Raw genomic sequence first — 57,671 nt, forward strand, 5'->3', positions numbered from 1 at the left:
AAAATCTGACCATACTTCTATTTTCATCCTGTATCACTCCTAATAGTTGCTTACTAATGATAAGCATAAAGGTAAAAGTATTCAGTTGTCAATAAAAGTTAATCTTTTTTGAAAAAAAGCTTTGTAAAAAAGCTTGCAAATAAGAACAAGAATGTGTATATTTATTATCAAGTTCTAATTTTATTAGAGAGAGATTAAAAACGGATAAGAAAACAGGGGGATTTAACTATGGAAAAGAAAAAGTGGTGGCAATCAGGTGCATTAGTGTTAACAGCTGGTTTATTAGTAGCTTGTGGAAATGACGCAGAAAGCGAAAAAGGCAGTTCAAGCTCAAGTGAAGGTAATTTAGCAGAAGAGCAAGTATTAAATTTAGTTGAAATTGCTGAATTACCGACTGGGGATACAGCACTAGCTACAGATACAGTAAGTTTTACTGTTTTTAATAACATCAATGAAGGCTTGTATCGTCTTGATAAAGACAGCCAACCCATTCCTGCTTTAGCTGAAGATGAAGCAACAGTTAGCGAAGACGGCTTAGAATATACTTTTAAATTGCGTGAAGACACAACTTGGTCAAATGGTGACCCTGTAACAGCTAAAGATTTTGTTTACGCTTGGAAACGTGTTGTTAATCCTGAAACAGCTGCTTCTTATTCTTACTTATTTGAAGGAATTAAAAATGCATCAAGTATCATTTCAGGTGAGGCTGATCCTGAAACATTAGGCGTAGAAGCAGTAGGCGATTATGAATTGAAAGTGACAATGGAAACGCCAGTACCTTATTTCATTTCATTAATGGCATTCCCTACATTCTTCCCTCAAAATCAAGCATTTGTAGAAGAACAAGGTGATAATTATGGAACTTCAGCAGAAACAATGGTCTTTAATGGACCGTTCACATTCACTAAATGGGATGGAACGAATCTAAACTGGACATACGAAAAGAATGAAGATTATTGGGATGCTGAAAATGTTGCTTTAGAAGAGATTAATGTTGAGGTTATTAAAGAAACGTCAACAGCGTTAAATTTATATGATTCTGGTCAAATTGATCGTGTTAATTTAACAGGTGAATTTGCTAAACAATACCAAGATAATGCAGACTACACAGTTGAAACAGAAGCAAGAACGTCTTATCTTCAATTGAATCAAGAACGAGATGGCAAAGAAACACTCTTAGCAAATGAAAACTTACGTAAAGCTATTGCAACTTCTTATGACCATGATTTATTGGTTAATGAAATCTTAGCTAATGGTTCTCAAAAAGTAGGAGGACTTGTGCCTGCTGAATTAGCAGCAAATCCAACGACTGGAGAAGATTTCCGTGCAGAGTCTGGCGACTATCTAACGTTTGATAAAGATGCAGCTAATAAATACTGGGAAGCCGCTAAATCTGAACTAGGTACAGATACGGTAACATTAGAATTACTTGGTGATGATGATGAATCAAACAAAAAAATCGGTGCTTACATGAAAGACCAAATTGAAACAAACTTACCTGGTGTAGAAATCACACTGAAAAATGTTCCATTCAAAGCTCGTTTAGAATTACAAACAAAACAAGATTATGATTTAGCTTTAGGTGGATGGGGAGCAGACTTTGCTGATCCAGTTAACTTTATTGATTTAATGACATCAGAAAGTCCATATAACCGTTCAAGCTACAGCAATGCAGAATTTGATAAATTAGTTGCCTTATCTAAAGGTGAAAATGCAACAGATGTTGATGCACGTTGGACAAACTTGCTTGATGCAGAAAAAATCTTATTAGATGAAGCTGGCGTAGCTCCTCTTTTCCAAAGAGCAGCAGCAACATTGCAAAAAGAATATGTTAAAGATATCTATAACTACCAAGTTGGAGCTAAATACAGCTACAAAGATGCTTATATTGAATCTCACTAAAAAGTGACTTATTTATAAACAAGACTAAATAGAAAGAGCTCTGAACGAGAAGTATCACTCTTCGTTTAGAGCTCTTTTTATCTTAGACGCTTCTGTTCAGGCTTTAGTTGCTTTATTAACAATTTTGTTCGTTTGTAAATCAAAAAGAATATTGCAAACAAATAACACAGCTAAAACAGAAATACTCACAGCGGTATTATTATTAAGATAAAAATGAACAAATAGCGAATAAATCACGATTTTAGCGATTAATTGCAAACTAAAAATTTGTTTTAATTTTTTATTAAAGGAATGGTCGGTTTAGCTTTGATATTTTTTATGATTCTTCGATCATTTACAAGGAAGATACGAACGAATTGACTTTCAAATCATAAGCGCCAAAATGACGTAAGGCTAATAAATTTCCCATTACGTAAAAGACAATTAGTCCGATTAAAAGGTATTGAAACAAGAGCATTACTCCTTTCTGAGCAGTAGAAAATAAGTTGATTATTTATTATACCATAACGTCTGCAGAACTTTTTTTCACTAGTGCAGTTCAAGAAAACGAAAAAAGTAAAACCTATCCATGAGGTTAGTATCATGGATAGATTTTACTCTGTTAAAACAAATAAATAATTTTTCTCATCGGCATCGTCATAAAAAGATAATGTATCATTTGCTTGACGCTTAGCAATCAATTCATACCCAAAATGATCCGTGAAGACAAGTTGTTGTGAGGAGATAGAAGTAATGCTACCTAAAATAGGTTGGTCATTAATAACAAAATTTCCTTCTTTTGTTATTTTTAAAAGACGCTGTTTTTCGTCTAGTTCTTGATTACTCCAAGTCCCGATGAAAGGAGCAAGAGGATCTTTCATAGAGATTGATTTAGATAAGCCGTTCTTTTTCTTTGAAACAGAATTTCCCAGCAATCCTGCAACAACAGAAAAACCTAAGAAAAGATTGATGTATTTATTCATTTTCATAATTTTTTTCTCCCATAATAAGTAATAAAATAAGTGCATCTATAAAATAAAACGTTGAATGTCAACTACTTTATTATATGCTTATTTTGGGGAATTAAATAGGGACTAAAGTATTATTTTGATGTCAAATTGATGTTAAATAGATTACTAAATGATAAAAAGACAAAATGAAATAATATTTCTGCTTTTTTGATTAAATAGATAGAAAGACTTGATTCTCAACGAAAAACAGTCCAAAATGTAGGAATATACTTCTTTCCCTTGTCCAGTGATGAATGAAAGTAAATAAAAAATAATAAAGGATGTTACTTTGATGAACGTGATTAAATTTGGTGGAAGCTCATTAGCTTCAGGAAGTCAGTTGAAAAAAGTAGTACAAATTGTAAAAGCGGATGCTGCAAGAAAAATTGTTGTCGTATCAGCTCCTGGTATGTAGATCAGTTCTGAATCAGAAGATGAATCGATAAAGCGACTAACTTGGATTATTATCGCACTTGCTAGCATTATTTGGCATATGCTAAGCATCTATTGGTTGATTCATCATGATTTCGTTCAAAGCTAATCTTCTGATTTGAACGCGCAATAATCTTACCCAATACTGCGCTAAAATCATGCCTACAAGAGCTTTCATACCAAATCCAATCAATAAGTCGGTTACCTTTTCATCTTCTGTTGAACGCTTACCAGGAGCTGATACGACAACAATTTTTCTTGCAGCATCCGCTTTTACAATTTGTACTACTTTTTTCAACTGACTTCCTGAAGCTAATGAGCTTCCACCAAATTTAATCACGTTCATCAAAGTAACATCCTTTATTATTTTTTATTTACTTTCATTCATCACTGGACAAGGGAAAGAAGTATATTCCTACATTTTGGACTGTTTTTCGTTGAGAATCAAGTCTTTCTATCTATTTAATCAAAAAAGCAGAAATATTATTTCATTTTGTCTTTTTATCATTTAGTAATCTATTTAACATCAATTTGACATCAAAATAATACTTTAGTCCCTATTTAATTCCCCAAAATAAGCATATAATAAAGTAGTTGACATTCAACGTTTTATTTTATAGATGCACTTATTTTATTACTTATTATGGGAGAAAAAAATTATGAAAATGAATAAATACATCAATCTTTTCTTAGGTTTTTCTGTTGTTGCAGGATTGCTGGGAAATTCTGTTTCAAAGAAAAAGAACGGCTTATCTAAATCAATCTCTATGAAAGATCCTCTTGCTCCTTTCATCGGGACTTGGAGTAATCAAGAACTAGACGAAAAACAGCGTCTTTTAAAATAACAAAAGAAGGAAATTTTGTTATTAATGACCAACCTATTTTAGGTAGCATTACTTCTATCTCCTCACAACAACTTGTCTTCACGGATCATTTTGGGTATGAATTGATTGCTAAGCGTCAAGCAAATGATACATTATCTTTTTATGACGATGCCGATGAGAAAAATTATTTATTTGTTTTAACAGAGTAAAATCTATCCATGATACTAACCTCATGGATAGGTTTTACTTTTTTCGTTTTCTTGAACTGCACTAGTGAAAAAAAGTTCTGCAGACGTTATGGTATAATAAATAATCAACTTATTTTCTACTGCTCAGAAAGGAGTAATGCTCTTGTTTCAATACCTTTTAATCGGACTAATTGTCTTTTACGTAATGGGAAATTTATTAGCCTTACGTCATTTTGGCGCTTATGATTTTGAAAGTCAATTCGTTCGTATCTTCCTTGTAAATGATCGAAGAATCATAAAAAATATCAAAGCTAAACCGACCATTCCTTTAATAAAAAAATTAAAACAAATTTTTAGTTTGCAATTAATCGCTAAAATCGTGATTTATTCGCTATTTGTTCATTTTTATCTTAATAATAATACCGCTGTGAGTATTTCTGTTTTAGCTGTGTTATTTGTTTGCAATATTCTTTTTGATTTACAAACGAACAAAATTGTTAATAAAGCAACTAAAGCCTGAACAGAAGCGTCTAAGATAAAAAGAGCTCTAAACGAAGAGTGATACTTCTCGTTCAGAGCTCTTTCTATTTAGTCTTGTTTATAAATAAGTCACTTTTTAGTGAGATTCAATATAAGCATCTTTGTAGCTGTATTTAGCTCCAACTTGGTAGTTATAGATATCTTTAACATATTCTTTTTGCAATGTTGCTGCTGCTCTTTGGAAAAGAGGAGCTACGCCAGCTTCATCTAATAAGATTTTTTCTGCATCAAGCAAGTTTGTCCAACGTGCATCAACATCTGTTGCATTTTCACCTTTAGATAAGGCAACTAATTTATCAAATTCTGCATTGCTGTAGCTTGAACGGTTATATGGACTTTCTGATGTCATTAAATCAATAAAGTTAACTGGATCAGCAAAGTCTGCTCCCCATCCACCTAAAGCTAAATCATAATCTTGTTTTGTTTGTAATTCTAAACGAGCTTTGAATGGAACATTTTTCAGTGTGATTTCTACACCAGGTAAGTTTGTTTCAATTTGGTCTTTCATGTAAGCACCGATTTTTTTGTTTGATTCATCATCATCACCAAGTAATTCTAATGTTACCGTATCTGTACCTAGTTCAGATTTAGCGGCTTCCCAGTATTTATTAGCTGCATCTTTATCAAACGTTAGATAGTCGCCAGACTCTGCACGGAAATCTTCTCCAGTCGTTGGATTTGCTGCTAATTCAGCAGGCACAAGTCCTCCTACTTTTTGAGAACCATTAGCTAAGATTTCATTAACCAATAAATCATGGTCATAAGAAGTTGCAATAGCTTTACGTAAGTTTTCATTTGCTAAGAGTGTTTCTTTGCCATCTCGTTCTTGATTCAATTGAAGATAAGACGTTCTTGCTTCTGTTTCAACTGTGTAGTCTGCATTATCTTGGTATTGTTTAGCAAATTCACCTGTTAAATTAACACGATCAATTTGACCAGAATCATATAAATTTAACGCTGTTGACGTTTCTTTAATAACCTCAACATTAATCTCTTCTAAAGCAACATTTTCAGCATCCCAATAATCTTCATTCTTTTCGTATGTCCAGTTTAGATTCGTTCCATCCCATTTAGTGAATGTGAACGGTCCATTAAAGACCATTGTTTCTGCTGAAGTTCCATAATTATCACCTTGTTCTTCTACAAATGCTTGATTTTGAGGGAAGAATGTAGGGAATGCCATTAATGAAATGAAATAAGGTACTGGCGTTTCCATTGTCACTTTCAATTCATAATCGCCTACTGCTTCTACGCCTAATGTTTCAGGATCAGCCTCACCTGAAATGATACTTGATGCATTTTTAATTCCTTCAAATAAGTAAGAATAAGAAGCAGCTGTTTCAGGATTAACAACACGTTTCCAAGCGTAAACAAAATCTTTAGCTGTTACAGGGTCACCATTTGACCAAGTTGTGTCTTCACGCAATTTAAAAGTATATTCTAAGCCGTCTTCGCTAACTGTTGCTTCATCTTCAGCTAAAGCAGGAATGGGTTGGCTGTCTTTATCAAGACGATACAAGCCTTCATTGATGTTATTAAAAACAGTAAAACTTACTGTATCTGTAGCTAGTGCTGTATCCCCAGTCGGTAATTCAGCAATTTCAACTAAATTTAATACTTGCTCTTCTGCTAAATTACCTTCACTTGAGCTTGAACTGCCTTTTTCGCTTTCTGCGTCATTTCCACAAGCTACTAATAAACCAGCTGTTAACACTAATGCACCTGATTGCCACCACTTTTTCTTTTCCATAGTTAAATCCCCCTGTTTTCTTATCCGTTTTTAATCTCTCTCTAATAAAATTAGAACTTGATAATAAATATACACATTCTTGTTCTTATTTGCAAGCTTTTTTACAAAGCTTTTTTTCAAAAAGATTAACTTTTATTGACAACTGAATACTTTTACCTTTATGCTTATCATTAGTAAGCAACTATTAGGAGTGATACAGGATGAAAATAGAAGTATGGTCAGATTTTGTTTGCCCTTTTTGTTACATTGGAAAACGTCATTTAGAAGCAGCTATAAAAGAGCGCACCGATGTAGAAATTGAATTTCATAGTTATGAACTAGATCCCACAGCACCTGAAAAAGTTGAAGGAAATATGGAAGATTATTTCGCTGATCACAAAGGAATGAGTGTTGAACAAGCTCATTCTATGATTCAACAAGTTACTCAAATGGCTAATAACGTCGATCTAGATTACCATTACGAAACGATTCAGCATGGAAATACTCTGAAACCACATCGTTTGTTTCAATATGCTAAAGAACATGGTAAAGGAAATGAATTTATGGAACTAGCAAAAAAAGCTTATTTCATTGAAGGGAAATGGTTAAATGATGATGACTTTTTAGTTCATTTAGCCACTTCGATTGGATTAGATGAAACAAAAGTTAAAGACGTTTTATCTTCAGAAGCTTATTTAGATGCCGTACGTTTGGACCAAGCCAAAGCAGCTGAAATTGGTGTTCAAGGTGTTCCTTTCTTTGTTATTGATGAACAATATGGCATCAGTGGAGCACAACCTATTGAAGTATTTGAACAAGTATTAGCAGAAATAGACGCAAAAAAATAATTGAATGACTGATATAAATATTTTAATTTGATGCGTTTCACGAATAGTGTTCTACTGTTTGGAATGTAATTATTAATTAAACAACCAAAAAACCCTCAGAAATTAGCGCCTAATTTCTGAGGGTTTTTATTTTTTTCAACTAGTAATTAGATTAATGCAATAGCGATCATTGTAAGCAAGAATAAAAATGATACAACGTGCATAGCTTTTTTCACTTTAAATAAATCACCTTGTGCTAATTTGAAAATTGGATAAGCTACGAAACCAAATGCTAATCCATCAGCAATACTTGACGTTAAAGGAATCATAACCACAATCAAAAATGCCGGGAACCATTCACTAAAATCATCAAATGGCATATACTTCAAATTCCCCATCATGATGGCACCTGTAATAACAATTACGGGTGACAATGCTGCGTTTGGAATATAAGACAACAGCGGAGTAAAGACTAATGAAAGTAAAAACAATCCTCCAGCAAAAATAGCTGTTAAACCTGTTTTCCCTCCAGCTTTAATTCCTGAAGCACTTTCTGCTGCTGGAATAGTTGGACTTGTTCCGAGTAAGCCAGATACAAGAGTCATGACTCCGCTGACTTTGAATGCACTGGTATAACGCGTTTTATCTTCTAACATTCCTTCAAATAACCCAATCGATTCAAAGATCAAGATCATTGTCATAGAGAAAATGGCTATTAAAGAAGGTAAAGTAAAGACAGCTGAGAAATCTAGCGCTCCTAAAAGTGCTGGGAACTCTGTGATGTTTCCCAATGAGAATGAAGAAACACCTGCTTTATGAATACCAGTCACTAGCGAAATAAGTGTGATCACAACAATTCCAATAAAGAAGTTTCCAGGTACATTTCTTAAGTACAATACGCCAGATAAAAAGATTCCAATAACGGCCAATAATACAATTGGATCCGATAGATCGCCTAAGACTGCAAATGAGTCTGCTCCTCCATCAACAAGAATACCGCCATTTTTTAATCCTAGTACAACTAAAAACAAGCCTATACCAGCTGTGATTCCGTGCTTTAATGAATCAGGAATAGCATCTGCTAACAGTTTACTAATTGAAGTATATCCGACAACAATAAACAATAATCCCGATACGACAATAACAGATAATGCTTGCTGCCATGATAGCCCCATTGCTCCAACAATTGTATACGTAAAGAATGCATTGATCCCCATACCTGGTGTTAAGACCAGCGGAGCATTTCCCCATAATCCCATAACAATACTTCCAATAGCTGAAACGAGTATTGTACTAAAAACACTTAACTCGGCTGGAATACCTGCATCAGCTAGTATTAAAGGATTTACGATAATTATATAAGATAATGCAAAAAAGGACGTAAATCCTGCTAACATCTCTTGTTTGATACTTGTTTGTTTCTCTTTCAATTTAAAATAATTCATTATTTCTGCTCCTTTTCGATGTGTTTTTCAAACACAAGTAATCTGGAGACATGGGCTTGCAAGCTTTATAAAGCTTGCATAGCAAAAAAGAAAGTTTCTTTCTTTACACGCCCCAACATTTCATTATACCATCTGTAGAATCAAATGTCATGACTTATATTGTATTTTAATCAAGCCGTTAAAACACTCGTTTCAGCTCGTATGATTCACAAAAACGAACCTTCTATTAGTCAAGATGACTAATAGAAGGTTCGTTTTTATTTTTTAAATTGTAAGAATAGTCATTTCTTGATTCTGTTCTTTTTTTAACAGAACAATGCCATTGCCTTCTACTTGAATATGATTTATTTGATGCTTGTTTAAAAAAGAAACAATATCAAAATCATACTGTTCTAAAATAGCTGAAATTTCTAAGCGATTTTTTTTATTGGATGTGTTTAAAAGAACGACTACAAATTCTTCCATACTTATCCATCTGATGATCCCCACTAATTCATCTTGTGAAAAAACATAAAAATCGCCATCTTTCAGACTATTTCCATTCTTTCTTAAAGCAATCATTTTCTTTACAACGAATTGAATCTCTTTATTTTCTTTTCCCCATGGATACATTCTGCGATTATCTGGATCTTCTTTTCCTTCAAGACCTACTTCATCTCCATAATAAAGACTCGGAACTCCAGGTAAGACAAACAATAAGAGCAGTGCTTGTTTTAATTTTGCTACATTCTGGTTTAATGCCGTTAAAATTCGTTCAGTATCATGTGTTCCGATATTATTAAAATTACTTTTGAACGCTTCAGGTGGATAATTTTCTTTTAAATTCATCCACTTTTCAGCAGCTTCTTGCGGCTTGATGGATTTTCTGAGCAATCCTAGAATAATCTCTCGAAAAGGATAATTCATCGCTCCATGCAACATACCTCCTTCAATATAATGTCGCCTTTTTTCATAAGCAATTTTATTCGAAGCATCTTCCCATACTTCTCCAATAAGTACAGTGTCTTGGATAGTTTCTTGTAATGCTGATCGTATCCCTTTCAGTACATCATCCGATAATTCATCCGCTACATCAAGGCGCCATCCACCTAAACCTAGCTTTGACCACTTGCGTATGACACTATTTTTTTCTTTATAAATGAAAGACTGGACCTCTGGATTTTCCGTATTTAACTTGGGTAAATCTTTCACACCCCACCAAGATTCATAATCTTCCGGAAAATTTTTAAAGGTGTACCAATCAGAATAGACGCTTTTCTTAGACTGATAGGCTCCTACCTCATTATACGTTCCAAACAAATTAAAATAGCGACTGTCCGCACCAGAATGGTTAAATACGCCATCTAAAACAATATGCATACCCGCTTGTTTGGCTTCTTTAATAAGTTCTTTAACTATTTCTTCATCGCCAAACATGGGATCGATTTTCATGAAATCGCCTGTATCGTATTTATGATTGCTGCGTGCTTCAAATATCGGACTGAGATACAAAATGGTTATACCAAGTGTCTTTAAATAAGGCAATTTTTGGATAATACCCTTTAAATTTCCGCCATAGAATTCCCAGCGAACAACTTCCCCTTTTTCGTTCTTAATGTACATGGGCAAATCATCTTGATTAGCATACAAAAAAGAATTTTTTTTTGGATTCGCTACTTTTCCATCTTCGTTGCCATTGTAAAAACGGTCAACAAAAATATGGTAAGCAACTCCCTCACGGTACCAATTAGGTGAAGCATCATCATAAAGATAGCTGGTTAATTGATAGGGTTTCACTTGATTTTCAGCTTCATAGATGTGACCTGCTCCGCCTTTTGATTGTTGATTATTTCCGTAATAAAGTGTCTTTGTTTGCTTTTCTTTAGGAAGTGTCAGTTTAAAAAAATAATAATACAATCCTTGTCCTTCTGTTAATGAAACCGTTACTTGGTAGTGAGAATCTCCTTTGGAATGCATTTCTATTTCAAACGTATCTCCAAAATCTTTTTGTACGATTAAGTAAACTGATTCAACGACTGGCCGTTCACACGTAATAGTAAAAGTTACTTTTTCATTAACCCGTACAGCCCCAAATGGTCTTTTGTATTCTGTTAACCAAGAATTGTAATAAATTGTTTCCGTCATTTAATTTCCTCAGTTCTACTGTAGTTAACATTTCTTCGTCGTTATATTGGCTGATTTCCTTTTAAAAAGGCTTTATTTTTTGTAGATAGCCCCTTAACATTCCATATTTCATCCGCATAACGCATAATTGTGAAGTCGGCTGAAAATGGCCCAGAACTTGCAATGTTGATTAATGCTTTCTGATTCCACAACTGTTTATTTTGGTATAATTCATCTGCTCTTTCTTGCGCTGCAACAAAACTTTCAAAATCTTGCAAGACATAATATTCATCATTGTATCGAATTAAGGAGTCGTAAATCACTCTGCCTTCTTCTTCAATATCCGGAATGGTACCATTTACTAGACACTCCAATACACGATTTAAACGTGGGTTATTCTCTAAGACTTTTTTAGAAGAATAATACCCTTCTCGATTCATTTGATTCACTTCATCATTTGTCAAACCAAACAAAAATATATTATCTTCTCCTACTAGATCCTTGATTTCAATATTTGCACCGTCCAAAGTCGCCATAGTTAAAGCACCATTCAGCATCAATTTCATATTGCTTGTTCCAGAAGCTTCTTTACCGGCTAATGAAATTTGTTCACTAATATCGGCAGCTGGGATAATCAATTCTGCCAAGGAAACACCGTAATTTTCAACAAAAATGATTTTTATTTTATTTCCTACATCTGGATCATTATTTACCAATTGAGCTAACGCGTTGATAAATTTTATAATTTGTTTAGCATAGATGTAACTTGGTGCGGCTTTTGCTCCAAATATAAAGACTCTTGGTTGCAATTCCACTGTTGGATTTTCTTTGATTTTCAAATAACGATCCAAAATATGAAGGGCATTTAACAATTGACGTTTATAGGCATGCAGTCTTTTGATTTGTACATCAAATAAAGCAGTAGGGTCAAGTTCAATGTCGTATTTTTCTTTTGCATAGGCTGCAAAGTGTTTTTTGTTAGCCAGTTTAATAGCTGCTAACTGCTTTAACGTTTCGTCATCTTTCGCGTAAGCTTTAAACTGTCTGAGTTCTGCTGGGCTGGTTTTCCATTCTTTGCCTATTTTCTCATCAATTAACTGTGTCAATTTTTCATTGGCTAAATGCAACCATCTTCGTTGTGTGATACCGTTTGTTTTGTTATTAAATTTAGATGGATACATTTCATAAAAATCTCGCAATGTTTGTTCTTTCAAAATATTTGTATGCAACTGTGCAACACCATTTACACTGTGGCTACCGATAATCGCTAGGTTCGCCATTTTGATATTGCCATCTGAAATAATGGTAGTTCGATAAGTCAATTCTTCCCCATATAAAGGTATTTTTTTATCAATATGGTGTTGATTGATGGCTTCAATGATTTGGTAGATGCGTGGAATCAATTCTTGGACCATTTGAACAGGCCATTTTTCCATAGCTTCTTGCATAACAGTATGGTTGGTGTAACTAATTGATTTCTTCGTAATATCCCAGGCTCTTTCCCAACTCAGACCTTCTTCGTCTAACAAAATACGCATCAATTCTGGAACACATAAAGCCGGATGTGTATCATTAACATGAATCGCTATTTTATTTGGAAAATCACTCCATGGCAGCTGTTGTTTTTTGAAAAAGCGAATGATGCTTTGAATCCCAGCAGATGTAAAGAAGTATTCTTGACGCAATCGAAGAAGCTGTCCTTCATAGTTGGAATCATCTGGATAAAGTACTTCTGTAATTTGATTCACGACTTCTCGTTCAGCACTTGTTTTGAAATTTATTTCTTCCTCAGGTGGTATTTCTGCCGACCATAACCGTAGTTTATTGACGACATCATTTTCATAACCAATCATTCCTGTGTCGTAAGGGACCGCTAAAATATTTTGAGTATTAGAATAAATCGGTCGTAGCTTATTCTCCCCATCCTCTTTCATATAGACTTCTCCACCAAAACGGATCATAACAGCTTTATTCTCTTTTCTAACTTCCCAAACATTTCCGTTACGTAACCAATTTTCAGGCAATTCTACTTGGTAACCATCAACAAATTTTTGTTGAAACAAGCCATAGCGGTACCGAATACCATTTCCATTGCCTGGGATGCCTAGAGAAGCGATAGAATCCATGAAACAAGAAGCTAATCTTCCTAGTCCACCATTGCCTAGAGCTGGATCTACTTCTGATTTTACAATAGCATCAAAATCTAATCCCATTTCTGCTATTCCATCACGTACTGTATCTAAAATACCTAGATTCAATAGATTGCTTTTCAGCATACGTCCAGGCAAAAATTCCATCGAAAAGTAAAAAACTTGTTTGACTTTATCTTCAAGATACCGTTGACTTGTTTGATTCCAATTTTCAGAAGAATAGACTTTTACGAAGTTCCCTAATGCTGTGTATTGTTGAATAGATGAAGAATCCTTCACATTGGAAGCATACAATCCTTCGAATACTTGTTTAAATTGTTTTTTAAATGCAGTCGTTGTTAACGTCATAGTTTTCTCCCCGTATTCTTTTATAGTTGTTGTTCAACAAATGGTGTGGCTGTTTCAAAATCATTTTGAAAATTCCAACTAATAGATTCCATTTAATTTGCCACAAGCGTTCTTAAAAAAAGAAACTTCAACAGTTAAAATAAGAATAGTTGCCTATTTTTATACTCCTGTTGAAGTTCATCATTATGCCTTAAGTAGCGCTGTGTAAACGTCTATATATTCTTTAGTAGACTTCTCCCAACTAAAATCTTTTGTCATAGCTTGTTTTACCAATGATGACCACGCTTTTGGTTCATCATAATAAAGAGTCAATGCACGATCAATGGTCTCAACCATCACTTCTGAACGAAAATCATAAAAGCTAAATCCAGTTCCTTCACCAGTAACTGGGTTGAAAGGTTCTACCGTATCTTTTAATCCACCCGTTTCATGAACAATTGGCAAGGTGCCATATCGAAGCGAATTCAATTGTGATAATCCACATGGTTCAAATGCTGATGGCATAATAAATAAATCACTTCCCGCATAAATCAACTGGGCTAAGGATACATCAAAATCAATGATGACTTTAAATTTCTCTGGATATTTCCAAGTGAAATAACTAAAACTGTCTTCATATTCTTTTTCTCCTGTACCTAATATCAGAACTTGGATATTTCGTTGCATCAATTCATCTATTTTATCACGTAACAAGTCACAGCCTTTTTGAGTGGTCAATCTACTGACCATAGACATTAACGCAACCTTCTTATCTACTGGTAAACCGACACGTTCTTGCAATGCCAATTTATTGGCCGTTTTTCCAGCTAATTCTTTTGCAGAAAAATGAGCTGGAATCAAATCGTCCGTTTCAGGATTGAAGACATCATAATCGATTCCGTTTAAAATGCCGCTCAATTTATAATTATTGTGCCGTAATACACCATCTAAATTTTCTCCAAACTCAGGTGTCTGAATTTCTTGTGCATAAGTCGGACTTACTGTTGTGACCTGGTCCGCATAAAATATGCCACCTTTTAAGCAATTAATCTGGTCATAGTACTTCAAACCATGCTCATGAAACGTATTGTATCCAATACCATATAAATCAGATAACGCGAGTTGATCGTATACCCCTTGGAACTGGAGATTATGAATCGTTAAAATCGTTTTTATCGATTGATAGTTCTCAATCCAATGGTACTTATCTTTTAGTAAGACTGGAATAATAGCAGTATGCCAATCATTTACATGCAATACATCCGGAATAAAGGCTATTTTTTCCAGCATTTCACAGATTGCTTGCGCAAAAAAGGCAAACCGTTCACCATCATCATCAAAACCATAAATACTTGGACGATCAAAATAGTAAAGATTATCAACAAAGTAGTACACTACTTTGTCCTTTTCCAACTTTTTAATGCCGCAATATTGGCTTCTCCAGCCAACTTTCACTTCAAATTGAACGACATCTTCTAGCTGATCTTTATATTTTTGAGGCATCGTACTGTACAAGGGCAATACCACTCGCACATCTATACCTTGTTTTTTTAATTCTTTTGGCAAAGCTCCGGCGACATCTCCTAATCCACCAGTCTTAAAGAAAGGAGCACATTCCGCCGCCGCAAATAGTACTTTCATCTTTTCAGCTCCCTTTTTCAACAGTCATTTTACTATCTTTTTCAATAACTAATGGGTTTTCTTTGGTTCCGGTTAATTTTACTCCTGGACCAATCTTTACACCCTTATCTAAAATGACGTAATTTAATTCTGCTCCTTCAGCAATTTTACAGCCTTGCATAATTAAAGAGTGTCTGACAATTGCTGTTTTTTCAAGGGTAACTTTACGGAAAATAAGTGAATCTTCCACTGTTCCATCAATCACACAGTCACTGGCAAACTGAGAATTACTAACTTTCGCTTCTTTAGAATAATAAGTTGGTGCTCCATTTTTCACTTTTGTAATGACCGGTTGACTACGATAAAATAATGCATTGTAATTATCCTCATCTAACAAGTCCATATTTGCATCATAATAACTTGAAACATTTTCAATATTTTTCAAGTAACCCGTATATTCATAACCATGTACTTTATTTTTTTTCAAACTGTGTCTAATTAAGACATTGATATCGCCTTTTATACGATTATTCGCTGCCTCAGTCGTTAATTCAACAAATTTGTCCTTGCTCATAATCGCAATTCCCATTCCAATAGCCATTTTTGTTTCATCTTTTGATAGTTCACGTGCTGGAGTCAGAGCAGTTACTTTACTATCTCCTTCTGCCGCAAATGATAAACAATTATCAATCGAATCCGGTAAACAAAATCCTTTTGAAACATTTTTATAAACAATGGTGATATCTGCTTCATTTTCAAGATGGCTTCTTAAAACACCTTTCACATCTACGTTGCACAACATTTTACTGCCCATAACCACTACATAACCTTTTTTAGAATGTTGCACAAAATCAATTTGGTCTTGGTAATAACTGCTAATTTCGCCTGGTTCTAATTTTTCTAAGGCCTCTTTGATTTCTGCTCCTGAGTGAACGAATAAACCCCCACCAACGGTAGAGTCCATCCCCCAAGGGTAACCACTTCGAACGTGATCCATTAATGATCTAGCGCTGCCTCGGACAAATATGGCAACAGAAGAAACTTCTGCACTGTATAAACTAGAAAGCGGAAAATCAATTAATCGGTAACGTGATCCAAACGGCAATGCCGCAACTGCTCTTTTTTTCGTTAAAGGCATCAATTGTCTTTCTGATTCATCTAAATTTAAAACTGCACACAGCTGTTCTTTAATCTTCATCTTTTAACCCTCCTACCTCTTCTGCATATCCAATAACCGTAATATTTTTTTCATCTCCATTAATTTGAGCTCCATCATGAACTTTTGCATTTTCTCCAATAATGGCACAATTGATCGTTACATTTTCTCCAATCGTTACATTTGCCATGATCAGACTGTCTTTAATTGTTGAATTTTTACCCACTTTGACATTATGAGATAAAATTGAATGTTTAACTTCTCCAGCAATATAACACCCATCAGCAATCATTGAATCTGAAACATTTGACGATTTCGTCAAAAATTGTGGCGGCGCAGAAGGATTTTGAGTGTAAACCCTCCAGGATGTATCTCTTATATTCAATGCATGATTTGGATCTAAAAATTCCATATTCGCTTCCCAAAGACTTTCAATCGTTCCTACATCTTTCCAATAGTCTTTAAAAGCGTAAGCAAAAATATTCTCGCTGTTTCTTAAATAAGCAGGGATAACATCTTTCCCAAAATCTTCCATCGTTCTATTTTTCGCATGATTGTCAACAAGATATCTTTTCAACATTGGCCAATCAAAAATGTAGATTCCCATTGAGGCTAAGTTACTTTTAGGTTCTGCTGGTTTTTCTTCAAATTCAATAATTCGATTTGTCTGATCGGTGTTCATGATACCAAAACGGGGAGCTTCTTCAATAGGAACTGGAATAACACCTACTGTTAAAGCTGCATCCTTTTCTTTATGAAATTCAATCATATCTTGATAGTCCATTTTGTAAATATGATCTCCGGAAAGAACTAGTAGATATTCAGGATTATAGCGGTCAATGAAATCAATATTTTGATAAATAGCGTGAGCCGTTCCTTTAAACCATTTTTCACCATCTACACTTGAATAAGGTTGTAAAATCGTTGCCCCACCATCATGTGTATTTAGCCCCCAGCTTTCACCATTTCCTACGTGAGTATTCAATTCAAGCGGCTGGTATTGGGTAACTACACCAACATTTTTGATGCCAGAATTAGCACAATTACTTAATGCGAAATCAATGATCCGATACTTTCCACCAAAAGGTACAGCTGGTTTAGCAATATCTTTGGTTAACTTTCCAAGCCTTGTTCCTTGTCCTCCTGCTAAAATCATAGCTAATGTCTCAGTTTTTTTCATTGTTCTAACGGAAGAATCATCTTGCCATTCTTCCTCTACCCTCCTTTTTATCTTTTAGCTTTTTGGTACTCCGAAAACTCTTTTAGGTCGTAAGATTACTACACTCATTGCCGGTACAATTAGTTCAATCGTATGGTCTTTTTGATTAGTCGTTTCTTTTACCGTTCTCAAAGGTCCCTGATTTCTTGTCCAAACTCCACCATACTCACTCATTTCAGTATTTAAACACTCTTCATAAACGCCTTCAAATGGCACACCCACCCGATAGTTTTTACGTTCAACAGGCACAAAATTGCAAATCACAACTACAAAATCACGTGGCTTTTTCCCTTTACGAATAAAAGTTAAGACGGTTTCATCCGCGTTATCCGCATTTAAAATTTCAATACCGGCTGCTTGATGATCAATTTCCCACAAAGCCCGTTCTTTTTTATAAATAGCATTTAAAGTTTCCATAAAATGTAAATGTTTGGCATTCATCTCATCGGTCAAATTTTGCCATTCTAATCCTTCATGAATTCGCCATTCTAGAAACTGACCAAAATCATTTCCCATAAAGTTTAATTTTTTACCTGGATGAACCATCATAAATGCCTCTAAAGTGCGTAAGCTAGCAAATTGATTGTATCGATCGCCTGGCATTTTATGCATTAAAGATTTTTTTCCGTGAACAACTTCATCATGAGAAAATGGTAAAATAAAATTTTCATTGAATGTGTACATGAAAGAAAAGGTGATTAAGTTAAAATGATGTTTCCGTAATGCCGGGTCCATTTCAAAGAACTTTAAGGTATCGTTCATCCACCCCATATTCCATTTGTAATTAAACCCTAAACCTCCCATATGAACAGGCTTTGTAACGTTTGACCACGCTGTACTTTCTTCAGCAATCATCAGTGTTTCAGGATGCCGTTCAAATACTTTTTTGTTTAATTTTTTTATAAACTCAACGCCTGCTCTATTATGATTGCTTCCATCTTCATTAGGTACCCACTCACCAATATCATAATCCAAGTACAACATACTTGACACGGCATCAACTCTTAGTCCATCTAAATGGAATTGTTCGATCCAGTAAAGAGCGTTAGAAATTAAAAAGCTTTGAACCTGATCTTTGCCTAAGTCAAAGTTCATTGTGCCCCATCGGTTATTTTCAGCTTTATTCTTATCAGCATATTCAAATTGTGGTGTCCCATCAAAATAAACCATACCGTAATCATTGCGATTAAAATGACCTGGAACCCAATCCATTAACACGCCGATATTTGCCAGATGAGCCGCTTCTACAAAATCTTGAAACTCTTCCATCTTGCCAAATTTTGACGATAATGCATAGTACCCAGTCAATTGGTACCCCCAAGATGCATCTAAGGGGTGTTCCATCAAAGGCATAAATTCAATATGCGTATAACCCATCTTCTTTACATAAGGAATTAGTTCATTTTGTAATTCAGGGATGGTATACCAGCTATCGTCATCATGATGTTTCCAAGAGCTGAGGTGTACTTCGTAGATATTTAGAGGACGTTCATAAACAGAAAAGCGTTTTTTACTGGCCGTCCAAAGACCATCTTTCCATTTCTTTTTCGGCAAATCTTTTACAACTGAAGCATCTTTAGGTCTTACTTCAAATTCAAGCGCATAGGGATCAATTTTTAATTTTACCGTACCATCAGATTGTTCTATACGGTATTTATAACATTGCCCTTCGATAGCTTGCTCACTAAATACTGTCCAACTGCCTGTACTGGCTATTCTTTCCATTTCGAGGCCTTCATGCCAATCTGAAAAATCTCCTACTAAACCAACACTTTTTGCATTAGGAGCCCATACAGTAAAACGAAAACCAACTTTCCCTTCAAAATTTTCCCGCTTACATCCCATAGTTAGATAACTATTAAAATGCTCACCCGTGTTAAACAAATACAACTCTTTTTCAAGATTAGCTTTAATTTCATCATTTACCGATCTATTCGTCACTTGATTCACTCCCAACTAAGCATTCTAAAATATGAAACTTTTCATCGTTTTATCATCTTTATTTCATTTTACAACGAAACGATTTAATAATCGACCTAATCTTATAATTCTTTTAAAGTATTCCATTCAATCTTATGTTTGTAGTATACCATTATTTGAGGAAATCGCTTACTAATACACAATTGAAATTTTTATTTCCTCTACTTTGATCCTAAATTTAGAGTTATTTAGTTTTTAATTGGCTTCAGAATAAATACTGAATTGTTTATATTTAATAGTTCAATGTATTCGTCTAAACTATTTTCTTAGCAAAACCTTTTTTGTTTAATTGTTTGCCAATCTTTCTGTTCAAATAGAAAGAAATCCTAGCAAATGCTTTGTTAAAAGTGCGTAACACTGTTACTAATGGTAAAATGAAACTAACTAAGATTAGTTCTCCTTAGTTTTAACGACTAAAAAAGACTAGCGGAACGTCTCTTAAAGGAGGTGAATATATTGGAAATACTCTTATTAACTGTTGGCTTTATTGGTTTAGTAATAGCGGCATTAACGCCTCAATCGACGTTAGGTGGACTTTTAGCACTAGCAAGCTTTGGTGGTTACTTCTATTTAAACAGTTTAGAAAATTGGGTCCCTATTGTTATTTTCATTTTAGGCATTTGTCTACTAATCTTTGAAGTTTTTGTACCAGATTTTGGTGTAGCAGGTATCATTGGTTTTCTTTTAATTGTTGGCGGTGTTTATTTAACTAACGATGATTTGGGACTAGCGCTACGCGATTTAAGCATTGCAGTAGTAGCCGCTTCATTCTTAGTCATCATGCTTATTAGAAGAGGTTATTCCTTAGCTCATATAGAAAAACTCGTCCTTAAAAATAATTTGGACAAAAAAAGTGGTTTTTCGAGTAATAATGATGCATCCGTTTATTTAGGAAAAACGGGAACAACAACTACGCCTCTTAGACCATCTGGGAAAGTTCAGTTTGATGGCACAGAATTAGATGTCGTAAGCACAGGTGAGCACATTGATGCTGATGTTTCAGTTGTAGTTACAAAAGTAGAAGGATATAAAATTAGTGTTAGGAGAGTGGATTAAACATGACAACAGCTACAGAAACCACAACAAATTGGATAGGTTTTCTATTTATAGCCATTATCGTAATTATCGTTATCAGCTTATTTTTCCGTTTCGTACCCGTTGGATTATGGGTCACAGCCTATTTTTCAGGTGTCAAAGTCAACATAGGAACTCTTGTAGGAATGCGTTTAAGACGAGTAGCTCCACAAGATATTATCCGTCCACTAATCAAAGCGACTAAAGCTGGTTTAGATATCGATATCAACGAATTAGAAGCCCATTATTTAGCTGGTGGAGATATCAACCAAGTTATCGATGCTTTAATTGCCGCACAACGTGCAAATATTGATTTAGTATTTAAACAAGCTGCTGCAATCGACTTAGCAGGAAGAAATGTTTTTGAAGCCGTACAAGTCAGTGTTAATCCTAAAGTTATTGAAACACCTCAAATTGCTGCCATGGCAATGAATGGTATTGAAGTTAAAGCACGTGCAAAAGTAACGGTTCGTGCAAATATTGAACGACTTGTCGGTGGTGCTGGTGAAGAAACAATCATCGCTCGTGTTGGCGAAGGTATTGTAACAACCGTTGGTAGTGCCGCTAGACATACAGATGTTTTAGAAAATCCAGACTCGATTTCAAAAACAGTTTTAAGAAAAGGATTAGATTCTGGTACAGCTTTTGAAATTCTTTCAATTGATATTGCGGATATTGATGTTGGACGGAACATTGGTGCCAGCTTACAAATGGAACAAGCCCAAGCAGATAAAAATATCGCTCAAGCTAAAGCCGAAGAAAGACGTTCAATGGCGATTGCTCAAGAACAAGAAATGATCGCTGAAGTTCAAAAAATGCGCGCTCGCGTGGTTGAAGCTGAAGCCGAAGTACCTTTAGCATTAGCCGAAGCATTAAGATCTGGTAATTTAGGGGTAATGGATTATTACAATATGAAAAACGTTAATGCTGATACTAAAATGAGAAACTCTATTACAGGTTCTACAGAGAGAGAAAGTGATGAATAATGAATAGTTTATTGACCCTTGTTATTTTATTTCTAATAGGGACTGCATTCTTTTCTTTCATAACAACCATATTTCGTATTTTCATGTCCTTAATTGGAAATTCATCTGCTCCTTCAAAAGGCAAACAAAGACAAATTTCTCAACGAGCAGATTTAACTCACAAAGACTCTATTTCTTTAAAAGATGCTTTTATCGCTCACGACCCTGCCAGACTAAGATCACAAAAGAACACACCTGTTGACTCTTCCAAAAAAAGAAATCAGCAGACCCGCTCAAATCAATTATCTAGTCGTATGCAACAAGATGCAGCGCAAAGAAGAGCAGCAAACTTGCAAAAAAATACCAAAAGACGACCAGAACCCGTTCATTCCTCTTCCACTTCAAAATCAACTCTTTTTCACGAAAAAGAGTTGAAGAGAAATGCCAATCATACACAGTTTGAAAAAAATGATTTAACCACTTTAGTTCCAATTGAAAAAGTAACTTCTACAAATAAAATTACTCATCCATCTCGAACTAAAAAAAATCAATTTCAAAAAGATCTTGTCAGAGGGATGATTTACAAAGAGATTTTAGATAAACCTCGTAGTTTAAGATAATATAAAAAAACGGCTCTTCGTCAAATAGTGAGGATGCTTCTAAAAATTCTTTCGGAATAGACGGATTTGCTTGAAAGATCTTAAGCCTAAAGTCTTAAGATCTTTCAAGCCTCAAACATCGCTTAATCGCTAAAGCGTTAAAGCGGTGTAATTCGCATTGAATGCTTTACAGGGCTACAAGCAATCCTATTCCTCCAGAAGTGTTAAGCGTGAACTAAATTCATCTATCAACACTAAAAAGTATAGAGCCAAAAGAGGCTGGGACAAAACCTAGCTAAAAAGCATCCAGAAAAGTTTAAATGACTTTTCTGGATGCTTTTTATAATACAAAAAGAAACCCCTTTGATATAATGTAAATAACCACAAATACAATTATCGGAGGGGTTTCTAATGTATAAAAAATATACCACGAATCAAACAAGCTTGCCAATAGAATTGTCTTGTTTATTGTCTCCAAACCATATTATTTTTGAAATTCATGAATTTATTGAATCAATGGACAACACGTTGTTTTCTCAACTTGATTCTTCCGAGGGAAGACCTGGTTATCATCCAAGGTTACTAATAAAAGTACTTCTCTTTGCTTATTCAGAAGGGATTTATTCTGGCCGGAAAATTGAAAAAATGATGACGGAAAACATAGCCATGATGTGGGCAGTTAGTAACGAAGTTATCTCCTATCGAACAATCAACCGATTTCGTTCTTCTGAAAATTGCCAAAAGTTATTACCTGAATTATTTACTGAATTTACGGTTAAACTCAAAACAGAAAATCTTATCTCTATGAATGAACTATTTATAGATGGAACTAAAATAGAGGCTAACGCCAATAAATATTCCTTTGTATGGAAAAAAGCTATAGACAGATATGCAACTTCTCTCAGAATGAAGACGAAACAATATTTTGTAGACGAAATTCAACCACTGGTTGAAGAATCTATGGTGATAGATGATTTAGAGGATATTTCTATTGGCGAACTTGAGGATTTGACAACCCTAATCGAAAAAGAAATCAATCAATTGACTACTGATATTGAAGATCATCCTGTTCATGGAAAGAACCCCAAGAAACAAAAGAGACGAAGATTAAAAAAACATTTACGTAAATTGAAAAATGATTTCATCCTACGCAAAAGAAATTATGAAGCCCATGATAAAGTGTTTAATGGTCGTAATAGCTTTTCTAAGATTGATTTAGAGGCTACTTTTATGAGAATGAAAGACGATCATATGATGAACGGCCAGTTAAAAGCGGCGTACAATATTCAAATCGGTACTGAAAATCAATTTGTATTAGCTTATGATGCTTTTCCAAATCCAACGGATACACGGACACTCATTCCGTTTGTTGAATCATTAGATTACTTGCCAAAAATGATTATTGCAGATGCTGGTTATGGCAGTGAAGAGAACCTAAATTTTCTGAATGATATCGGAGTAAATCATCTCATAAAATATAACCTCTTTGATAAAGAACAAACACGATCCTATAGTAGCTCTTCAAGAAATAGAAAAAACTGGACTTATCATTCCGAAGGAAATTACTTTATACATCCAGATGGTACAAATTATTATTTTAACTATATAAGTCACAAGAAAAACAGTAGTGGATTTCATCAGGATAGTCATGTTTATAGACCGGATAATCCAGAGGAGGCAGAACAAAAAGCCTTCTATTACAATTGGCATTATGAAGCTTTAAAAGAAATAGAAGCGACTAAGCTTTTATCACCTGAAGGCTCCAAGATTTTTGCGAGACGCAAAATCGAGGTAGAGCCAGTTTTCGGGCAGGTAAAAGCTAATTTAGGTTTCACTCGCTTCCATTTGCGTGGGAAAGAGAAAATTAAAGTCGATATAGGTTTGGCTTTTATGGCTAATAACTTCAAAAAATATAGAAAAACAAAGGCGATTTAGCCTAAAGAATTTACTTAATCAGTTGAAAAAACTAAAAAAACGTTAATTGCAAAAATGCAATTAACGTTTTTTTAGTTACTGGGAGGTTTTGTCCCAGCCTCTTCTTTTTGCTCAAGACTATACTTTCGCTTCTTCTTCATCATATTCTAGTGCTTTTGATCCTTGTACTCCAGAACTTACTCGAATAACGTTTTCAACAGGATAAACAAAAATTTTGCCATCGCCAACCGTCCCGGTATACAATGCTTGTCTAGCTGTTTCAATCACTAAAGAAACGGGTGTCTTACTTACCACTATTTCTAATCGTATTTTAGGCAATAAGTTGGCTTCCATCTCCACTCCTCTATAATAAGCTGTTTGTCCTTTTTGAATGCCATACCCTTGCACGTTCGTTACTGTCATTCCTGTGATTCCAATATCATTTAAAGCTTTTTTCAAATTGTCGAATTTAGCTTCATTCGCTATAATGTCTACTTTCATTAATTTAGCATTTTCGTCCGTTTTATTTGGATCTATATTACCTGTTTTAAAAGCTTGCGGTTGAACTCCAATAGCTTGATGGGCATCCTTTTCTTCAATAGAGACGCCCCCTATACCAACAAAAGCTAAATTAGTTTCTAGTTTTTCAAAATTAAACCCTTGAAACACTGGTTTTTGCCCAAATGGAACCGTAACAAAATCTCCATAACTCGATTCTAAACCATGTTCTGATATATCCATACCTGCAATCTCTTCTTCTGGTGTTACGCGCAAGCCAATTGTTTTATCGACAAGTTTAAATGTAATGATCATCGTTGACACTACCCAAAGAGCTACTGAACCTACCCCTAATAACTGAATACCTATAAGATTAAAACCACCACCATAAAACAGACCTCCATCAGTTGCAAAAAAACCAACCAAAATAGTTCCTAAGGCTCCAGAAACTCCATGCACTCCAAATGCTCCAACTGGATCATCAATTTTAGCTTTCTTTTCAATAAATTCGATTCCATAGACTAAAGCACTAGCCGAAATTGCTCCAATAGCTACTGCACCAAATGGCGAAACCGTTGCACAACCTGCAGTAATTCCTACCAAACCAGCTAATGACCCATTAAGTGTCATGGAAATATCTGGTTTACCATACTTTATCCACGTTATCATCATAGCAACTAAAGTAGCTGTTACAGCTGATAAATTTGTATTCAAAAGAATTGTTCCAATCAGCGTTAATGACTCATCTCCAGTTGCCGAAACCGTTGATGCTCCATTAAAACCAAACCAAGCGAACCAAAGAATAAATACGCCTAGAGCCCCTAAAGTTAAACTATGTCCTGGAATAGCTTTTGCTTTTCCAGCTTCATCATATTTCCCGATTCTTGCTCCAACCATTTTCGCACCAATCAAAGCCGTTATTCCTCCTACCATATGAACAGCTGTTGATCCCGCAAAATCAACAAATCCTAATTGGGATAACCATCCTCCACCCCAAATCCAATGTCCTGAAATAGGGTAAACAACTGTAGAAATAACTAACGTGTATACGAGATAGGCACTGAATTTCGTTCTTTCAGCCATTGCTCCAGAAACAATTGTTGCGGCAGTTGCAGCAAAAACAGTTTGAAACATCAAGAATACATATCCCGGTATTGTCGTATCATAATTTCCTTGTACAAATAGGTCAGGTGTTCCAATTAAACCTGCTATACTCGGACCAAACATTACACCAAAGCCAATGATCCAGTACATTAAAGAGCCTAATACAAAGTCCAATAAATTTTTCATGATAATATTCCCTGCATTTTTTGCTCTAGTAAACCCTGTCTCAACCATTGCAAAACCTGCTTGCATAAAAAATACCAAAACTGTTCCTACTATTACCCATAACGTGTCCACAGATGAAAACATATTGTTACCCCCTTTTTTAATATGTTATAAAATCTAACATTAGAAAAAGAGTCAAACAAGTGATTTACTTGAATTAGCAAAAAAAACTAAAAAAACCTATCAATTGATGTTACTTTTAATGACATCAATTGATAGACTTTAGTTTTTTTATTCTTCATTTAACTTGTAATTATACAATGCTCCAATAATATTTCCATTATTTCCAAACTTACTACCCATAATAGTTGGAACTATAAAAAGCCCTTCTCCCAACTCTTCTTCATATATTTTTGACAGATTCTCTTTAATTAATTGAATCAGTAATGGATTTCCACTTATGCCTCCACTGATGATAATCCTTTCTGGATCTAAAATGGTTTGTAGATTGAATAATTGAATTGCTAGTGTATAGCAATATTCATTTAAACAGTTCGCCGCTTTTTTATTTCCAGCTTCAATTAATTCATACATCTTATATCCGTTTATAGACTCTATAGGCAGTTCACATTGAACGGCTATATTTTGAAACAATTTCTTAATGCCATTTTGAAATCCAAACATATAATCAGCATCTTTAGTTCTAGCACTATTCGTTTTAATAAAAGAAAATTCTCCTGCTGAATAATGGTGACCTTTCAGTACTTCTCCATTTACAACGATTCCGCCGCCAATGCCCGTCCCTAGATTAAGCATAATAGCATGTTGAATACCTTTTAAGTTTCCTTTCCATAATTCTCCAAGTGTTGCAGCTTTCCCATCATTTTCAACATGAATAGTCGTTTGGCATCTCGTCTCCAACATTTCTACCATATTCATTTTCTTGATATACTTTAACGATCCACCATGAACTGCATAACCAGTTTTGGATTGAATAATTCCAGGCATACTAATAGCCATTCCCTCAATTTGATTGGCATACTCATCGTAAATATCGCCCATCATATCTAAAAATTGTGTTAACGATTCCATAGGTGTTTTGATTGTTTTAATATCTCCTAATTCACCTTGGTCATCTATTAATCCATAATTTGTTTCTGTTCCTCCTATATCAATGCCTAGATAAAGCATTATTCTTCCCTCCTTAATTTTAAAACTACTTATTTATTTTTAGTTTATCACTATCACACTTCAAATAAAACGGTTGCATTAAATGTCATTTTTATTTATTTCATTTAACCATTGTTATGTAATACTATTCTAGCTTTTTGTCACACAACTAACATCATATTTGCACTTTATTTATGCTATAATTTTTAAGTATGAAACAAGTATGAGAATCTTATGGAGGTAGACTATTGAAAAAAAGAGTATTAACAGGAATTATGGCTACGATGTTATTTGCTAGTCCCTTTCTGCCAACTATCGCTCAAGCCGATACATTGGAAGAAATGGAACAACAAAAAAATGCACTTGAATCACAATCATCTGAGCTTAATAATAAAATCACTGAACAAGATGAAGCCTTAACTAATTTAGAAACAGAAAAAAGCAATTTAGAATCAGATATTACTATCCTGCAAAGTCAGATTGACGAAACAGTCTTAAAATTACATGATCAAGAACAAAAATTAGAAGAGTCTAAAGCAAAAGTCGAACAATTAAAAAAAGAAATCGAAGCTTTAAAAAAATTAATTGCTCAACGGACAGATAAGCTTGAAAACCAAGCTCGTTCTGTACAGACTGATGCTAGTGCTTCTAATTTAATAGGCCTTCTTATAACTGCTGAAAGTTTTACAGATTTAGTAGGCCGCATAGGTATTGTTAACCAATTGGTTACTGCCAACAAAGATATTGTTACTGAACAAGCAATAGATCAAGCATCTTTAGAAACTAATGAAGTAAAAGCTGAAGCTGAAAAAATTGCTGTTGAAGATACAAAAAACGCTATTGAATTATCAAAAAATAATTTAGTCGCTCAAAAAGCTGAAATGGATGATAAAATCGTCCAAGTTGCTATTCAATATGATATGACCGAAGAAGAAAAAAATACATTTGTTAATGAACAACAAGTCATCGCTACTCAAACCAGTACTTTATCTGAAGAAATGCAAAAAGAACGTCAACGCATTATCGAAGAGGAACAAGCGAGACAATTAGCTATTCAAAAAGCTGCTGAAGTAGCAGCTGCAAAAGCTGCAGCTGAGGAAGAAGCCAGATTAGCTGCTGTAGAAACTCAAGAAAAAGCTGAACAAGAAGCTGCTGCTCAAAAAGTTGCGGAACAAAAAACAACTGTGGCCAACTCAGCTCCTGAGAAATCAACAAACACGAATAAATCGAATAATTCGTCAAGCACTACTACTAGTCCTAGTAACTCAAGTCCTTCAAGTAACTCTAGTTCTTCAAAAAAACCAATTGTGACACAAAAACCAAAACCTACACCTTCACCTTCATCTGATTCAGGTTTTATTCGTCCTAGTGGCGGTTATATGACCTCAGCATACGGTTATCGCATTCACCCTATCACGGGTGTGTATAAACTACATGGTGGAACTGACTTTGGTGGTGGTGGAGCAATCGTTGCTTCTAAAAGTGGTACTGTTGTCTTTGCCGGATATGACTCAGGTTGGGGTTATTACGTGAAGATTGATCATGGCAATGGGATGCAAACCCTTTACGCTCACATGGTTGCAGGAAGTTTACTTGTTTCTCCAGGTCAACAAGTCTCTCAAGGTCAACAAATTGGTACAATGGGTACAACTGGTTCTTCTACTGGCGTACATTTACATTTTGAAATGTACAAAAACGGAAGCCGTGTTAACCCAGCATCTTATTTATAAACTTAATTATTGACTAAAAAGAAGACAGATCGTTCATTTTCCAAATGAACGATCTGTCTTCTTTTTAGGGCTCTATACTTTTTAGTATGGATAGCTTAATTTAGTTCATGCTTAAGACGATACCAATGCTCTTACAAGCAACTCTCTTTATTCCATAAGAATTTTTTGAAGCATCCATACTATTTGACGAGGAGCCCTTTTTAGCTAGTATAATATCTACCAAGAAATTTTTTTAGTAAAGGAAACAAAATGGGTGCTAATATCAGATAAAAACCGCCATTTCCGACTGCATGTAACGTGTCAAAAGGGAGCCCTGATGAATAATAAACCCAAAAATTTTGAATGCCAAAAAACGGAGCTTGCACTATAGAAATCAAAAAACCATATAAATATCCTGTGAAACCAGCGTATATAAGCATGAATCCAAAAGGAATCTTGTTAAAAAAAGGTTTAATAATCCATCCAGTAAATAAAACAATCCCACCAAACGAAACGATTTGAGCAATCGTCCAGACTCCCATTCCAAGTGTTATATTTGATAGAATAATTGACAATACGGCTACAATCAACGCATCCGTTACTCCTAACGTTAACGTTAAAATAATTAATATAACTGTCACAGGCTGGACATTTGGTAGAAACTGCAACAACTGCCGACTTACTTGACAAAGTGCCGTCATAAAAGCAAGTAAAGTGAGTCTTTGAAGAGATTTTTTGCCATTCATGTTATTGTAAAGCATTTAAAAACCACTTCACTTGATCTCCATCTTTTACTAAGTATTCAGCTGCACCTACAGTTGGCTGTTTATCGTTCACCTCATACATCCAATATTTTCCTGCCTCCTTGTCTTGTTTCATTCCATCAATAGAGACAATAAAGCCACCTTCTTCCACTACTTCATACTGGTCTTTTAGAACTTCTAGTACAGTAGTGCCTTCTTCTACTTCCATTTTTTTACTTGTGCCATCGACTTCTTTTCCATCTTTTTCTAATGAACTACCAACAGTGAGCATTTCTTTTGTTTGATTCTCAACTAAACTGCTTTGTTCTGAAGAAGCAGTTTCTTTTGCAGACCTATCTCCACATGCTGCCAAATTTAGAGCCGTTAGTACTATAAATCCTACTTTTAAAATTTTCATTTTTATTTATTCCTCCAACAATCAACTATTTTATAATCTGTTATATTTTTTTATTTTAAATCCTCTTTTTTCAACTCCGGATGAAAAACTTTTCCTCCTCTTTCATATAAAATCTCTTTTACATTATAAGTACAATTAACTGCTCTCGCGACGGCATATAGATAATCAGACAATCGGTTCAAATAAATAGCTACCTGTTGATTTATCGCTTCTTCAGATCCAAGCGTGACAATCTGTCTTTCCGTTCTTCTGGCAACTGTTCGAGCCATATGTAATAAACTAGCTATTGGATGACCTCCTGGCAATACAAAGGATTCAATTAAAGGAGCTTTATCAGCATAATCATCAATAATTGCTTCTAAATTTTGTACCGTTTCTTCTGTTACTTTACACTTTAGCTTTCCATGGATATCTGCTAAGTCCGTTCCGCAATCAAATAGATTGTGCTGAATTTCGATGAGTTCTCTTTTTAACACTCTGTCATTTTCAGTTAATTGACTTATGATATACCCCATTAGAGAGTTTAATTCATCAATTGTTCCATAAGCGTTAACTCGATTCGAATCTTTCTTTACCCTTTCTCCACCAATTAATCCTGTATCGCCTTTATCGCCTGTCTTTGTATAAAGTTGCATATTCATTCTCCTTTACCACTTTCTTAAACCACTATATATCAGTTCATTATATTTTTCAACCACAACATGTTGTGTCAAAACAAAAAAAGATTAAGTCGGTTGACCTAATCCCTTTTTGCCGATTCAACTAATCATTTCAGACTATCGCTAGGTTAAAAGTCATAACGGTGTTCCGAATAGTTGAACAATATAAAGATTTTCTCCATCATAATGGACACCAATACCGACCTGTTTGAAACCCATATTTACCATATTCTCATAATGGCCAGGGCTCTCTTTTAATCCTTTGAACAACCATTCAGCCATTTCTTTTTCATCTAAATAATTGGTTCCCATTGCCAAGTTTTCTCCTGCTAGCTGATAGGTATACTCAACGCCCGCTTCTTCTAAAACCGTAAAGGTGGCTCTACCGTCAGGACGCGTATGCGAAAAAGATTCTTCCGTTTCAATCGCTCGTATATTCGCTGCTTTTTTCAATTGATCATTAGAAGTTACTGGTGAAACGCCTACTTCTTTTCTCAATTCATTTAATAACTCCAAGACCCTATTCTCTACGATTCCAACATCAATTTCATCCGTTTTCATTAGGTCATTCGTACTTGTAGTTACTGAGTTCGTGCTCGTTGCTTGTTCTTGTTCACTAGTGACTGGATTTCCTTCGATAACTACACTCTCTTCATTGGTTAGTTTATCCGCCATTTGAGAAAGAGTGTTTCCAATTTTTGTACCTTCTAGAATAGTTGAATTTCCCAGTCCATAGCCAAAACCAATCAATAGGATCACTATCAAACTATATGAGAAAAATTTTCTCATTCCATCAAACCTTTCTTTTATTCTACTTGACTGAAGTACTAGTTGTAGTATACCAAAAATCATGTGCTACAAATACAGGTTGAAACGAAAACGATTGTTCTCTTTTTAATTTATATTTTACTAAGCATTTGGTGAACAAAAAAAGACCGTTTCTTTAAGAAAAGATCTTTTTTGATTTTAAACGTTTATTTAAAGTTTTCTATTAATTGATCCAACGTTTTCAAGATAGCTTTACTTACTCCAAAATCAATATTGAGTATTCCGACCGAGCTACCTGAAATGATTGCTATCAATTCAACTTGTTCATTTTCTAAAGGATGGATATGGAGAGTCAAGGTTGCTACACTTTCATTTCGGTAAAAGTATTTTTCAAAAACGGTTAAGTAACCTTTTCCATAGTCAAAATCAAACTCATAAGTAGTAGATTGTTCATAATTTTCAGCAGTCAAATTTTTTTCGAGGTACTTTAAAAGATCATAACTATTTCCATTCAAGATAACCTGCTTTTCTTTCATATTGTCCCACCCTTTAGATTTAGTTTATTCTATTATGCTGTTTTTTTTACCATTGAACAAGGCAAATGGTATACTTTCTTAGGTGAATTAGAGAATAACTAATCCAAGGAGGCAACAATTTGAAACAATACCAAACCCTTTTATTTGATATCGATGATACATTACTAGATTTTACAGCAGCTGAGGATCATGCTCTCAGGTCTTTATTTAAAAAATATAATTTGGTGTTAACCGATGAGTTGAATCATTTTTATAAAAAGATGAATCATCAATTATGGTCTTCATTTGAAAAAGGCGAAATTGAGAAAGAACAACTGTTACATTCACGATTTTCCATCTTATTTCAACAGCTTGGCTTAACGGTAGACGGGGTTCATTTAGACAACCTATACCGTCATTATCTTGAACAAAGTGCTGTCTTAATTGACGGAGCAGAACAACTCATCAAGCAATTAGCAAATCATTACGATCTTTACATTGTGACAAATGGGGTTGCACGAACACAATCCATTCGTCTGAAAAATGCGGGTTTAACTCCTTATTTTAAAGGTGTCTATATTTCTGAAACCATAGGATACCAGAAACCTATGAAAGAATTCTTTACTCACGTTTTTGAAAATATTCCAAAACAAGTGATGGATAAAACGCTTATTATTGGCGATTCTTTGTCTTCCGATATTCAAGGAGGATTTAATGCGGGAATTGATACATGTTGGTTTAATCCAAAGAGCACAAAAAGCTTTATTCAGAACCCAACTTACGAGATTCAACATCTTACTGCGTTAGCAGACATTCTTTTATAATTGCATGATACAGATGATTCAAAATCATTCACTAAAATCGTTTAAAATTGACCTATACCAATTTCAAAAACATTGATTTATCAACCTTTCTAAGCTATTCTGCTGTATAATTTAATTGCATTCTCTTAGGTGTAAGTGCTACACTTAAGAATGAAAGAAACAAAAAAAGCATCTATTTTATACCCAAGAAGGAGAATTTTCATGTCATTAAAAGAGATTATTGCCGATTCAACTCGTATTTTTGAAGGGAAAGATGTTCCTGAAAAATACTTATTTGATGAATATGTCGGTCATGCAAAAAGTGTTTACGGTGTTGCTTTACCTAAGACAAAAGCTGAAGTGATTGCGTTAGTAAAATTTGCTATTCAAGAGAATCTAGCTATTATTGCTCGTGGAGCTGGTACTGGATTATCTGGTGCAACTGCTCCCGTTCAAAATGAACTGATTATCGATTTACACCTTATGAATCAAATCATTGACTTTGATTTAGAGACTTTAACATTGACTGTTGAGCCTGGTGTATTGCTTCATGAAATTCAAGAGTATGTTGAAAGTAAAGGATTCTTTTACCCACCAGATCCTGGCTCAAAGAATTCTTCTATCGGCGGGAATATTGCTACAAATGCTGGCGGCATGCGTGCTGTTAAGTATGGTGTAACAAGAGATTATGTTCGCCAATTAGAGGTTGTCTTAGCAACAGGTGAAGAATTAACCTTAGGCAGCGTTAATATAAAAAATAGTTCTGGTTATGACTTGAAAGATTTATTTATTGGTTCTGAAGGAACTTTGGGTATTACAACTCAAATCAAATTAAAAGTTATTCCGTTGCCTAAAGCTAGCTTATCTCTAGTCGTTGCTTTTCCAACTCTTAAAGAATCAACGGATGCTGTTTTAACGATTCTGCAAAATGGCGTTGACCCTACAGCCCTTGAATTTTTTGAAAGAGAAACGATTCATTTAAGCGAAAAAGAAAAAGGGGTACTCTTCCCTAGTCAAAAAGGTGAATCTTATCTTTTAATCACATTAGACGGCGATAATATGGATGTTATCCACAACCGTGTTCAATTGCTTAAAAAAAGTATTCAGCCTCATAACGCTTTAGAATTAGTTGTTTTAGATACTCCTGAACTAGAGAAAACAGCTTGGGCTTTACGTGATTCTTTGTTAACCGCTGTAGTAAATTATACTGAGCAAGTAACGATGGATGAAACAGTTCCAATCAATCAACTTTCTACACTTTACCAATACACCAAACAATTGGAAGCAGAAAGTGGATTGAGTATGATTAGTTTTGGGCACGCAGGTGATGGCAATCTTCATACGTGTGTTGCTCGTGGAACAATCACAGATCAACGAGAATGGGAATCAAAACGTGATGATGTGTTGACTAAAATGTATGCAAAAATCAAAGAATTAGGTGGACTTCCATCTGCCGAACATGGTATTGGATTGATAAAAAAACCGTACCTTGCTAAAATGACAGACCCGAATTACCTTGCATATATGCGCAAAATCAAGCAAGTTTTTGATCCAGAAGGCCGTTTAAACCCAACTAAAGTGATGTAAACAAATTAAAAAAAAGAGTAAAGCCCACTCTCTTATTTCGAGAGTGGGCTTTACTCTTTTTTTTATTTATGGTGTATGTTTAACAATTAATTGTCTAGCAGCTTTCACTTCATCTAAGCGTCTTACAGAGGTCGTGTATGGAGCATTTAAGACCATCTCTGGTGTTTCTTCTACTTCAATTGCTATTTGGATTAAGGCATCTGCAAATGCATCTAGTGTCTCTTTTGTTTCCGTTTCTGTTGGTTCAATCATCAAAGCTTCATCAACAATTAACGGGAAATAAACCGTTGGTGCATAATAACCAAAATCTAAGATTCTCTTTGCAATGTTCAGTGTTGGAACACCTTGTTTTTTCTGTCTTGAACCGGATAAAACAAATTCATGTTTGCTGTATTGGGTATAAGGTGTATCATAATACGGTTCTAGTCGCTTACGTAAGTAATTCGCATGCAGTACGGCGCTTTCAGATACTTGGCGTAATCCTTTAGGCCCCATTGTTCGTATATATGTATATGCACGAACATTGACCCCAAAGTTTCCATAATATCCTTTTACACGGCCGATAGAATCAGGATAAGCTGCATTCAAAACATAATGATTTTCTTGTTTTTCAATCCGTGGAATCGGTAAATACGGAATCAAAAACTCCTTGACTCCAACTGGACCAGATCCTGGTCCTCCGCCACCATGTGGCGTGCTGAATGATTTGTGTAAATTTAAATGAACAATATCAAAACCCATCATTCCGGGAGTTGTTTGACCTAAAATAGCATTCAAGTTTGCACCATCGTAATAAACTAAGCCACCTGCTTCATGAATAATCTCAGCCATTTCGATAATATCTTTCTCAAAAATACCTAATGTATTTGGATTAGTCAACATTAATCCAGCAGTATCCTTCCCAACTTGTTTTTTCAATTCAACTAGATCCACTGTTCCGTTCGGATTAGACGGTATTTCAACTACATCAAATCCAGCAGCATGAGCACTCGCAGGATTAGTTCCGTGAGCAGAATCAGGAACCAATATCTTCGTTCTAGCAGCTCTATCGCCATTTTTAGTGTGATAAGCTTTTATCATCATCAATCCAGTCCATTCTCCTTGAGCACCGGCAGCTGGCTGTAAGGTGATGGCATCCATTCCTGCAATCACTTGTAGATCTTCTTGTAATTCATACAATAGTTCAAAAGCTCCCTGAACCGTTTCAACAGGTTGAAACGGATGAATCGCTGCAAACCCGTCATAACGAGCAACATCTTCGTTAATTTTTGGATTGTATTTCATCGTGCACGAACCCAATGGATAAAATCCATTATCTACACCAAAATTTTTAGTCGATAACGATGTGTAATGACGCATCAATTGAGGTTCTGATACTTCTGGCAATTCAGCCGGTTCTTCACGAATCAGGTGTTGTGGAAATTTGGTTGTTAGATCAATTAAAGGAACATCGCTTTCGGGAAGGCTAAAAGCTGAACGTCCGGGTTGACTTACTTCAAAAATCAAATCATTGTATTCCGTCATTTAGTTATTCCCTCCAGTGCTTCAATAAATTGATCTATTTCTTCTTTTGTTCGTTGTTCAGTAACCGCGATCAACATTGCATTTTCCATGCCATAATCAAATTCCAAATCGTATCCGCCAATGAAGCCTTTTTGAAGCAGCAGTTGATTAATTTCTTTAATTGGAGCATTCAGCTGCACGACAAATTCATTGAAATTTGGCGCTTCATTTTTCAATAAGAAGCCTTTATTTTCCATTTGTTTCGCCATATAATCTGCTTTTTCAATATTCAGCTTGGCCATTTTTTTTATGCCTTCTTTTCCTAAAGCAGACATAAAAACAGCTGATGCTAATGCATTCAACGCTTGATTGGAACTCATGTAAGAAGTCGCTTTCTCACGGCGAATGTGCTGTTCTCTTGCTTGGAGAGTTAAAACAAATCCCCGTTTGCCTTCTGAATCGGTTGTTTGACCTATAATACGTCCTGGAATTTTACGGATATATTTTTTCTTGACTGCAAAGTAACCACAATGCGGTCCACCAAAATTCATAGCTAATCCCATCGGCTGCATGTCGCCAACTACAATGTCCGCCCCTAATTTTCCCGGCGATTCTAGCAAAGCTAAAGCTAAAGGATTGGCCATCACGATTAATAAGGCTTTGTGTGCTGTAACCAGTTCTTTAATTGCTGCTAGATCCTCAACTGAACCAAAAAAATTGGGGTACTGGATGACAACAGCTGCAGTTTCTTTATCTAGTTGTTCTTCCAATAAGGTTAAATTTGTACTGTCATTCAATAGGTCAATCTCTGTTACTTGATAGTCATTCCCATTGGCAACCGTTTGAAGAACTTGTCTCCCTTGAGGATGAGCGGCTTTAGAGATAAGAATTTTAGAACGTTTCGTTGCACCAACAGCTAATGTAGCTGCTTCTCCAAGTGCAGTAAACCCATCATATAAAGAAGAATTCGCTGCATCCATACCCGTTAATTCACATACCATCGTTTGGAACTCAAACAAAGCCTGCAATTCTCCTTGGCTAGCTTCTGCTTGATAAGGCGTGTACGCTGTGTAAAATTCTGAACGAGAAATAACATGATCCACTACGCTTGGAATGTAGTGATCATAAGTTCCAGCTCCTAAAAAAAGCGTATAATCATGAGCAGTAGCATTTTTGGCTGCTAATCGTCTCATTTTCTTTATTAAAGCTGACTCATGAACAGCTTGTGGAATTGGTAAATCTTCTGTCAATCTAATTTCTGTTGGAATATCCGAAAATAATTCATCAACTGATGTAATTTCTAAAGCATCTAACATCTTTTTTTGGTCTTGTGCAGTATCCGGAAGGTATCTATATTCGTTCAATCGCTTATGCCTCCTCTTCAGCTGCCAATTCAGCAACGTAGGCTTGATAGTTTGCTTCACTTAATAATCCTTTTAATTCAATCGGATTTTCTAATTGGATCTCTGCAAACCATCCTTCTTCATATGGAGAATCATTGACTAATTCAGGTCCGTCTTCTAATTCTTCATTAACAGCTATAATCAATCCAGTAACTGGCGAAAAAATTTCTGAAGCTGATTTAATAGATTCAACAGTTCCCATTTCACTACCAACAGAAACCTCTGCATCTATTTCTGGAACTTCTACATATACGATGTCTCCAAGCTGTTCTACAGCGTAAGCTGTAATTCCTACACGTACTGTATTTTCTCCTAATGGCAAAATCCATTCATGGTCTTTACTATATAATCTTTCCTCTGTCATCATAAAGCACTCCTCATTCTTCATTATTATTTTGGTAGTTATTTTTCTCTTTTATAGAATGGCGTTTCTACAATTACGGCGTCTATTAGCTTATTGCGTACTTCAATTTTTACTTTTGTGTCTACTTCGTTTCCGTTGGTTGACAAAAAGGCTAATGCAATACTGCTGCCTAGTGTTGGAGATTTTGTTCCTGAAGTGATCACACCAATTTCAGAACCAGCTTCATCAAGAACCTTGTATCCATGTCGCGCGATTCCTTTTCCAATCAACTCGAGACCTTTTATTTTTTTATCTACTCCACTTTTCAATTGAGTTGTTAAAGCAGCTTTTCCGATAAAATCAGCTTCTTTTTTAGTTTTAACGGCAAATCCAATGCCTCCTTGAAGAGGTGAAATAGTGTCTGAAAGTTCATTTCCATACAATGAAAGACTCGCTTCTAAACGCAATGTATCGCGAGCACCTAATCCACAAGGCTGCAAGCCCTCTTCTAATCCTACTTCAAGCAGCAAATGCCATAATTTTTCGGTTTCTTTGGCTTCCAAATACACTTCAAAACCATCTTCTCCAGTGTACCCTGTACGAGAAATTAGGACAGGTGACAAGTCGTTTAATTCAACATGCTGGAAAAAGTGAAACGGTTTGAGTTTACTCAAATCATCATTTGCTAGTTTTTGTAAGATTCTTTCGGCATTTGGGCCTTGGAGAGCTAGCAATCCAATATCTTCTGATCTATTTTCTAACACAACGTCTCCGGTCAGATGTTTCTCCATCCACTGAAAGACTTTGTCACTATTTGATGCATTAGGTGTAACTAAATACCCTTCTTCATCTAGTTTAAAGATAATCAAGTCATCAATTGTACCGCCATGTTCATTCACGATAGCATTGTATTGCGCTTGACCAATTTTTATTTTCGACACATCATTCGTCAATAAATAATTTAAAAATACTCCGGCATCTTTTCCTTTTACAAGAATCTCTCCCATGTGGGAAACATCAAATAATCCAGCATATGTACGGACACTTTTATGCTCATCTGCTATACCTGAAAATTGAACAGGTAAAGCCCAACCTCCAAAATCCATTAATTTAACATTTTTTTCTTTATAATAGTTGAATAAAGGTGTTTTTTTTAATTCTTTTTCCATCTTATATCCCCCATTCTTTCATGATAGGCAGCAAATAAAATTGTTGTTGTTCTTTTTTTAGTTTACCTTGTAAGTTAAATTTAACATTTTACCTTACTCTTTCATAGACTAACATTTGCTTTGATAAAAAAATAAGTGTCTGTTATTTTTTTCCTACTAAGGCATAATGATTGCTTTTTAAGGCTTTTTCTTTTAAGATTTTTATTGAAAACGTTTGCGTTTACTGGTATATTATACTACTATTCATAGAACTTGATAAGGAGGGTTTCACATGATTACGTTATATTCATCTGCTAGTTGTACTTCTTGTCGCAAAGCCCGTTCCTGGTTAGTAGAACATGACATTCCATTCACTGAAAAGAACGTGTTTACTGAAAAAATAACCGACCAAGAATTGAAATCAATTTTGCAACTGACGGAAAACGGAACAATTGAACTCATCTCACAACGCTCACAAGCTTTTAGAGAACTAAATGTGGATATAGACGATATGCCTTTAGGAAAAGTATTGAAACTGATTCAGCAACATCCCGGAATTATGCGTCGCCCTATCCTTGTGGATGATAAGAGGTTGTTAGTTGGTTATAATGAAGAGGACATCCGCTGCTTTTTACCGCGAGATATCCGCAAACTAGAACTTTCCAAATTACACGATCAATTACCAGTCAACTTCTAATGATAAAAAAATTCGTAGTTGTTATTATACGTAAAAAGACTTCTCTCCACTGAGTAAAATGGAGAGAAGTCTTTTTAGCCTCACAAATCAAATAAAGTATTAAATATTTCTGACATAACAGGATGAGTGATAACTTGGTCTCTCAGATACGTATATGGAATTTGATTATCCATTGCCATCTTAACTTGATTGACCAATTCATGTGCTTGGTCCCCAAAAAGAGTCACGCCTAAGATTTCATTTGTCTCTTTGTTGACGACTGCTTTGTACAAACCTCTTGTATCGTTAATAACATCTGAGCGGGTCGTTCCACTGACTAGAGCCGTATTCGTTATCACTTGATATCCTTGCTCTTTTGCTTCTGATTCGGTTAAACCCACGCGAGCAAATGCTGGCTCAATAAAAATCGAATAAGGTACATGTTGGCGCTCTGAACGCCTGCGATTCCTTTTACCCAATACATAATCAGCAATTAATTTCGCATCATTAATTGTAATATACGTAAATTGATAGCCTCCTCTAACATCTCCTAAGGCAAAGACATGTTCAACTGCGGTTTCTAAAAAGTCGTTTACTTCGACTCCGCCTGTTTCATCCACCACAATACCCGTACTCTCTAAATTCAAGTTTTTAGTATTGGGTTTGCGTCCGGTAGCGACCAAAACTGCATCGAATAAAAATTCCTTATGGTCTTCAGTTTCAAGTTTAACTAGTTCTTTTTCGTTTGAAACTTTATTTATTCTTGCATTCAGCTGGATTGTTATTTTTTTATCTTCCAGAACTTTTTGAACGGTTTGTGCTACCTCGGGTTCTTCTTTTGGCATAAACTGATCACCTGTCTCAAAAAGAGTCACTTTCGATCCAAACATAGCATAAATCGAAGCAAATTCTAACCCAATATTTCCTGCTCCAATAATGCCCAATGTCTTAGGTATTTTGGGCAATGATTGAAGTTCAGTGCTGTTGTAGACATTTTTTGTGTCTGTTAACCCTTCAATAGGTGGATAGTAACTGTCTGATCCAGTATCAATAAAGATATATTCCGCTTCAAGTTCTTCCAATTTTTTGCCTAGATCAACTGTTATCACATGATTGGATTTGAATGAACCCATTCCGGTATATAAATCGACCCATTCGTTATTCTGCATGCTAGTAAACTCAGTGTTTCGATTTCTTTTAGTAACGTCGTTTTTACGTTTTAATGCTTCTGCATAGCCTTTTTCTTCACGAGCATCGTGTTCTAAAATTTTGGTAGGGATACAACCAATATTTACACAAGATCCGCCATACATCAACTCATTTTTTTCAATCAAAGCTACTTTCCATTCATTCGCTGTCAACTTAGTTGCTAAGGTACGAGCACCTTGGCCAAATCCAATAATAATCGCATCATACTTTTTCAAAATAACACCGTTCCCTTCTAAGATTATTTGTATTCGTTTTCTTAATCCGACTTTAGTATAGCATTTGAATACTCTATTAAAGAATAATCAGCTCACAAGATTTCAACATATAACCTATAATATAAAATCACATTAAAGAGTTTTGATTTACTCTGTTTATTAATTTGTTTTTGTAAACGTTGGTTATAAATGGTATTCTTATAAAAAAGTACATAGAGGTAGGTTATCTTATTTATGACAAACAATCTTGATCTTTCTAATCGAATTAACCAAAATTATTCCCTCTTATCAAAAAAAGAAAAGCAGGTAGCTGCATTTATACTTGAACATAAAAAAGACATTGAATCATGGAACATTAAAGATCTTTCACGTTTAACTGAGACTTCAAATGCTACTATTTCACGTTTTTGTGCGAAATTAAGTTATCGGAATTTCAATGAATTTAAAACATTTGTAACTCAAGAACTAAGCGGCAATCCTACCCCTTTGCAAGTACCCGTCAAAATTGCTAGCTACTATACACAATTGATTCATTCAGCATCTCAATTAATTGAAACAAAACAGATCAATGATTTTGTGGAAGCTATTCATCTTTCCAATAAAATTTTAATTTGCGGCGTTGGCAATTCTGGATTAAGTGCTATGGAATTGAAATATCGTTTAGTCAGAATGGGATTGATTGTTGACGTAGTAACCGATCCGCATATGATGTTAATGGATGCCGTGTTATTAAAAAAATACGATTTAATGATCGCTATTTCTAATTATGGGCAAACGCAAGCTGTCATTGATGCCTGTACGATAGCAAAAAAAGAGGACGCGACTGTTTTTGTCATTACCAATCAAAATCACACACCTTTAACAAAAATTGCCGATCAAGTACTATTTGCTTCTGGTAGAACATCTATTCCAGATGAACAATTTATCAATAGTCAATTGCCAATCCACTTTATTTTAGACGTATTGTGCTACGTTTTATTAGAAAATAAGTCTTATAAAGAGAACAGAAGAAAAACTTTAACTGCGATAGATTTGAATTAAAGTGAAATAAAAAAAAAACAAAAAAGCTAGTAAAAAGTGGCCTAAAACCACTCTTTACTAGCTTTTTATTTTCACTTGTTAATTTACTTCTTTCATTTTCCCAACAAACTCAGCAGTTATTAATTGAGGCCGAGTAATAGCACTTCCCACTACAATTGAATGCACTCCAAGTTCTTTACATCTTTTCGCTTTCTCAGGTGTATCAATGTGACCTTCAACAATAACAGGAACGTTGACAGTCTCTAAAATGATTTTCAAACGTTCAAAATCGTTGTCTGCAATATTTTGGCCTTCAGATTTTTTTGTGTATCCCATTAAAGTAGTAGAAACACAGTCAAAACCAATTTTCTCTGCTTCAATTACTTCTTCTACAGTTGATGCATCAGCCATTAGTAAGATGGAAGGATATTTAGAACGAATCGCTTGAACAAATGACTCCAAGGTTTCCCCATTTGGTCTAATGCGGTCAGTAGCATCTAGAGCAATCATATCACATTTAGACTTAGCCAACTCATCAATTTCTTTCATCGTTGCCGTAATAAAGACTGCTGAATCTTCATAGTCTCTTTTAACGATTCCAATAACCGGCAAGTCTGTATTTTTTTTGATTTCAATGATATCTTCTTTAGAATTTGACCGAATCCCTTTTGCTCCACCCTCTTCAGCGGCAACAGCCATTCTTCCCATAATATATGAACTGTGTAATGGTTCATTGTCTAAAGCTTGACATGAAACAACTAATTCTGATTTTATTTTATCCAACATATTCATTTTTATTCGTCTCCTAACAATTCTTCAATCTCATTTTTAATAACAGACACTTGCGGTCCATAAACAACTTGGATTCCATTTCCTCTTTTGATTAGTCCTTGACTGCCCGTTTCTTTTAATAGTTCTTCATTGACTAAAGTCTCGTCTTTAACGGTGACACGTAGTCTAGTAGCACAATTGTCAACATCCACTAAATTGTCTGCTCCGCCTAGACCATTAACAACATCTAGTGCACGGCCTTCTACTTTTGCTTTGTTCCCAGCAACTTCTATTTTATCCGTTCTACCTGGCGTTTGGAAGTTGAATTTTGTAATTAGGAACATGAATGTGAAGTAATACAAGAAGAACCAGACTACTCCTATTACTAATACCATTATCCAATTTGTGCGTTCATTTCCTTGCAAAACCCCGAATAGAATAAAGTCTATAAATCCACCAGAGAAGGTTTGGCCAATTGTTATCTCAAAGATATGTGCTAACATAAATGCAAGTCCATCAAAAACAGCATGTACTACATATAATGCCGGTGCTATGAATAAGAATGAAAATTCTAGCGGTTCTGTAATCCCTGTTAAGAAGGATGTTAAGGCTGCGGACAACATCAACCCGCCAACAACTTTTTTATTTTCCGGTTTTGCTGTTTTATAGATTGCAAATGCAGCTCCAACTAAACCAAACATCATTGTAATGAAACGTCCTGACATGAAACGTGCTGTTCCACCGAAGAACTCTTGTGTTGCTGGATCAGCTAATTGAGCAAAGAAAATATTTTGTGTTCCTTGAACAAGTTCTCCACCGACTTCCAATGTTCCTCCAACAGCCGTTTGCCAAAAAGGAAGATAGAAAATGTGGTGCAATCCAACTGGTCCCAGCATACGTAAGATAAATCCGTATAAGAATGTTCCTAAGTAGCCAGTAGCATTAACTACATCGCCTACGTTAGTAATAAGACCTTGGAATACTGGCCATACAAAATACATAATAGCTCCTAAAATAATGGCTGAAAAAGACGTGATGATTGGAACAAAACGTGAACCACCAAAGAATCCAAGATAGGTTGGCAATTCAATTTTATTAAAGCGATTGTGTAAATAACTGGCTAAAATCCCAACTATGATCCCTCCAAAGACTCCTGTTTCAAGTGTTTGAATACCTAATGTACTTCCTTGACCAACTGCAGCAAGGTTATCCACAGCTAATTTTCCATTAATAGTCAATATCGCATTAATACTTGAATGCATAACCAAGTAACCGATCAAAGCAGCTAAAGCAGCTGTCCCTTTATCTGATCTTGCTAATCCAATAGCTACTCCCACTGCAAAAATTACAGGTAAATTACTAAAGACGATATTTCCTGCACTACTCATAATCGTAAAGATAGCTTGTAACCACGCAACATCCAAAATAGGATAAGCGCTTACTGTATTAGGATTAGATAACGATCCTCCAATTCCTAAAAGTAATCCAGCAGCAGGTAAAATTGCGATTGGCAACATGAACGACTTACCAAATTGTTGAGCTTTCTCAAAAAACGTTTTCATTTCTTCACTCTCCTCTTTCTTTTTCTTATTTGATATTCATTCTATATCATGAAAATGTTTTCGTCAAGGTAATAATTAAGGAAATATTTTCATTAAAGTAGAAGGCTACTTTAATTGCCAAATCAAAACAAAAAAGTTGAACGTTTTCAGATTCTGAGAACGTTCAACTTTTTTTGTTTTATTCACTCTTTTTTTCTCGATTGCCTTCTTTTTTATACTCTTCATCGTTATCTTCACCATAATACTCTTCGTTGTATTCATCGTCTTCTTCTGGTGCACCTTGCTTTTTTTGATTCCTTTTTTCTTCTCTCTCGGCTGCTTTTTTATCATCATAAATAAATACATTATGAAATATTTTTAGGATTGGTCGTGCCGTTAGAAAAACGCCACCAATTAAGTACAGATAGGTGCCGTAAATATCTGGAATATCTGTTAAAGTGGCTAAACTCCCTATGATGTAAAAAATCCCAGTTAAAATATCATTTACTAATGAAATTAAAGTGTAACGATTCTGGAAGTACAACCGAAAACGTCCGCTCTTTATCTCTATATCTTCTTCTTTATCTGGCACAACTTCATGTTCTTTACGCTCAATTTTTGGCATATCTCTTTACCTCACCTTTTTTTATATATTCATTAATGAGTATATAAGATTCCTTATGAACTTTCCAAAAATAGGTTCGATGGATAGTGTTATTAAAAAACACCTACTTAATAATGAGAACTTGCACGTTTTCTATTCTGGTATTAAAATTGATTAGTTACGTAATCAATTTTAACAGATAAATTTTGGAGGAATTAGTATGAGTATAAAAAGACTGTTGTTTAGTATAACCTTTTTTAGCGCAACACTATTATTAACTGCTTGCGGATCAAATGAAGAAACGGCTACAGGAAAGAACGATCTAAAAGAACATGAACTCGCTTCTGAACAAGTTATGCATTTGACTGTGGAAAGTGAATTAGCCACAACTGATAGTGTATTAGTAGCTGAAAATATTACCTTTGCTGGCATAAACCAATTTATAGAAGGGCTTTATCGTTTAGATGAAAATAACGAGCCGGTTCCTGCTTTAGCTGAAAGTGAAGATCTTTCAGCAGATGGCTTGACCTATACGTTTCATTTAAGAGAGGATGCTGAATGGTCTAATGGCGACCCCGTCACCGCGCATGATTTTGTTTTTTCATGGCGCAGATCGGTTGACCCTACTTCTGGAGCTGCATATGCTTATTTATTTGAAAATATTAAAAATGCAGCTGATATTATGACGAAACAGCTTCCAATCGAAGACCTGGGCGTTAAAGCTATCGATGACTATACACTAGAAGTAACCCTTGAAACACCGATTGCTTACTTCTCTTCTCTTATGTCCTTTGTTTCGTTCTTTCCCCAAAATGAGGCCTTTGTAACGAAAACTGGCGATTTGTACGGAACAAGCAGTGAAACGACTCTTTCAAACGGTCCATTCGTATTAACGGAATGGGATAGTGGATTGGATGAAAATTGGACGTATGAAAAGAATCCTGCTTATTGGGATGCAGAAAAGGTTTATTTAACTAAAATTACCAACCAAGTGATAAAAGAAGTCGCTACTGGAGTCAATTTATTTGAAAAAGGCACTGTAGATAATGCCTTGCTATCTGGCGAATACGCAAAACAATTTCAAAAAGATCCTGGTTACACTGTTGAATATTTTTCCAGAACTAATTATTTAGAAGTTAATCAAACGAATAATCCTTATTTGAAAAATGAAACGCTCAGAAAAGCCCTTGCACTAGCAATTAACCGCGAAGAATTAACGGCTATTATTTTAAATAACGGTTCATTACCTATCACGGGATTGGTCCCAGATCACTTTGTTAAAAATCCTGAAACCGGCACAGAATTTGCACAAGAAGCTGGGGAATTTTATACTTATGATCTTCCTAAAGCTCAAAAATTAGTAAAAGATGCTAAAACAGAGCTTGGGGTAGATACAATCGAACTTGAATTACTTGGTGATGATGATGAAACAAGCAAACGGGTTATGGAATATTTACAAGGGGAACTGCAGAATAATTTGGACGGTATAGAGATCAAATTATTAAATGTGCCATTTAGTGCACGTTTAGCTAAAGCTGCGGCAGGTGATTTTGATTTAATTTCCTCAGGTTGGAGTGGTTATGTGTCAGACCCAATGATTATGTTAGATGTTCTTTATAGTACGTCAGCTTATAATAATGGTGGTTATGCTAATAAAAAAGTGGATCAATTGATTGATGATGCAAAAGGGGTTCACGCAAATGATGCTCTCTTGCGCTGGAATGATATGATAAAAGCTCATCATATCGCCATTGAAGACGCTGCACTTATTCCATTGTACCAAAAAGGAGAAGCTATGTTGCGCAATCCTAAAATCAAAGATATCACTATTAATTCCGTTGGTGCTAGGTACAGCTATAAAAATGCCTATATTGTCGACTAATTGTTCTTTCTAGTTTAGTCAGATATTCTTATCCAAAAAAGTTCACCAGCAAAATAACTGCTGGTGAACTTTTTTTATCGTGGTAAATGATTAATAAAGTTTTGAAAAGCAAACCCTTCAACTTCTTCAGCAGTGAATTTTCCCAGTAACGCTTGGATAAAATTCTGTGTTTCTCCAGCATGTGACAAACCTTCAATATGCGTGCTAATTCCATCAAAGTCTGATCCAATTCCAAGCGTATGAACAGCACCTAATTCAACTAACCGCTCAACATGAGGAATCAAATCAGCGATAGTTACCTTTTTGTATTTGCCTTCTTCAACCGTAAATGTTGGATTAAAAATGACATGAATCATAGCATCACGCTCAATCATCGCCTTGATTTGCTCATCATTTAAATTTCGTACATGACTGCATAAGGAAAGAACATTTGAATGAGTGGCAATCGGATAGCTCGCACATTTCATGACATCCCAAAAACCTTGTACACTCAGATGAGAAACATCTGTAAATACTTTTCGCTCGTTCAACCGCTTGACGATTTCAAAACCAAACGTTGTTAATCCACCGCCTCTTGGTTCTTCAACACCATCTGCTGCCAAGTTAGCTGGATTCCACGTCAGTCCTACTGACAATACCCCTGCATCTAGTAAGTAGTCTAACTTGCTCAGTTCATTTCCAATAGAAGAAACACCTTCTAAAGTCAGAAATGATCCAATTTCCTCTTCTTTCAACTCATGGATATCATCCCATTTTTTTAGTTGTTTCATTTCAGGATTTTTACCAAGAATATCCTTTTGGTAATAGTCAATTTGTTCTAAGACGGCTGCAAATTGTTTATCAGAAGGAAGGTCTGGTTCAATAAAGATTGCAAAAGCTTGTACTTTCACTTGCCCTTCTTTTAAGCGTGCAAGATTTACATCTAATTGGTCTGAATCCTTAAAATCTAAAGTCCCTTTACTATTTTGCATTTTATAAAGAACATCACAATGCATGTCTATACTATTCACATTTACTCCTGCTTTCCGCTTTTACGCACTTCTTTATATTTTCTCATCATACTTTAATCACAATAGAAGTGCAATACTAAAAAAAGGGAGACAAACAGCTGCGAGCTGTCTATACCCCTTTATAATCTAATTCAGTTTCGTTTCACGAGTTGGTTCTTCAACAAAATAAAGGATCGCACCGCCAATAACAAAAAGAATGATTAGTGCAAATACCCCGTTTAAGGAGTTCCCAGTCCTTTGAGAAATAACCGCTACTAAAACAGGTCCAATAATAGCTGCAAATTTGCCGAAAATGTTGTAAAAACCAAAGAATTCATTTGCATGTTTCTTAGGAATCAACTGGCCAAATAACGAACGGCTGAGTGCTTGGATTCCGCCTTGAGCTGTTCCAACAAGAACGGCAAGTACAATGAATGTCACCAATGAATCTAAAGTCAGAGCATAAATACAAATAAAGGTATACGTAATAATTCCAACATAAATCATCTTTTTATTGCCAAATCGGCCAGCTAAGATACCATACAAAATAGAAAAAGGGAAAGCCACAAATTGACTCACCATCATTACAACGATTAAATCATTCGCTGCGAGTCCAATATCTGAACCAATCGCAGTCGCCATCTGGAAAATTGTTCCTACACCGTCTATGTAAAAGAAGTACGCAGCCAAAAATAAAAAGACATTGCGGTACTGACGAATATTTTTAAGTGTTTCCCATAACCTCAAAAAACTATTTCTAACGACATGGGGCTGTTTTTCAATATACGTCTTTTGTTCGACATTTTTCCAGTATGGAATGGTAAAAACAAACCACCATAACGCTGTTGCTACAAAGCCGCCTTTGATAAGCGCACTTTGCGATACTGGTAGAATACCTGTTAACTGAAAGAAAATAAAAATAACAAAAGGAATTGAACTGCCAATATAGCCCCAGCCATAGCCTGCACTGGATACACGATTCATTCGGTTCAAGGTTGTAGTATCGACCAACGAAGCATCGTAAAAAATATTTGCAGCCCCATAACCAATCGAAGAAATGGCATAAAGAGTCAATAACACTAACCAATTTTCATCTGGAATGAAGGCAAAGCTAATGGTAGCAATAATGCCCAGACCTGTTGCTAAAGTAAACATCGGGTTGCGATACCCTTTATAATCAGCAATTGCTCCTAAAATAGGGGCTAGTAACGAAACAACTAATGTTCCTATTGAATTTGCATACCCAAGATACGCTGTCGAATTTGCCGCACTAACGCCTGAACCTTCAGAAACGGCTTTGAAAAACAAGGGGAAAACTGCTGTAGTTACCATGATCGCATAAGCTGAGTTAGCCCAATCTTGCAGAATCCAACTTTTCTCAGGTTTCGTATACTTAAATCGTTCTTTTTGACTATCCATTACTTTCCCTCCTCGTGCTTAATTAAATAAAGTATCTAGAACTTTTCCATCTATTGCCTGAGGAAATTCCAGTCCCATTGCATGTAAAAAGGTCGGGCCTTCATCAACCAATCGTGCTGAGGGTATGCGAGCATTTGAGTTGATTCCTGGGCCTGAAATGAACAGTGTTGTTTCATAATTTTCTTTTTTAGGACTGTATCCATGTGTCCCTTTATGGAATGCTGTTGTCTCAGCTCGACTAATTTCTTCTAAAAATGGACCATCACTATCACTGACAAAATAGTAGCCTTTCTTAGCTTCTACTAAAAAACTACAAGTGGCATCTGCTCCTAAATCAGCAGCTTCTTCTTGAGTATAAATAGTCTCTATTTGTTCAGAATGCTGCTCTAAACTATTACGGACATCCGCTAAGTTTACGCCAGGTTTGGTATATATGTAACATGACCCGTCTGCTCCTTTAGCCAAGACATCCCATTCTTGAATCATTCCGTCTTTACTTTCTTTTAACCAGCCTTGTGCTTTAAATAACTGGTTTAGTCTTACAACTGTATGAGTGTCTAATTGATAATGATCTCCAAATAGCGCCAATACGGTTTCTTCAAAGATTCCTTTTTCTTTCATAGCAGTAATAATTTGATTTAAGTGATCATCCATCCGTTTAATGGCTGCCCTTGCTTCTTTTGTATCTACGCCAAACTCATGTCTCGTACTGTCCAAGTCAACTAAATGGATTGCCATTAAATCAGGATTTTTAGTATGGATTGTGTCTACAATTCCAGCAGTTAAGAAATGATCTAATTCAGGCTGCTTGATTCCGTTTCGCATTTTACCAAATTTCCGTTCCAAATTGAACACAAATTTTGGTGAAGATGACCATAATGAAATTAAGACTTGCGATTGCCAAGGACGATTGGCAAAAATCTCCGTAAGGTTATAGTTTATAGCTTTACTTCGACCAGTAACTGGCCATAGAAAAGAAGCAATCGTGTACCCAGCTTCATGGGCAATATCAAATAGGCTAGGAACTTTGATATCTTTGGCATACCAGTGCCAGTCAGGGGATTTTCTTTTAGGCTGCACATAGGTGTTGTTCGTAATCCCATGTGTCTTAGGGTATACCCCCGTTACAATAGATGTATGTGCCATATAAGTTAAAGATGGATAAACCGTTTCTACTTTTTCTACTAAAGCACTGCGCTCCAACAAATATTTAAATGTTGGCAATGTACGGGCATAGGCTAAATCTTTTGCTCCAAAAGCATCTAAAGAAATCATGTATAAACGCTGTTTCTTCATTTTAATCCTCCTCTTTACCGCTCTATTATCCCACAAGTTTTTTCGCTGAGAAAGCTAGTTTTGTCATTTTTATGTAAAGAATTTTCATTGATTTTTCTATTTTGGCTCTTCGTCAAATAGTGTGGCTGCTTACAAACATGATAGAATCGGGCATGAGTGCCCACAGTGCTACCCTTTCATTTTTCTACAGGGCTACAAGCAATCCTATTCCTCCAGAATGTTAAGCATGAACTAAATTCATCTATCCACACTTAAAAGTGTAGAGTCTATATTTTTCGTAAAAAAAAAGCACTGATAAAATCAGTGCTTTTCCGACAATATTCATTTTCATAAATAGGTCCCATGAATTCCACAAAACAGAGGGGTCCAAACACCTGCATCTTGCAGTTGTACAGAAGTACGGTTGTGCCTTGTCTAAAGTTCCAATCACTTGTCGCCGCAGCGAAATGACCGAAGTCACCTGATTGGAGGTCAACTCATCGCATGGGTATACTTTACCATGGTATTTCATTAAATACAAGAGTTTTTTCATATTTACCTATTTTTTTTATGCAACTGTTAATAAAACTTATTTCTATTTTCCATGCTTATCATTGGTACTATACACTTAGCTGTTCTATAATGGGATTGATTCAAAGGAAAAGTTTTTCTTATTACTAGGCAAGACTTTAATTTAAGGAGGCCTTTTTATGAAAGAAGAAGTTATTGTGAATTATTTGGATCGTCATGGACTAGAAGCAAAAACTGGTACGACCATTTTGGTTGAAAGAAAAACATGGAATCGAAAATGGTACGCTACATTATTTGGTAAAAACAAAACTGAAAATATCTACCTAAATTTTGCTGAAAGAGAATTTGTTATTTTGCCGCTTGTTCAAGACTCTATGACTCTTATTGAAGGCGACTACGCCCAAGTTCCTCTGATAGAAGTTAAATCGATTTATTTCAAAAACCAATCAACCTATTATGCTTTAATGATTCAATACAACGATGCTACTGATACCGATGATCGCATAAAAAAATACAGAGTCCCTAAGGAAGTTGCTGATTCTCCATGGCACAAACAAAATTTAGACAACCTAATTGAGCGCTTTGGGTTAAAAGAATCTAAATAAAAAAACGGTTTTTAGACATTCATTTATGCCTAAAAACCGTTTTTTTCATTTAGCCTTTTTTCAGACTAGTAAAGCCACCTTTTTTGTCTTAGTTCTGAATGACTTCGATTTTATATCCATCTGGATCGGTAATAAAGAAGAAATTAGCTGCATTATCTGGAAGACTTTTTAGATCTGTAACTTCATATCCACTAGCTTTATACTCTTTTTGAGTCGCGCCTAAGTCATCTACACCAATTGCAATGTGCCCATATCCATTTCCAAGAGTGTACGCTTCTTCTTGATCATAGTTATAGGTTAATTCTAATTCATAATCATCGCCATCCAACACTAAATATACTAATGTAAATTTAAGTTCTGGAAAATCTAAACGACGAGCTTCTTTAAATCCTAATACATTTGTATAAAATTCCATTGATTTTTCTAAATCTTTTACACGAACACAAGTATGCAACATTTTTTTTGTCATCTTTCAATCATCCTCTCATTCCATTATTTACTACCTCTTTATCTTAATGCAATTCCACCTAGAGTTCAAAAAATATTATTCGTGTAGTTCCAATGGCAAACCATCTGGATCTTTGAAAAAAGTGAATTTCCCATTTGTGTACTCATCAATTCGGACCGGCTCTGTTTCAATTCCTCTTTTGTTCAACCACTCGATGGCTTCGTCAAAATCATCAACATAAAAACACAAATGTCTCAATCCTACTGCTTCCGGTTGTGTAGGCCGTTTTGACGGATTAGGAAAAGAAAACAATTCAATTTCACTTTCTCCCAGTTTTAAATCCAACTTATAGGAATCGCGTTCTGCTCGGTAATTTTCACGTATGATTTCTAAACCTAAGATTTCAGTGTAGAACTGTTTAGATTTTTGGTAATCAGACGCAATGATGGCCACATGATGAATTTTTTTAATATTCATAGAACATTCCTCCAATTTTTTAAATGTCACGAATCATTTCAATACTTGTAAAATCTGGATTTTCAGTATCGACTATGTCCTGAAGGTAGTTAAATCCAAGAGCTTTATAGAATAAAAGGCTCTCTTCATTTGATTTAAAGAAACTGACCAACTGAGTATTGTTTCCTAATAGTTGTTGCATTTGTGTTAAGTGATCTACCAATCGTCTTCCAATTCCTTGTTTTATATAATCTGCATCAACATATAAAACAAATATTTTACCTACCTTAGAATCAACAATTCCTCCGCCAATTACACCGATAACTTTTCCGTCTAATCGAGCAACAATCCAGCCACTCCATTTAGCCGATACTTCTTTAATTTCTTTTAGAATTCTTTCAGGATTGTAATATTCTTCAACTTTCTCCTGTACTTTTTGCTTATCCTTTACAGCAGTTGCTGCATAAGCATACCCTTCAATACAAATAGCCACGATACTATCAATGTCTTCTATTGTAGCCAACTCAATACGAACGTCTTCAAAACTTGAATTCTCTTTTACTTCAACCTGTTTCATCCCTTTTTCTCCTCTAGTCAAATTCTCCAATAAACACCCTTTTATTCTATCCTGTTATCAACTATATTTTTCTTATCACCTCTAAATTAGCACTAAATAGCCCATTTGTCACTAGCATACTGGCGGCGATATAAAAACAATTTTGCCGTACTAGATTAATTTACGGTATACTTCAATTAGTCTATTTTTTATAAGGAGGGACAAAGTGACTGTTAGCAGTATTATTTTACAACAATTGGGCAGTATGTTTATTCTTATCCTTTTTGGCTACATTCTTATAAAAGGAAATGTGCTAAATAGTTCTGGCACCAAGCAAATTGCTAAAATGTTAGCAAACTTTATTACCCCTGTGCTGTTATTTATGTCCTTTCAACGAGCGTATCATTCGAGTCAATTCAAATGGTTTTTAGCAACGGTTGGAATTACGATTTTGTTGATGGCTGTCCGCATCCTAGTGAATTATTTTTTCTTACGGAATGCCTCTCGAACAGATCGTTACGCCACAACTTTTACAAATGCAGGATTTATTGGAATTCCGTTAGTTCTAGCAGTACTTGGTTATGAAGGTGTTTTTTTTGTATCTGCCTATAGTGCTGTGACGAATATCTTACAGCGGACTTATGGCATTTACATCATTTCAGGTGATAAGTCATTGATTACTCCAAAACGAGCATTGCTAAACCCTGCAACTTTAGGCGCTCTTACTGGATTAATTTTTTACTTACTGCAAATACAGTTGCCAACACTTTTAAGTGATTCTCTTTTTACTATTGCAGATTTAAATACCCCTTTAGCCATGATTTTATTAGGCAGCTATGTAGCAGAATCTAAATTACTAAATCTCTTTAACCATCCGCGAGCTTACTGGACGACTTTTTTAGCTTTAATTCTTTCTCCTATTATTAGTATCTCACTATTATGGTTATTGCCTTTAGATAATTACTTAGTCTTTTTTGTCTTAGCCATTGCAACGGCTGCTCCAATCGCCGTAAATACAGCTTTATTTTCACAACTTTATGGCGGAGATTATGAATATGGTGCGCGTTTAGTTGTTTTATCAACTTTGCTGTCCATTATTAGTATGCCTTTAATGTTACGGTTTGCTGATTTTGTCTTTTTAATGAATTAATTTTTAAAGGCGAAGACAAATAAGAAGCTTCCTATCATATTAATTAACTAAAGAACAGAGCAGATAAAAAGAACCCATCTATTTTGTATAGGTGGGTTCTTTGAATTAGCAAGTAGGATGATAACTCTATCATTTTTCATTTTTTGAAAAAATTTCTTTCATGTAATCATCAAGAAAAAGTTTATAAGTGATAAATAATCCACCTGATGTTTTAAAAAAAGAAACAAAAAATGCCATTTTATGGTGTGAAGAAAGGTATTCACTATAAAAGTAATTTAGTAAAAATACAAGTACTATCCATACAATAAGGGCTAAAATCCATTTTTTTTTTCCATACTTACCACAACTCAATCTATTTAATGTTTTATTCATTCTATTTCGAGAGTCAATAAATTTAGCAAATCGAAAACCTTGATATATCAATGCGGCCGAGAAGAGTCGAACTTCCACCAGGATAATCCTGACCAGCCCCTCAAGCTGGCGCGTCTACCATTCCGCCACGACCGCGTTTAAAAACCTTACTAATACGGTATCCTCGATAATTCTAACGTTAGTTTACGCTTGATTTCGATAATTACCACATTAGTTATTATACAAATACGTGATCTTTTTTGCAATAGCAACAAACGAAACAAAAAAAAGGCAATATAAAATAAGCCGAAAATTAATCCGACTTAAATCTCATATATTCTATTATCGTAAATTAGTCCATTCGAAAGTTTTCTTCGACATATATCCGTTCTTCTTCGGGTGTGGCTAAACGTTCCGCTTCTCCGATATCACCCTCGTTCGAAGACCATATACGATTATGCACTTCTACTGAATTCGAAAAATCCCCTTTTTTCCACGTGGTCAATATCTCACGATAGGATTCTTCGTTTTCCATTTCTGTTTCGTCTAATACCTTAAGTAGCATATCGATGTTTTCTTCTTTCATTTCAAATGCGCCCCACTTAGATTCTGCGTATACCTTTTGATGGGTCATTTCGTGTACTCTACGTTCGAATCCTTCATCGGAATACACATAAGGTAGTGATTCGACTACTTCCGCAGATTCGATTTTTTCTGCTATTTCGGCGTCTTTCGACTTTTCGTTTGCCTTATCAAAAGATATAAAAACTACGGTCATAATCCCCCCTAATACTAATACCCCGAGTAACCCTAAAATAATTTTTTTCAATTTTGTTCTCACCTCATATAATTATCTGAAATTTCTTTCTACGAAATCTTGTTCTTCTTCCGGTGTCAATAACCGTTCTGCTTTTCCAATTGTACCGCCTTCTTCTAACCACACTTTATTGTGTACTTCGACCGCATTAGAAAAGTCCCCGTCTTTCCACTTGTTTAGGACTTCCTTATAATATTCTACTTCTTCATTTGAATTAGATTCTTTTAGTGCTGATAGTAGTGAATCGATGTGTTCTTCGCTCAGTTCGTACACTTCAAACTTGTATTCTGCGTATACTTTTTGGTGCGTCATTTTGTGAATTAATTGTTCGATACCCACGGAATCATTTTCCCACGTTCCTATAAATTCGACGGAAGATGATTCCATATCTGACGGAAGTGTTCCCATATTGATTTCGGGATATTCCTCTATGACACTTTCTTGAAATTTCGATTCTTTGATTGCTTTCGATTCTTCAACTTCTTCTTGCATAGATTCGGTTACATCGACTTCTTCCGTATTTTGATACGTTATGTAAATTACCAACGGCAGCAAACTAAGTATAAACAATGTTAAAACTAATCCTATAAAAAATTTCTTCAAATTAATGTCCTCCTATACCAATTCACTTACTTATTATCATGTTAATTGAAAAATATGAAATTAGCAACCCTTGTTCATGGACCTTCGTTTTGTAATAATAAAAACAAAAATGTGTGTACCTATTCGATCATAAGTGATTTCGCAATAAATACTACGAAAACTATTGTACAAAAAAAAGACACTGCCTAACGTCTAAAATTAAACGTCAAGAAATGTCGGCTCTATACTTTTTAGTGTGGATAGACGAATTTAATTTAGTCAGTAATTACTATTCTGGAGGAATTTTTAGAAGCAGTCACACTCTTTGAAGAAGAGCCGAAATATCTTGGTATTCTTCCACAAGCTGATTTTGTTTGTTATTTAATCCATGGTCACTTTGATATAAAACTGGCTTTTCGAAAGTCTTGTTAATAAAGTTAAAAAATAAAGGCTAGAAATATTTTTTATCCCAGCCGATTCATTTTGCTTTATTTCAATACCAAATTGCCCTTTACATCTAAATATGCAGTAATGTTTTCCCTTATGTCCATTAAAGTTAGTTGTTTATATCCGATATGTACTGTTGTCCCCCCGTAAGCCTTTTTAATTTGAACGGTACTACCTGCTGGTACAGAAAGAATCGTTTTCACTCCTCCAGTTGATCCAACAACATTGGCTTTAATGCCTTCTTTTGCTGTAATATTTCCCCCTCGTAAATAACCACCAATTACTACTTTACCTTGAGCTTCTATTGTAGTATTTATGCAGCCCTTACCAAAAACATGGATATCTCCATTACATAACAAAGTGCTATTTGACACACTTGCAATATAAATAAATTTACTTTCTTCTAAATCTAGCAGATTCATCTCTTGGATAGTATGCATCAGCGATATCAATAATTTAATTTGAGTTAAGGTGATATCTAATTGAAAAACTTCAAATAATAAGTTTTTTAATTGTTCTGCTGTAATTTGCCATTCTTTTTTTAAGAAATCTTTTTCTTGATAAACAAGTTCTATGTAGTTTTTCGCAACATCAGTAAATTTAACAAAACTGTGCTGAAGTAAAAATTTAAAAATAGATTTTAGACTTTGTTTCGATTCACTATTCTTATATGATGCGGACTTAGCAGTTTGCGATAAAATTTCGTACATCTCTTCTAACTGTTCGGTAATCGTCCTTAGGTAAGAATCAAGTTGAACGATAACGGTATTCTTTTCACCAACAGAAAGAATAGAATTTTCACTGTTTCCACCACTAGTAATCGAGTTCAGTGCTGTCACAGTAGAGTTCCTTATAGATGAATGAACAATTACATTACTTCCGGCATCTATAACCATATTCTCCTCTACTTCTCCTTTTATTTCTACATCTCCAAAAAAGTGAATATTTCCTGTAGTGAGATTAACATTTCCTTTTTGGATAAATTTAGGAATGATAGCTGCTTTTACAATATGATCCTTCTGGTAGATACGTGGTCTTCCACTCCTAGTCGCAACGATACGGTTTCCATGCAACTTTGTTCCATTTTCCGAATAAAAAGTAATGGACTTCAAGGATTTGGGTTTAATTGGTTGATTGGTAACACTGATACCCGTGTTTCCTTGTTGTGGAGGATGAATAATTCCTAATAGTTCACCTGTTTCCACAATCGGTATCTCACTACTCTCTCGAAAATCAATGTTGCCTCTTTCATCTTCCAACAATAAGTTTTTAATGTTCAAATCGACTTTCATTTCTAAAAAACCATCTTTCCCATCTTGTGGAGGTATACCTGTTGCTACTTCATATATGATTGGTTCTTCAGCTTGAGATGCCATGATAATCACTTCTTCTCTAATCCCATAAAAGACATTGGCTTCTCTTAAAGCTTGACGAATTTCCTCTATACTGACTTTTTCAGTAATTGTTTTTTTTTCTTCCACTGTTAACGTTACTTTTCTTGCTAAAAGAGCATTCTTTATTTTTCTCGTTATCTCATATCCAGGCTCAACCTCAATATAAGCTTTTAATTGCTGTTCATTTGTTGTCACAATGCATCTTGGCAATACC

Annotated in this window: 49 protein-coding genes, 1 tRNA gene and 3 pseudogenes (1 of these 53 running past the window's edge); 18 read left to right on the forward strand and 35 right to left on the reverse strand. The window is 35.1% G+C overall.

All coding sequences use genetic code 11. The annotated features are described in order from the left end of the window. Positions 1-228 precede the first annotated feature (228 nt). The gene (locus BP18_RS07580) at positions 229-1,902 is read left to right on the forward strand and encodes a peptide ABC transporter substrate-binding protein (protein WP_007720802.1); all 1,674 of its coding nucleotides are present in this window, start codon (positions 229-231) and stop codon (positions 1,900-1,902) included. 593 nt (positions 1,903-2,495) lie between these two features. On the opposite strand, the gene BP18_RS07585 is transcribed toward BP18_RS07580, so the two are convergent. Continuing rightward, a complete protein-coding gene (locus BP18_RS07585) occupies positions 2,496-2,870 on the reverse strand; it encodes a DUF4828 domain-containing protein (RefSeq protein WP_007720796.1) in 375 nt (124 codons plus the stop codon). Positions 2,871-3,183: 313 nt separating this feature from the next. Here BP18_RS07585 and BP18_RS12605 point away from each other — a divergent pair. Beyond that, a pseudogene (locus tag BP18_RS12605) lies at positions 3,184-3,300 on the forward strand (amino acid kinase family protein); the annotation flags it as partial. Between the two features lie 145 nt (positions 3,301-3,445). Here the strand turns inward: BP18_RS12605 and BP18_RS12840 are convergent. After that, positions 3,446-3,669: pseudogene (locus tag BP18_RS12840) on the reverse strand (amino acid kinase family protein); the annotation flags it as partial. Between the two features lie 313 nt (positions 3,670-3,982). On the opposite strand from BP18_RS12840, the gene BP18_RS12845 reads away from it, so the two are divergent. The 3 genes from BP18_RS12845 (at position 3,983) to BP18_RS07600 (ending at position 4,855) form a co-directional block, all read left to right on the forward strand. After that, positions 3,983-4,168 (forward strand): hypothetical protein, encoded by a 186-nt coding sequence (locus BP18_RS12845; RefSeq protein ID WP_231549454.1) that lies wholly within the window; start codon positions 3,983-3,985, stop codon positions 4,166-4,168. A 20-nt stretch (positions 4,169-4,188) separates the two neighbouring features. Further along, complete coding sequence (locus tag BP18_RS12850) at positions 4,189-4,356, forward strand: DUF4828 domain-containing protein (RefSeq protein WP_231549470.1); 168 nt, start codon at positions 4,189-4,191, stop codon at positions 4,354-4,356. Between the two features lie 136 nt (positions 4,357-4,492). After that, positions 4,493-4,855, forward strand: coding sequence for a hypothetical protein (locus tag BP18_RS07600; RefSeq protein ID WP_231549414.1), 363 nt, complete (start codon positions 4,493-4,495; stop codon positions 4,853-4,855). Positions 4,856-4,951: 96 nt separating this feature from the next. Here the strand turns inward: BP18_RS07600 and BP18_RS07605 are convergent, their stop codons facing one another. After that, positions 4,952-6,625, reverse strand: a complete 1,674-nt coding sequence (locus BP18_RS07605; RefSeq protein ID WP_007720802.1) for a peptide ABC transporter substrate-binding protein — start codon at positions 6,623-6,625, stop codon at positions 4,952-4,954. 200 nt (positions 6,626-6,825) lie between these two features. Between BP18_RS07605 and BP18_RS07610 the strand changes: the two genes are divergently transcribed. Continuing rightward, positions 6,826-7,452 carry a DsbA family oxidoreductase gene (locus BP18_RS07610; RefSeq protein WP_007720804.1) on the forward strand — a complete coding sequence of 209 codons (627 nt, stop codon included), beginning with the start codon at positions 6,826-6,828 and terminating at the stop codon, positions 7,450-7,452. A 146-nt stretch (positions 7,453-7,598) separates the two neighbouring features. Here the strand turns inward: BP18_RS07610 and BP18_RS07615 are convergent, their stop codons facing one another. From BP18_RS07615 to glgB, 7 genes are all read right to left on the reverse strand, one after another. Then, positions 7,599-8,876: an NCS2 family permease gene (locus BP18_RS07615; protein ID WP_029277386.1), complete on the reverse strand. Its 1,278-nt coding sequence runs from the start codon at positions 8,874-8,876 to the stop codon at positions 7,599-7,601. 264 nt (positions 8,877-9,140) lie between these two features. Beyond that, on the reverse strand, positions 9,141-11,000 hold the full coding sequence (locus BP18_RS07620; protein WP_035050569.1) for a glycoside hydrolase family 13 protein: 1,860 nt from the start codon (positions 10,998-11,000) through the stop codon (positions 9,141-9,143). A 41-nt stretch (positions 11,001-11,041) separates the two neighbouring features. After that, positions 11,042-13,477: a glycogen/starch/alpha-glucan phosphorylase gene (locus BP18_RS07625; RefSeq protein WP_029277695.1), complete on the reverse strand. Its 2,436-nt coding sequence runs from the start codon at positions 13,475-13,477 to the stop codon at positions 11,042-11,044. A gap of 183 nt (positions 13,478-13,660) precedes the next feature. Beyond that, positions 13,661-15,097, reverse strand: a complete 1,437-nt coding sequence (glgA, locus tag BP18_RS07630) for a glycogen synthase GlgA (RefSeq protein WP_029277697.1) — start codon at positions 15,095-15,097, stop codon at positions 13,661-13,663. 4 nt (positions 15,098-15,101) lie between these two features. Then, the gene (gene glgD, locus BP18_RS07635; RefSeq protein WP_007720822.1) at positions 15,102-16,274 is read right to left on the reverse strand and encodes a glucose-1-phosphate adenylyltransferase subunit GlgD; all 1,173 of its coding nucleotides are present in this window, start codon (positions 16,272-16,274) and stop codon (positions 15,102-15,104) included. Next, a complete protein-coding gene (locus BP18_RS07640; protein ID WP_007720824.1) occupies positions 16,264-17,412 on the reverse strand; it encodes a glucose-1-phosphate adenylyltransferase in 1,149 nt (382 codons plus the stop codon). Before BP18_RS07640 ends, glgD begins: the two co-directional genes overlap by 11 nt. 54 nt (positions 17,413-17,466) lie before the next feature. Next, positions 17,467-19,392, reverse strand: coding sequence for a 1,4-alpha-glucan branching protein GlgB (gene glgB, locus BP18_RS07645; protein WP_007720826.1), 1,926 nt, complete (start codon positions 19,390-19,392; stop codon positions 17,467-17,469). Between the two features lie 486 nt (positions 19,393-19,878). On the opposite strand from glgB, the gene BP18_RS07650 reads away from it, so the two are divergent. The 4 genes from BP18_RS07650 to BP18_RS07665 all read left to right on the forward strand — a co-directional run bounded on the left by BP18_RS07650 (position 19,879) and on the right by BP18_RS07665 (position 24,004). Further along, positions 19,879-20,487: an NfeD family protein gene (locus tag BP18_RS07650; protein WP_407921359.1), complete on the forward strand. Its 609-nt coding sequence runs from the start codon at positions 19,879-19,881 to the stop codon at positions 20,485-20,487. 2 nt (positions 20,488-20,489) lie between these two features. Next, a complete protein-coding gene (gene floA / locus BP18_RS07655; protein ID WP_007720829.1) occupies positions 20,490-21,491 on the forward strand; it encodes a flotillin-like protein FloA in 1,002 nt (333 codons plus the stop codon). After that, positions 21,491-22,090, forward strand: coding sequence for a hypothetical protein (locus tag BP18_RS07660; RefSeq protein ID WP_029277701.1), 600 nt, complete (start codon positions 21,491-21,493; stop codon positions 22,088-22,090). Before floA ends, BP18_RS07660 begins: the two co-directional genes overlap by 1 nt. A gap of 390 nt (positions 22,091-22,480) precedes the next feature. After that, complete coding sequence (locus tag BP18_RS07665) at positions 22,481-24,004, forward strand: IS1182 family transposase (RefSeq protein ID WP_051669276.1); 1,524 nt, start codon at positions 22,481-22,483, stop codon at positions 24,002-24,004. A gap of 117 nt (positions 24,005-24,121) precedes the next feature. Here BP18_RS07665 and BP18_RS12950 read toward each other — a convergent pair whose 3' ends face one another. Both BP18_RS12950 and BP18_RS07675 read right to left on the reverse strand, forming a co-directional pair. Then, on the reverse strand, positions 24,122-25,894 hold the full coding sequence (locus BP18_RS12950) for an ammonium transporter (RefSeq protein ID WP_029278362.1): 1,773 nt from the start codon (positions 25,892-25,894) through the stop codon (positions 24,122-24,124). Positions 25,895-26,041: 147 nt separating this feature from the next. Next, positions 26,042-26,941 (reverse strand): ROK family protein, encoded by a 900-nt coding sequence (locus BP18_RS07675; RefSeq protein WP_029278364.1) that lies wholly within the window; start codon positions 26,939-26,941, stop codon positions 26,042-26,044. Positions 26,942-27,168: 227 nt separating this feature from the next. Between BP18_RS07675 and BP18_RS07680 the strand changes: the two genes are divergently transcribed. After that, a complete protein-coding gene (locus BP18_RS07680; protein WP_007720837.1) occupies positions 27,169-28,650 on the forward strand; it encodes a M23 family metallopeptidase in 1,482 nt (493 codons plus the stop codon). Between the two features lie 200 nt (positions 28,651-28,850). Here the strand turns inward: BP18_RS07680 and BP18_RS07685 are convergent, their stop codons facing one another. From BP18_RS07685 to BP18_RS07705, 5 genes are all read right to left on the reverse strand, one after another. Next, positions 28,851-29,390: a metal ABC transporter permease gene (locus BP18_RS07685; protein WP_029278366.1), complete on the reverse strand. Its 540-nt coding sequence runs from the start codon at positions 29,388-29,390 to the stop codon at positions 28,851-28,853. Further along, on the reverse strand, positions 29,377-29,790 hold the full coding sequence (locus BP18_RS07690) for a DUF4430 domain-containing protein (RefSeq protein ID WP_029278368.1): 414 nt from the start codon (positions 29,788-29,790) through the stop codon (positions 29,377-29,379). Before BP18_RS07690 ends, BP18_RS07685 begins: the two co-directional genes overlap by 14 nt. 50 nt (positions 29,791-29,840) lie before the next feature. Continuing rightward, a complete protein-coding gene (locus BP18_RS07695) occupies positions 29,841-30,425 on the reverse strand; it encodes a cob(I)yrinic acid a,c-diamide adenosyltransferase (protein WP_029278369.1) in 585 nt (194 codons plus the stop codon). 159 nt (positions 30,426-30,584) lie between these two features. After that, on the reverse strand, positions 30,585-31,238 hold the full coding sequence (locus tag BP18_RS07700; RefSeq protein WP_029278371.1) for a CAP domain-containing protein: 654 nt from the start codon (positions 31,236-31,238) through the stop codon (positions 30,585-30,587). A gap of 185 nt (positions 31,239-31,423) precedes the next feature. Next, positions 31,424-31,753: a DUF6054 family protein gene (locus BP18_RS07705; RefSeq protein WP_007720844.1), complete on the reverse strand. Its 330-nt coding sequence runs from the start codon at positions 31,751-31,753 to the stop codon at positions 31,424-31,426. A gap of 119 nt (positions 31,754-31,872) precedes the next feature. Between BP18_RS07705 and BP18_RS07710 the strand changes: the two genes are divergently transcribed. Together BP18_RS07710 and BP18_RS07715 are read left to right on the forward strand one after the other, a co-directional pair. Beyond that, a complete protein-coding gene (locus tag BP18_RS07710) occupies positions 31,873-32,556 on the forward strand; it encodes a YjjG family noncanonical pyrimidine nucleotidase (protein ID WP_029278373.1) in 684 nt (227 codons plus the stop codon). Between the two features lie 201 nt (positions 32,557-32,757). Then, positions 32,758-34,122, forward strand: a complete 1,365-nt coding sequence (locus tag BP18_RS07715; RefSeq protein WP_029278375.1) for an FAD-binding oxidoreductase — start codon at positions 32,758-32,760, stop codon at positions 34,120-34,122. A 66-nt stretch (positions 34,123-34,188) separates the two neighbouring features. Here BP18_RS07715 and gcvPB read toward each other — a convergent pair whose 3' ends face one another. The 4 genes from gcvPB to gcvT are packed head-to-tail and all read right to left on the reverse strand — an operon-like array spanning position 34,189 to position 38,540. Continuing rightward, positions 34,189-35,646, reverse strand: a complete 1,458-nt coding sequence (gene gcvPB, locus BP18_RS07720; protein WP_029278143.1) for an aminomethyl-transferring glycine dehydrogenase subunit GcvPB — start codon at positions 35,644-35,646, stop codon at positions 34,189-34,191. Continuing rightward, entirely contained in the window at positions 35,643-36,989 is a 1,347-nt protein-coding gene (gene gcvPA / locus BP18_RS07725) for an aminomethyl-transferring glycine dehydrogenase subunit GcvPA (RefSeq protein WP_029278141.1), read from the reverse strand. The genes gcvPB and gcvPA overlap by 4 nt, the downstream gene beginning before the upstream one ends. Positions 36,990-36,993: 4 nt before the next feature. After that, entirely contained in the window at positions 36,994-37,392 is a 399-nt protein-coding gene (gcvH, locus tag BP18_RS07730; protein WP_029278137.1) for a glycine cleavage system protein GcvH, read from the reverse strand. A 38-nt stretch (positions 37,393-37,430) separates the two neighbouring features. Next, positions 37,431-38,540: a glycine cleavage system aminomethyltransferase GcvT gene (gene gcvT, locus BP18_RS07735; RefSeq protein ID WP_029278136.1), complete on the reverse strand. Its 1,110-nt coding sequence runs from the start codon at positions 38,538-38,540 to the stop codon at positions 37,431-37,433. A gap of 271 nt (positions 38,541-38,811) precedes the next feature. On the opposite strand from gcvT, the gene spx reads away from it, so the two are divergent. Beyond that, positions 38,812-39,216 carry a transcriptional regulator Spx gene (gene spx / locus BP18_RS07740; protein WP_007720854.1) on the forward strand — a complete coding sequence of 135 codons (405 nt, stop codon included), beginning with the start codon at positions 38,812-38,814 and terminating at the stop codon, positions 39,214-39,216. A gap of 80 nt (positions 39,217-39,296) precedes the next feature. Here spx and BP18_RS07745 read toward each other — a convergent pair whose 3' ends face one another. Next, on the reverse strand, positions 39,297-40,619 hold the full coding sequence (locus tag BP18_RS07745; protein WP_029277368.1) for an FAD-dependent oxidoreductase: 1,323 nt from the start codon (positions 40,617-40,619) through the stop codon (positions 39,297-39,299). A 234-nt stretch (positions 40,620-40,853) separates the two neighbouring features. Between BP18_RS07745 and BP18_RS07750 the strand changes: the two genes are divergently transcribed. Then, the gene (locus BP18_RS07750; protein WP_007720856.1) at positions 40,854-41,660 is read left to right on the forward strand and encodes a MurR/RpiR family transcriptional regulator; all 807 of its coding nucleotides are present in this window, start codon (positions 40,854-40,856) and stop codon (positions 41,658-41,660) included. Positions 41,661-41,738: 78 nt separating this feature from the next. Here the strand turns inward: BP18_RS07750 and BP18_RS07755 are convergent, their stop codons facing one another. From BP18_RS07755 to BP18_RS07765, 3 genes and pseudogenes are all read right to left on the reverse strand, one after another. Then, positions 41,739-42,431, reverse strand: coding sequence for an N-acetylmannosamine-6-phosphate 2-epimerase (locus BP18_RS07755; RefSeq protein ID WP_007720857.1), 693 nt, complete (start codon positions 42,429-42,431; stop codon positions 41,739-41,741). A gap of 2 nt (positions 42,432-42,433) precedes the next feature. Further along, the gene (locus tag BP18_RS07760) at positions 42,434-43,972 is read right to left on the reverse strand and encodes a maltose/glucose-specific PTS transporter subunit IIC (RefSeq protein WP_029277366.1); all 1,539 of its coding nucleotides are present in this window, start codon (positions 43,970-43,972) and stop codon (positions 42,434-42,436) included. 289 nt (positions 43,973-44,261) lie between these two features. After that, positions 44,262-44,576: pseudogene (locus BP18_RS07765) on the reverse strand (YrhK family protein); the annotation flags it as partial. A 199-nt stretch (positions 44,577-44,775) separates the two neighbouring features. Between BP18_RS07765 and BP18_RS07770 the strand changes: the two are divergent. Further along, positions 44,776-46,437: a peptide ABC transporter substrate-binding protein gene (locus BP18_RS07770; protein ID WP_029277362.1), complete on the forward strand. Its 1,662-nt coding sequence runs from the start codon at positions 44,776-44,778 to the stop codon at positions 46,435-46,437. A gap of 74 nt (positions 46,438-46,511) precedes the next feature. On the opposite strand, the gene BP18_RS07775 is transcribed toward BP18_RS07770, so the two are convergent. From BP18_RS07775 to BP18_RS07785, 3 genes are all read right to left on the reverse strand, one after another. Next, complete coding sequence (locus tag BP18_RS07775; RefSeq protein ID WP_197050105.1) at positions 46,512-47,447, reverse strand: dipeptidase; 936 nt, start codon at positions 47,445-47,447, stop codon at positions 46,512-46,514. A gap of 126 nt (positions 47,448-47,573) precedes the next feature. Next, positions 47,574-48,845, reverse strand: a complete 1,272-nt coding sequence (locus BP18_RS07780) for an MFS transporter (protein WP_029277359.1) — start codon at positions 48,843-48,845, stop codon at positions 47,574-47,576. A gap of 18 nt (positions 48,846-48,863) precedes the next feature. Then, the gene (locus BP18_RS07785) at positions 48,864-50,141 is read right to left on the reverse strand and encodes an alkaline phosphatase family protein (RefSeq protein WP_029277357.1); all 1,278 of its coding nucleotides are present in this window, start codon (positions 50,139-50,141) and stop codon (positions 48,864-48,866) included. A gap of 689 nt (positions 50,142-50,830) precedes the next feature. Here BP18_RS07785 and BP18_RS07790 point away from each other — a divergent pair. After that, positions 50,831-51,256, forward strand: a complete 426-nt coding sequence (locus tag BP18_RS07790; RefSeq protein ID WP_029277318.1) for a hypothetical protein — start codon at positions 50,831-50,833, stop codon at positions 51,254-51,256. A gap of 88 nt (positions 51,257-51,344) precedes the next feature. Here BP18_RS07790 and gloA read toward each other — a convergent pair whose 3' ends face one another. The 3 genes from gloA to BP18_RS07805 form a co-directional block, all read right to left on the reverse strand. Beyond that, the gene (gene gloA / locus BP18_RS07795) at positions 51,345-51,725 is read right to left on the reverse strand and encodes a lactoylglutathione lyase (protein WP_007725559.1); all 381 of its coding nucleotides are present in this window, start codon (positions 51,723-51,725) and stop codon (positions 51,345-51,347) included. A gap of 75 nt (positions 51,726-51,800) precedes the next feature. Beyond that, a complete protein-coding gene (gene gloA2, locus BP18_RS07800) occupies positions 51,801-52,181 on the reverse strand; it encodes an SMU1112c/YaeR family gloxylase I-like metalloprotein (RefSeq protein ID WP_007725560.1) in 381 nt (126 codons plus the stop codon). A gap of 19 nt (positions 52,182-52,200) precedes the next feature. Further along, entirely contained in the window at positions 52,201-52,737 is a 537-nt protein-coding gene (locus BP18_RS07805) for a GNAT family N-acetyltransferase (RefSeq protein WP_007725561.1), read from the reverse strand. 205 nt (positions 52,738-52,942) lie between these two features. Here BP18_RS07805 and BP18_RS07810 point away from each other — a divergent pair, with 205 nt between their 5' ends. Beyond that, the gene (locus BP18_RS07810; RefSeq protein ID WP_007725562.1) at positions 52,943-53,866 is read left to right on the forward strand and encodes an AEC family transporter; all 924 of its coding nucleotides are present in this window, start codon (positions 52,943-52,945) and stop codon (positions 53,864-53,866) included. Between the two features lie 423 nt (positions 53,867-54,289). On the opposite strand, the gene BP18_RS07820 is transcribed toward BP18_RS07810, so the two are convergent. The 4 genes from BP18_RS07820 to BP18_RS07835 form a co-directional block, all read right to left on the reverse strand. Next, positions 54,290-54,373 (reverse strand) — tRNA-Leu (locus BP18_RS07820). 196 nt (positions 54,374-54,569) lie between these two features. After that, positions 54,570-54,995: a DUF6241 domain-containing protein gene (locus tag BP18_RS07825; protein ID WP_007725564.1), complete on the reverse strand. Its 426-nt coding sequence runs from the start codon at positions 54,993-54,995 to the stop codon at positions 54,570-54,572. A gap of 72 nt (positions 54,996-55,067) precedes the next feature. After that, positions 55,068-55,637, reverse strand: coding sequence for a DUF6241 domain-containing protein (locus BP18_RS07830; RefSeq protein WP_007725565.1), 570 nt, complete (start codon positions 55,635-55,637; stop codon positions 55,068-55,070). A 467-nt stretch (positions 55,638-56,104) separates the two neighbouring features. Further along, a protein-coding gene (locus BP18_RS07835; protein WP_035050572.1) for a DUF342 domain-containing protein crosses the window boundary here: on the reverse strand, positions 56,105-57,671 show its 3' portion. The gene runs 269 nt beyond the window's last position; the window shows 1,567 of its 1,836 coding nt (coding positions 270-1,836); the start codon falls outside the window, past its right edge; its stop codon occupies positions 56,105-56,107.

The organism is Carnobacterium jeotgali MS3, from assembly GCF_000745125.1.
GTDB classification, from domain to species: Bacteria; Bacillota; Bacilli; order Lactobacillales; family Carnobacteriaceae; genus Carnobacterium_B; species Carnobacterium_B jeotgali.

What these genes read in the sequence shown, in the direction of transcription:
- BP18_RS07580 (WP_007720802.1), top strand. Translation starts at nt 229, where the DNA reads ATGGAAAAGAAAAAGTGGTGGCAATCAGGTGCATTAGTGTTAACAGCT.
- BP18_RS07585 (WP_007720796.1), bottom strand. Translation starts at nt 2,870, where the DNA reads ATGAAAATGAATAAATACATCAATCTTTTCTTAGGTTTTTCTGTTGTT.
- BP18_RS12845 (WP_231549454.1), top strand. Translation starts at nt 3,983, where the DNA reads ATGAAAATGAATAAATACATCAATCTTTTCTTAGGTTTTTCTGTTGTT.
- BP18_RS07600 (WP_231549414.1), top strand. Translation starts at nt 4,493, where the DNA reads ATGCTCTTGTTTCAATACCTTTTAATCGGACTAATTGTCTTTTACGTA.
- BP18_RS07605 (WP_007720802.1), bottom strand. Translation starts at nt 6,625, where the DNA reads ATGGAAAAGAAAAAGTGGTGGCAATCAGGTGCATTAGTGTTAACAGCT.
- BP18_RS07610 (WP_007720804.1), top strand. Translation starts at nt 6,826, where the DNA reads ATGAAAATAGAAGTATGGTCAGATTTTGTTTGCCCTTTTTGTTACATT.
- BP18_RS07615 (WP_029277386.1), bottom strand. Translation starts at nt 8,876, where the DNA reads ATGAATTATTTTAAATTGAAAGAGAAACAAACAAGTATCAAACAAGAG.
- BP18_RS07620 (WP_035050569.1), bottom strand. Translation starts at nt 11,000, where the DNA reads ATGACGGAAACAATTTATTACAATTCTTGGTTAACAGAATACAAAAGA.
- BP18_RS07625 (WP_029277695.1), bottom strand. Translation starts at nt 13,477, where the DNA reads ATGACGTTAACAACGACTGCATTTAAAAAACAATTTAAACAAGTATTC.
- glgA (WP_029277697.1), bottom strand. Translation starts at nt 15,097, where the DNA reads ATGAAAGTACTATTTGCGGCGGCGGAATGTGCTCCTTTCTTTAAGACT.
- glgD (WP_007720822.1), bottom strand. Translation starts at nt 16,274, where the DNA reads ATGAAGATTAAAGAACAGCTGTGTGCAGTTTTAAATTTAGATGAATCA.
- BP18_RS07640 (WP_007720824.1), bottom strand. Translation starts at nt 17,412, where the DNA reads ATGAAAAAAACTGAGACATTAGCTATGATTTTAGCAGGAGGACAAGGA.
- floA (WP_007720829.1), top strand. Translation starts at nt 20,490, where the DNA reads ATGACAACAGCTACAGAAACCACAACAAATTGGATAGGTTTTCTATTT.
- BP18_RS07660 (WP_029277701.1), top strand. Translation starts at nt 21,491, where the DNA reads ATGAATAGTTTATTGACCCTTGTTATTTTATTTCTAATAGGGACTGCA.
- BP18_RS07665 (WP_051669276.1), top strand. Translation starts at nt 22,481, where the DNA reads ATGTATAAAAAATATACCACGAATCAAACAAGCTTGCCAATAGAATTG.
- BP18_RS12950 (WP_029278362.1), bottom strand. Translation starts at nt 25,894, where the DNA reads ATGTTTTCATCTGTGGACACGTTATGGGTAATAGTAGGAACAGTTTTG.
- BP18_RS07675 (WP_029278364.1), bottom strand. Translation starts at nt 26,941, where the DNA reads ATGCTTTATCTAGGCATTGATATAGGAGGAACAGAAACAAATTATGGA.
- BP18_RS07685 (WP_029278366.1), bottom strand. Translation starts at nt 29,390, where the DNA reads ATGCTTTACAATAACATGAATGGCAAAAAATCTCTTCAAAGACTCACT.
- BP18_RS07690 (WP_029278368.1), bottom strand. Translation starts at nt 29,790, where the DNA reads ATGAAAATTTTAAAAGTAGGATTTATAGTACTAACGGCTCTAAATTTG.
- BP18_RS07695 (WP_029278369.1), bottom strand. Translation starts at nt 30,425, where the DNA reads ATGCAACTTTATACAAAGACAGGCGATAAAGGCGATACAGGATTAATT.
- BP18_RS07700 (WP_029278371.1), bottom strand. Translation starts at nt 31,238, where the DNA reads ATGAGAAAATTTTTCTCATATAGTTTGATAGTGATCCTATTGATTGGT.
- BP18_RS07705 (WP_007720844.1), bottom strand. Translation starts at nt 31,753, where the DNA reads ATGAAAGAAAAGCAGGTTATCTTGAATGGAAATAGTTATGATCTTTTA.
- BP18_RS07715 (WP_029278375.1), top strand. Translation starts at nt 32,758, where the DNA reads ATGTCATTAAAAGAGATTATTGCCGATTCAACTCGTATTTTTGAAGGG.
- gcvPB (WP_029278143.1), bottom strand. Translation starts at nt 35,646, where the DNA reads ATGACGGAATACAATGATTTGATTTTTGAAGTAAGTCAACCCGGACGT.
- gcvH (WP_029278137.1), bottom strand. Translation starts at nt 37,392, where the DNA reads ATGACAGAGGAAAGATTATATAGTAAAGACCATGAATGGATTTTGCCA.
- gcvT (WP_029278136.1), bottom strand. Translation starts at nt 38,540, where the DNA reads ATGGAAAAAGAATTAAAAAAAACACCTTTATTCAACTATTATAAAGAA.
- spx (WP_007720854.1), top strand. Translation starts at nt 38,812, where the DNA reads ATGATTACGTTATATTCATCTGCTAGTTGTACTTCTTGTCGCAAAGCC.
- BP18_RS07750 (WP_007720856.1), top strand. Translation starts at nt 40,854, where the DNA reads ATGACAAACAATCTTGATCTTTCTAATCGAATTAACCAAAATTATTCC.
- BP18_RS07755 (WP_007720857.1), bottom strand. Translation starts at nt 42,431, where the DNA reads ATGAATATGTTGGATAAAATAAAATCAGAATTAGTTGTTTCATGTCAA.
- BP18_RS07760 (WP_029277366.1), bottom strand. Translation starts at nt 43,972, where the DNA reads ATGAAAACGTTTTTTGAGAAAGCTCAACAATTTGGTAAGTCGTTCATG.
- BP18_RS07770 (WP_029277362.1), top strand. Translation starts at nt 44,776, where the DNA reads ATGAGTATAAAAAGACTGTTGTTTAGTATAACCTTTTTTAGCGCAACA.
- BP18_RS07780 (WP_029277359.1), bottom strand. Translation starts at nt 48,845, where the DNA reads ATGGATAGTCAAAAAGAACGATTTAAGTATACGAAACCTGAGAAAAGT.
- BP18_RS07785 (WP_029277357.1), bottom strand. Translation starts at nt 50,141, where the DNA reads ATGAAGAAACAGCGTTTATACATGATTTCTTTAGATGCTTTTGGAGCA.
- BP18_RS07790 (WP_029277318.1), top strand. Translation starts at nt 50,831, where the DNA reads ATGAAAGAAGAAGTTATTGTGAATTATTTGGATCGTCATGGACTAGAA.
- gloA (WP_007725559.1), bottom strand. Translation starts at nt 51,725, where the DNA reads ATGACAAAAAAAATGTTGCATACTTGTGTTCGTGTAAAAGATTTAGAA.
- gloA2 (WP_007725560.1), bottom strand. Translation starts at nt 52,181, where the DNA reads ATGAATATTAAAAAAATTCATCATGTGGCCATCATTGCGTCTGATTAC.
- BP18_RS07805 (WP_007725561.1), bottom strand. Translation starts at nt 52,737, where the DNA reads ATGAAACAGGTTGAAGTAAAAGAGAATTCAAGTTTTGAAGACGTTCGT.
- BP18_RS07825 (WP_007725564.1), bottom strand. Translation starts at nt 54,995, where the DNA reads ATGACCGTAGTTTTTATATCTTTTGATAAGGCAAACGAAAAGTCGAAA.